47 protein-coding genes, 1 tRNA gene, 3 rRNA genes and 1 pseudogene (2 of these 52 running past the window's edge) are annotated in these 57,671 nt (G+C 62.9%); 25 read left to right on the top strand and 27 right to left on the bottom strand.

Going from position 1 to position 57,671, the window contains the following annotated elements:
- From CCONF_RS03530 to CCONF_RS03545, 4 genes are all read left to right on the top strand, one after another.
- Positions 1-191, top strand: the 3' portion of a protein-coding gene (locus CCONF_RS03530; RefSeq protein ID WP_290225274.1) for an iron chelate uptake ABC transporter family permease subunit. It extends 787 nt beyond the left edge of the window; only the last 191 of its 978 coding nucleotides appear in the window; its start codon lies off the left edge, out of view; the stop codon is at positions 189-191.
- Positions 181-1,233, top strand: a complete 1,053-nt coding sequence (locus tag CCONF_RS03535) for an iron chelate uptake ABC transporter family permease subunit (protein ID WP_290225276.1) — start codon at positions 181-183, stop codon at positions 1,231-1,233. Before CCONF_RS03530 ends, CCONF_RS03535 begins: the two co-directional genes overlap by 11 nt.
- Positions 1,230-1,985 (top strand): iron ABC transporter ATP-binding protein, encoded by a 756-nt coding sequence (locus CCONF_RS03540; RefSeq protein ID WP_290225278.1) that lies wholly within the window; start codon positions 1,230-1,232, stop codon positions 1,983-1,985. The genes CCONF_RS03535 and CCONF_RS03540 overlap by 4 nt, the downstream gene beginning before the upstream one ends.
- 110 nt (positions 1,986-2,095) lie before the next feature.
- Positions 2,096-3,004, top strand: coding sequence for an arsenic resistance protein (locus CCONF_RS03545; protein ID WP_290225280.1), 909 nt, complete (start codon positions 2,096-2,098; stop codon positions 3,002-3,004).
- Positions 3,005-3,107: 103 nt separating this feature from the next.
- On the opposite strand, the gene CCONF_RS03550 is transcribed toward CCONF_RS03545, so the two are convergent.
- Entirely contained in the window at positions 3,108-3,323 is a 216-nt protein-coding gene (locus CCONF_RS03550) for a hypothetical protein (protein ID WP_290225282.1), read from the bottom strand.
- Positions 3,324-3,440: 117 nt separating this feature from the next.
- On the opposite strand from CCONF_RS03550, the gene CCONF_RS03555 reads away from it, so the two are divergent.
- The 4 genes from CCONF_RS03555 to CCONF_RS03570 all read left to right on the top strand — a co-directional run bounded on the left by CCONF_RS03555 (position 3,441) and on the right by CCONF_RS03570 (position 10,316).
- Positions 3,441-4,958, top strand: a 16S ribosomal RNA gene (locus tag CCONF_RS03555).
- A 435-nt stretch (positions 4,959-5,393) separates the two neighbouring features.
- A 23S ribosomal RNA gene (locus tag CCONF_RS03560) occupies positions 5,394-8,479 on the top strand.
- A gap of 126 nt (positions 8,480-8,605) precedes the next feature.
- Positions 8,606-8,724, top strand: a 5S ribosomal RNA gene (gene rrf / locus CCONF_RS03565).
- The 16S, 23S and 5S rRNA genes sit together here, the layout of an rRNA operon.
- 266 nt (positions 8,725-8,990) lie before the next feature.
- Positions 8,991-10,316 carry a lyase family protein gene (locus CCONF_RS03570; RefSeq protein ID WP_290225284.1) on the top strand — a complete coding sequence of 442 codons (1,326 nt, stop codon included), beginning with the start codon at positions 8,991-8,993 and terminating at the stop codon, positions 10,314-10,316.
- A 27-nt stretch (positions 10,317-10,343) separates the two neighbouring features.
- Here CCONF_RS03570 and CCONF_RS03575 read toward each other — a convergent pair whose 3' ends face one another.
- The 6 genes from CCONF_RS03575 to CCONF_RS03600 all read right to left on the bottom strand — a co-directional run bounded on the left by CCONF_RS03575 (position 10,344) and on the right by CCONF_RS03600 (position 18,661).
- A complete protein-coding gene (locus tag CCONF_RS03575) occupies positions 10,344-12,308 on the bottom strand; it encodes a vWA domain-containing protein (RefSeq protein WP_290225286.1) in 1,965 nt (654 codons plus the stop codon).
- 177 nt (positions 12,309-12,485) lie between these two features.
- Positions 12,486-13,124 (bottom strand): DUF3239 domain-containing protein, encoded by a 639-nt coding sequence (locus CCONF_RS03580; RefSeq protein ID WP_290225287.1) that lies wholly within the window; start codon positions 13,122-13,124, stop codon positions 12,486-12,488.
- Entirely contained in the window at positions 13,111-14,760 is a 1,650-nt protein-coding gene (locus CCONF_RS03585; RefSeq protein ID WP_290225290.1) for a DNA repair helicase XPB, read from the bottom strand. The genes CCONF_RS03580 and CCONF_RS03585 overlap by 14 nt, the downstream gene beginning before the upstream one ends.
- A gap of 115 nt (positions 14,761-14,875) precedes the next feature.
- Entirely contained in the window at positions 14,876-16,054 is a 1,179-nt protein-coding gene (locus CCONF_RS03590; RefSeq protein ID WP_290225291.1) for an ABC transporter permease, read from the bottom strand.
- A 4-nt stretch (positions 16,055-16,058) separates the two neighbouring features.
- A complete protein-coding gene (locus CCONF_RS03595; RefSeq protein ID WP_290225294.1) occupies positions 16,059-16,952 on the bottom strand; it encodes an ABC transporter ATP-binding protein in 894 nt (297 codons plus the stop codon).
- A gap of 134 nt (positions 16,953-17,086) precedes the next feature.
- Positions 17,087-18,661: a helicase-associated domain-containing protein gene (locus CCONF_RS03600; protein WP_290225296.1), complete on the bottom strand. Its 1,575-nt coding sequence runs from the start codon at positions 18,659-18,661 to the stop codon at positions 17,087-17,089.
- A 576-nt stretch (positions 18,662-19,237) separates the two neighbouring features.
- Here CCONF_RS03600 and CCONF_RS03605 point away from each other — a divergent pair.
- Complete coding sequence (locus tag CCONF_RS03605) at positions 19,238-19,429, top strand: hypothetical protein (RefSeq protein ID WP_290225299.1); 192 nt, start codon at positions 19,238-19,240, stop codon at positions 19,427-19,429.
- A gap of 206 nt (positions 19,430-19,635) precedes the next feature.
- Here the strand turns inward: CCONF_RS03605 and CCONF_RS03610 are convergent, their stop codons facing one another.
- A complete protein-coding gene (locus CCONF_RS03610; protein ID WP_070769345.1) occupies positions 19,636-20,256 on the bottom strand; it encodes a resuscitation-promoting factor Rpf1 domain-containing protein in 621 nt (206 codons plus the stop codon).
- Positions 20,257-20,636: 380 nt separating this feature from the next.
- On the opposite strand from CCONF_RS03610, the gene CCONF_RS03615 reads away from it, so the two are divergent.
- Positions 20,637-21,017 (top strand): cold-shock protein, encoded by a 381-nt coding sequence (locus CCONF_RS03615; RefSeq protein ID WP_290225302.1) that lies wholly within the window; start codon positions 20,637-20,639, stop codon positions 21,015-21,017.
- A 56-nt stretch (positions 21,018-21,073) separates the two neighbouring features.
- On the opposite strand, the gene CCONF_RS03620 is transcribed toward CCONF_RS03615, so the two are convergent.
- On the bottom strand, positions 21,074-21,649 hold the full coding sequence (locus tag CCONF_RS03620; protein ID WP_290225305.1) for a DUF2771 domain-containing protein: 576 nt from the start codon (positions 21,647-21,649) through the stop codon (positions 21,074-21,076).
- An 11-nt stretch (positions 21,650-21,660) separates the two neighbouring features.
- Positions 21,661-22,545, bottom strand: coding sequence for a glutaminyl-peptide cyclotransferase (locus CCONF_RS03625; RefSeq protein WP_290225308.1), 885 nt, complete (start codon positions 22,543-22,545; stop codon positions 21,661-21,663).
- Between the two features lie 39 nt (positions 22,546-22,584).
- Between CCONF_RS03625 and CCONF_RS03630 the strand changes: the two genes are divergently transcribed.
- From CCONF_RS03630 to CCONF_RS03640, 3 genes are all read left to right on the top strand, one after another.
- On the top strand, positions 22,585-23,247 hold the full coding sequence (locus CCONF_RS03630) for a DUF3027 domain-containing protein (protein WP_290225310.1): 663 nt from the start codon (positions 22,585-22,587) through the stop codon (positions 23,245-23,247).
- A 186-nt stretch (positions 23,248-23,433) separates the two neighbouring features.
- Positions 23,434-24,858: an NCS2 family permease gene (locus CCONF_RS03635; protein WP_290225311.1), complete on the top strand. Its 1,425-nt coding sequence runs from the start codon at positions 23,434-23,436 to the stop codon at positions 24,856-24,858.
- Between the two features lie 20 nt (positions 24,859-24,878).
- Positions 24,879-25,682: a TrmH family RNA methyltransferase gene (locus tag CCONF_RS03640; RefSeq protein ID WP_290225313.1), complete on the top strand. Its 804-nt coding sequence runs from the start codon at positions 24,879-24,881 to the stop codon at positions 25,680-25,682.
- On the opposite strand, the gene CCONF_RS03645 is transcribed toward CCONF_RS03640, so the two are convergent.
- The 3 genes from CCONF_RS03645 to serC form a co-directional block, all read right to left on the bottom strand.
- Positions 25,652-26,524: a DUF6928 family protein gene (locus CCONF_RS03645; protein ID WP_290225316.1), complete on the bottom strand. Its 873-nt coding sequence runs from the start codon at positions 26,522-26,524 to the stop codon at positions 25,652-25,654. The two genes, CCONF_RS03640 and CCONF_RS03645, sit on opposite strands and share 31 nt — an antisense overlap.
- A gap of 15 nt (positions 26,525-26,539) precedes the next feature.
- Positions 26,540-27,655 carry a septation protein SepH gene (gene sepH / locus CCONF_RS03650; protein WP_290225317.1) on the bottom strand — a complete coding sequence of 372 codons (1,116 nt, stop codon included), beginning with the start codon at positions 27,653-27,655 and terminating at the stop codon, positions 26,540-26,542.
- A gap of 72 nt (positions 27,656-27,727) precedes the next feature.
- Positions 27,728-28,882 (bottom strand): phosphoserine transaminase, encoded by a 1,155-nt coding sequence (serC, locus tag CCONF_RS03655; RefSeq protein WP_290225319.1) that lies wholly within the window; start codon positions 28,880-28,882, stop codon positions 27,728-27,730.
- Between the two features lie 264 nt (positions 28,883-29,146).
- On the opposite strand from serC, the gene CCONF_RS03660 reads away from it, so the two are divergent.
- The 6 genes from CCONF_RS03660 to CCONF_RS03685 all read left to right on the top strand — a co-directional run bounded on the left by CCONF_RS03660 (position 29,147) and on the right by CCONF_RS03685 (position 35,621).
- A complete protein-coding gene (locus CCONF_RS03660) occupies positions 29,147-30,436 on the top strand; it encodes a citrate synthase (protein WP_290225321.1) in 1,290 nt (429 codons plus the stop codon).
- 138 nt (positions 30,437-30,574) lie between these two features.
- Positions 30,575-30,934, top strand: a complete 360-nt coding sequence (locus CCONF_RS03665; protein ID WP_290225323.1) for an FKBP-type peptidyl-prolyl cis-trans isomerase — start codon at positions 30,575-30,577, stop codon at positions 30,932-30,934.
- Between the two features lie 111 nt (positions 30,935-31,045).
- A complete protein-coding gene (locus CCONF_RS03670; protein WP_290225325.1) occupies positions 31,046-31,909 on the top strand; it encodes an aldo/keto reductase in 864 nt (287 codons plus the stop codon).
- A gap of 358 nt (positions 31,910-32,267) precedes the next feature.
- Positions 32,268-32,549 (top strand): DUF485 domain-containing protein, encoded by a 282-nt coding sequence (locus tag CCONF_RS03675; RefSeq protein WP_246819280.1) that lies wholly within the window; start codon positions 32,268-32,270, stop codon positions 32,547-32,549.
- Positions 32,550-32,564: 15 nt separating this feature from the next.
- Positions 32,565-34,199: a monocarboxylic acid transporter gene (locus tag CCONF_RS03680; protein WP_070769356.1), complete on the top strand. Its 1,635-nt coding sequence runs from the start codon at positions 32,565-32,567 to the stop codon at positions 34,197-34,199.
- Positions 34,200-34,274: 75 nt separating this feature from the next.
- Positions 34,275-35,621 carry a DNA-directed RNA polymerase I subunit RPA34 gene (locus CCONF_RS03685; RefSeq protein WP_290225327.1) on the top strand — a complete coding sequence of 449 codons (1,347 nt, stop codon included), beginning with the start codon at positions 34,275-34,277 and terminating at the stop codon, positions 35,619-35,621.
- A 68-nt stretch (positions 35,622-35,689) separates the two neighbouring features.
- On the opposite strand, the gene CCONF_RS03690 is transcribed toward CCONF_RS03685, so the two are convergent.
- Both CCONF_RS03690 and CCONF_RS03695 read right to left on the bottom strand, forming a co-directional pair.
- Positions 35,690-36,688, bottom strand: a complete 999-nt coding sequence (locus CCONF_RS03690; protein ID WP_290225330.1) for a DUF1906 domain-containing protein — start codon at positions 36,686-36,688, stop codon at positions 35,690-35,692.
- Positions 36,689-36,774: 86 nt separating this feature from the next.
- The gene (locus CCONF_RS03695; protein ID WP_290225333.1) at positions 36,775-37,680 is read right to left on the bottom strand and encodes an ornithine cyclodeaminase family protein; all 906 of its coding nucleotides are present in this window, start codon (positions 37,678-37,680) and stop codon (positions 36,775-36,777) included.
- A 643-nt stretch (positions 37,681-38,323) separates the two neighbouring features.
- Between CCONF_RS03695 and CCONF_RS03700 the strand changes: the two genes are divergently transcribed.
- A complete protein-coding gene (locus CCONF_RS03700) occupies positions 38,324-38,809 on the top strand; it encodes a DUF4352 domain-containing protein (RefSeq protein ID WP_290225336.1) in 486 nt (161 codons plus the stop codon).
- 101 nt (positions 38,810-38,910) lie between these two features.
- Here CCONF_RS03700 and CCONF_RS03705 read toward each other — a convergent pair whose 3' ends face one another.
- The 6 genes and pseudogenes from CCONF_RS03705 to CCONF_RS03725 form a co-directional block, all read right to left on the bottom strand.
- Positions 38,911-40,221, bottom strand: coding sequence for a nucleotide-binding domain-containing protein (locus CCONF_RS03705; protein ID WP_290225338.1), 1,311 nt, complete (start codon positions 40,219-40,221; stop codon positions 38,911-38,913).
- Positions 40,206-40,778 carry an SLATT domain-containing protein gene (locus CCONF_RS03710; RefSeq protein ID WP_290225340.1) on the bottom strand — a complete coding sequence of 191 codons (573 nt, stop codon included), beginning with the start codon at positions 40,776-40,778 and terminating at the stop codon, positions 40,206-40,208. The genes CCONF_RS03705 and CCONF_RS03710 overlap by 16 nt, the downstream gene beginning before the upstream one ends.
- Positions 40,779-40,829: 51 nt before the next feature.
- Positions 40,830-43,418, bottom strand: coding sequence for a DEAD/DEAH box helicase (locus CCONF_RS03715; RefSeq protein ID WP_290225342.1), 2,589 nt, complete (start codon positions 43,416-43,418; stop codon positions 40,830-40,832).
- A gap of 2 nt (positions 43,419-43,420) precedes the next feature.
- A complete protein-coding gene (locus CCONF_RS03720; RefSeq protein ID WP_290225345.1) occupies positions 43,421-45,259 on the bottom strand; it encodes a site-specific DNA-methyltransferase in 1,839 nt (612 codons plus the stop codon).
- Between the two features lie 267 nt (positions 45,260-45,526).
- A pseudogene (locus CCONF_RS11500) lies at positions 45,527-45,676 on the bottom strand (helix-turn-helix domain-containing protein); the annotation flags it as partial.
- A gap of 243 nt (positions 45,677-45,919) precedes the next feature.
- Entirely contained in the window at positions 45,920-46,186 is a 267-nt protein-coding gene (locus CCONF_RS03725; protein WP_290225347.1) for a helix-turn-helix domain-containing protein, read from the bottom strand.
- Positions 46,187-46,272: 86 nt separating this feature from the next.
- Here CCONF_RS03725 and CCONF_RS03730 point away from each other — a divergent pair, with 86 nt between their 5' ends.
- The gene (locus CCONF_RS03730; protein WP_290225349.1) at positions 46,273-47,097 is read left to right on the top strand and encodes a hypothetical protein; all 825 of its coding nucleotides are present in this window, start codon (positions 46,273-46,275) and stop codon (positions 47,095-47,097) included.
- Positions 47,098-47,387: 290 nt separating this feature from the next.
- On the opposite strand, the gene CCONF_RS03735 is transcribed toward CCONF_RS03730, so the two are convergent.
- A tRNA-Arg gene (locus CCONF_RS03735) sits at positions 47,388-47,460 on the bottom strand.
- A 59-nt stretch (positions 47,461-47,519) separates the two neighbouring features.
- Between CCONF_RS03735 and CCONF_RS03740 the strand changes: the two genes are divergently transcribed.
- Entirely contained in the window at positions 47,520-47,837 is a 318-nt protein-coding gene (locus CCONF_RS03740) for a cg0963 family protein (protein WP_290225351.1), read from the top strand.
- A gap of 10 nt (positions 47,838-47,847) precedes the next feature.
- On the opposite strand, the gene CCONF_RS03745 is transcribed toward CCONF_RS03740, so the two are convergent.
- Genes CCONF_RS03745 through CCONF_RS03760 form a run of 4 tightly spaced genes read right to left on the bottom strand, consistent with a single transcriptional unit; the run spans position 47,848 to position 50,248 of the window.
- Positions 47,848-48,135 (bottom strand): glutaredoxin domain-containing protein, encoded by a 288-nt coding sequence (locus tag CCONF_RS03745; RefSeq protein ID WP_290225354.1) that lies wholly within the window; start codon positions 48,133-48,135, stop codon positions 47,848-47,850.
- Position 48,136: 1 nt separating this feature from the next.
- Positions 48,137-48,682: a dihydrofolate reductase gene (locus CCONF_RS03750; RefSeq protein ID WP_290225356.1), complete on the bottom strand. Its 546-nt coding sequence runs from the start codon at positions 48,680-48,682 to the stop codon at positions 48,137-48,139.
- Positions 48,683-49,480, bottom strand: coding sequence for a thymidylate synthase (locus tag CCONF_RS03755; RefSeq protein ID WP_290225358.1), 798 nt, complete (start codon positions 49,478-49,480; stop codon positions 48,683-48,685).
- Positions 49,481-49,489: 9 nt separating this feature from the next.
- Positions 49,490-50,248 carry a 3'(2'),5'-bisphosphate nucleotidase CysQ gene (locus CCONF_RS03760; protein ID WP_290225360.1) on the bottom strand — a complete coding sequence of 253 codons (759 nt, stop codon included), beginning with the start codon at positions 50,246-50,248 and terminating at the stop codon, positions 49,490-49,492.
- 35 nt (positions 50,249-50,283) lie between these two features.
- Between CCONF_RS03760 and CCONF_RS03765 the strand changes: the two genes are divergently transcribed.
- The 3 genes from CCONF_RS03765 to CCONF_RS03775 all read left to right on the top strand — a co-directional run bounded on the left by CCONF_RS03765 (position 50,284) and on the right by CCONF_RS03775 (position 56,373).
- Entirely contained in the window at positions 50,284-55,062 is a 4,779-nt protein-coding gene (locus CCONF_RS03765) for an ATP-dependent helicase (protein ID WP_290225361.1), read from the top strand.
- 14 nt (positions 55,063-55,076) lie between these two features.
- Complete coding sequence (locus CCONF_RS03770) at positions 55,077-55,898, top strand: DNA-formamidopyrimidine glycosylase family protein (protein WP_290225363.1); 822 nt, start codon at positions 55,077-55,079, stop codon at positions 55,896-55,898.
- Positions 55,899-55,959: 61 nt separating this feature from the next.
- Complete coding sequence (locus CCONF_RS03775) at positions 55,960-56,373, top strand: YccF domain-containing protein (protein ID WP_070767908.1); 414 nt, start codon at positions 55,960-55,962, stop codon at positions 56,371-56,373.
- A 7-nt stretch (positions 56,374-56,380) separates the two neighbouring features.
- Here CCONF_RS03775 and pgi read toward each other — a convergent pair whose 3' ends face one another.
- A protein-coding gene (pgi, locus tag CCONF_RS03780; RefSeq protein ID WP_290225367.1) for a glucose-6-phosphate isomerase crosses the window boundary here: on the bottom strand, positions 56,381-57,671 show its 3' portion. The gene runs 380 nt beyond the window's last position; 1,291 of the gene's 1,671 nt are visible here — the last part of the coding sequence; its start codon lies beyond the right edge, outside the window — the gene reads right to left on this strand; the stop codon is at positions 56,381-56,383.

A 57,671-nucleotide genomic window follows, 5' to 3' on the forward strand; every position in this document is an offset into this window, starting at 1 on the left:
TGTTCCGCGGCGACGACCTGCGCTCCAACCTGCCGTGGGTCTGCCTGCTGGGGATCGCGACGGTCACCGTCTGCGACCTGGTGGGGCGCACCATTATCTCCCCGTTCGAGATGCCCGTGTCCGTCATCCTGGGGATCATCGGCGCGGTCGTGTTCGTGGTCCTGATTGTGAGGTCGACCCGTGGTAAATAAGACTGTTTCTACTTCTACTTCCGCCCCGGCTACTGCCTCCGCGCGCGACGTCGGGGCTTTCCAGTCCGCCGCCGCGCAGCGCAAGTACGGGGTAATCCTGCTCCTGCTGCTGGTCACCGGCGGCATCTTCGCCGCCGGGTTGCTGGCGTGGGATAATCCGATGGACTTCGGCACGCGCGGATTCTGGCTCATCGCCGAGCGCCGCGCCGATGCCGTCATCGCCATGGCCGTGGTGGCCATCTGCCAGGCGGCCGCGACGGTGGCCTTCCACACCGTGACCAACAACCGCATCCTCACCCCGTCCATCATGGGCTTTGAGGCTTTGTACGTGGCGATTAACACCGCGACCATCTTCTTCCTCGGCGCGGCCGGTCTGACCAATGCCCGCAACATCACCACGTTCCTGGTCCAGGTCGCGCTCATGGTCCTGCTGTCGCTGGTGCTCTACTCGTGGCTGCTGACCAACCGCTCCAACAACATGCACGCGATGCTGCTGGTTGGCGTGGTCATCGGCGGCGGGTTGGGCTCGTTGTCAACGTTCATGCAACGCATGCTGACCCCCTCCGAATTCGACGTGCTCACGGCCCGTCTGTTCGGCTCCGTCAACAACGCCGACTCGGACTATTACCCGGTGGCCATCCCGCTGATGCTGGTTGCCGCGGCCGCGCTGTACCTCAACTCGCGCCGGCTCAACGTGCTCGCGCTGGGACGCGACGCCTCGACCAACCTGGGCGTGAACCACCGGACCAACGCCATTTTCACGCTCATCATGGTCTCCATCCTCATGGCGGTGACCACCGCGCTGGTGGGCCCAATGACCTTCCTAGGCTTCCTGGTCGCTACGCTGGCATACCAGTTTGCCGAGACCTACGATCACCGTTTCTTGTTCCCAATGGCCGTGGCCATTGCCTTTGCCGTGCTCACCGGGGCGTATTTCATCATGCAGCACGTCTTCTACGCCCAGGGCGTGGTCTCCATCATCATCGAGTTGGTCGGCGGTACTGTCTTCCTCTTCGTCATCTTGAGAAAGGGTCGCCTGTGATTTCCCTAAAACACGTCGCGAAAAGCTACAGCGGCGAGACCAACATCGGTCCCGTCGATCTGGAAATCCCCTCCGGTGGCATCACCTCCCTGGTCGGACCGAACGGCGCTGGCAAGTCGACCCTGCTGACGATGATCGGCCGCCTGCTGGAGATGGACGAGGGAACAATCGAGATCGCCGGCTACGACATCGGGAAGACCAAGTCGAAGGATCTAGCCCGCATTGTTTCCATCCTGCGGCAGGAAAACCACTTCATCACGAAGCTGACGGTCCGGCAGCTGGTGGGCTTCGGCCGCTTCCCGTATTCCCAGGGGCGCCTGACCGATGAAGACGAGGAGATCATCTCCAAGTACATCGACTTCCTCCACCTGCGCGAGTTTGAGGGCCGCTACCTGGATGAGCTCTCCGGCGGCCAGCGCCAGCGCGCGTATGTGGCCATGGTCCTGTGCCAAGAGACCGACTACGTCCTGCTGGACGAGCCGCTCAACAACCTGGACATCTCCCACTCCGTGGAGATGATGCGCCACCTCAAGCAGGCCGCGCGGGAATTCGGCCGCACGATCGTGCTGGTCATCCACGACATTAACTTCGCCGCCAAGTACTCGGACAATATCTGCGCGGTCAAGGGCGGCGAGGTCGTCGCCTTCGGTAGCCCGGAAGAGATCATGAAGGACGAGATCCTCACCCCGATCTTCAACACCCCGATCCAGGTCATCGACGGACCTGACGGGTTGCTGGCCTGCTACTACTAGCCCCACGGGCGGCAGATACAAGACGACAACCGGCCCCTAAAAACGTGCTGCAAGCGCTACCGGCGGTGCCCCGCCGGCGGGGGAGGGGTCGTGCTAGTAGGTTGAAGGCCATGACCAGTTTCCTCGAGCGCCACCAGGTGGCTTTCTACCTCCTGGCGATCGCGGCCGGACTAGCATTCAGCGGCCTGCCGTTGGGCTGGCTCGAGTACCCGGCGCTGGCGCTGCTGCTTTTTGCCACCTTCATGGCCATCCCACTCGAGAAGGTCCGCCCGGACTGGCGCTACCTGCGCGCCTCCCTTACCCTCAACTTCCTCGGGGTGCCGCTCATCGCGGCGGTGCTGGCCCTCTTCCTCAAGGACCTCGAGGTTAAAACCGCGGTGATCATGGTGCTGCTCGCGCCCTGCATTGACTACGTGGTGGTCTTTACCCGGCTGGCGGGAGGCAACGTGGCGGCCATCGCGACCAGCACGCCATTCCTCTTCCCAGTACAGGTGGCCGTCATCCCGGTCGCCCTGCACCTCGTCATCGGGGGAGGGGATATGTCCTTCCCGGTTGCTCCCATGCTCCAGGCGTTCGTAGGCCTCATCGTCATCCCCTTTGGCCTGGCCTGGGCAGTGCAGCACACGCGCGCCAAGGAGAAAATAAGCAACGTCACCGATGACTGGATGGTCCCGGTCATGTGCCTGACCCTCTTCGTCATTGCGACGGTGCATTCGCCGGGGCTGGGGGAGAACCTGCCGCGGCTTATTCCGGCACTTGTTTGTTACGTGTTGTTCATCTTCGCCGCGGTCGGCCTGGCTCTGGCACTGGGGCGGGCGCTGAACTTCCAGAGGCAGGACCGCATTGCGCTGATGCTGACGACGATGACCCGCAACTCACTGGTCATCATGCCCTTCGCCCTGGCCCTGCCGGAGGGATTTTCATTCGTCCCGGTGGCCATCATCATGCAGACCGTGGTCGAGCTAGTGGCGTTAAGTGCAGTAGTGAAAATAGCCCGTCTACCTGCGGATAAACATTAAGGTAAAAGGCGATTTGGTGTCTTGGCGAAGAACGCGCTATATTAATTCGAGTCGCCGCGAGGTAGCCGTGAGGTTAACGGGTGGTGACGGTGTTTGACTTTGTTTACGGTTGTGAGTAAGGTTGAACAAGCCGCTTTGAACAGTTGGTTGTTGCTGATTGTTGGGGCGTGCCAGTGATGTTTGAGAACTCAATAGTGTGCCAATGTACTTTTTGCATTTGTGTGGATGGTTGTGTTGGTGTGTGCCGGATGGCGCTTTCAGTTGGGGTGTCATTGAAATATAATTGTTTCTTTCTGGCTGCATTGATGTGATTGTTCATGTTTTGTGAATTTTTCATTTTTTCTTTGTAGTAATTCTTTTTTGGTCAGTATGCAGCGCATGGTTTGTGTGTTGTGTGTTGGTTTTGTTTGTTAGGTTTGGGCTTTTCACGAGCCTTTTTGTGGAGAGTTTGATCCTGGCTCAGGACGAACGCTGGCGGCGTGCTTAACACATGCAAGTCGAACGGAAAGGCTTCAGCTTGCTGGAGTACTCGAGTGGCGAACGGGTGAGTAACACGTGGGTGATCTGCCCTGCACTTCGGGATAAGCCTGGGAAACTGGGTCTAATACCGGATAGGACCGCACTTTGGTGTGTGTGGTGGAAAGTTTTTTCGGTGTAGGATGAGCCCGCGGCCTATCAGCTTGTTGGTGGGGTAATGGCCTACCAAGGCGGCGACGGGTAGCCGGCCTGAGAGGGTGGACGGCCACATTGGGACTGAGATACGGCCCAGACTCCTACGGGAGGCAGCAGTGGGGAATATTGCACAATGGGCGGAAGCCTGATGCAGCGACGCCGCGTGGGGGATGACGGCCTTCGGGTTGTAAACTCCTTTCGCCAGGGACGAAGCGTTTTGTGACGGTACCTGGATAAGAAGCACCGGCTAACTACGTGCCAGCAGCCGCGGTAATACGTAGGGTGCGAGCGTTGTCCGGAATTACTGGGCGTAAAGAGCTCGTAGGTGGTTTGTCGCGTCGTCTGTGAAATTCCGGGGCTTAACTCCGGGCGTGCAGGCGATACGGGCAGGCTTGAGTACTGTAGGGGTAACTGGAATTCCTGGTGTAGCGGTGAAATGCGCAGATATCAGGAGGAACACCGATGGCGAAGGCAGGTTACTGGGCAGTTACTGACGCTGAGGAGCGAAAGCATGGGTAGCGAACAGGATTAGATACCCTGGTAGTCCATGCCGTAAACGGTGGGCGCTAGGTGTGAGACCCTTCCACGGGTTTTGTGCCGTAGCTAACGCATTAAGCGCCCCGCCTGGGGAGTACGGCCGCAAGGCTAAAACTCAAAGGAATTGACGGGGGCCCGCACAAGCGGCGGAGCATGTGGATTAATTCGATGCAACGCGAAGAACCTTACCTGGGCTTGACATATTTAGGTTCGCGGCAGAGATGTCGTTTCCCTTTGTGGCCTTTATACAGGTGGTGCATGGTTGTCGTCAGCTCGTGTCGTGAGATGTTGGGTTAAGTCCCGCAACGAGCGCAACCCTTGTCTTATGTTGCCAGCATTTGGTTGGGGACTCATGAGAGACTGCCGGGGTTAACTCGGAGGAAGGTGGGGATGACGTCAAATCATCATGCCCCTTATGTCCAGGGCTTCACACATGCTACAATGGTCAATACAATGCGTTGCGACACTGTGAGGTGGAGCTAATCGCTTAAAGTTGGCCTTAGTTCGGATTGGGGTCTGCAACTCGACCCCATGAAGTCGGAGTCGCTAGTAATCGCAGATCAGCAATGCTGCGGTGAATACGTTCCCGGGCCTTGTACACACCGCCCGTCACGTCATGAAAGTTGGTAACACCCGAAGCCGGTGGCCCAAACGTGTTAGGGAGCCGTCGAAGGTGGGATCGGCGATTGGGACGAAGTCGTAACAAGGTAGCCGTACCGGAAGGTGCGGCTGGATCACCTCCTTTCTAAGGAGTTTTCATTTATTGGCCCACGGTTGTGGGTGTTGGTGGCTGATGTGTCTGTGTATGGCACTGTCATCATTTGTTTAATCGGGTGGACGCATGCCCCCAGTGAATGAGGCTGGGTGCAATCATTCTTTTTCGCAAATGCTTATATTCCATGTGTTGGTTTGTTTTGGGTATGTTGGTGCATTGTTGGGTGTCTGGGGCATTAGTGTTGTCCTGGTGCTAACACACGACTAGCAGTTGGCCATGGTGTGGTTGGTTGTGGTGTGTGTTGGGTGTTGTGTGAGAACTGTATAGTGGACGCGAGCATGTACTGCATGTGAGCAACTGTTGTGGTTGTTTGTGTGTGGTGTGATGTGATTTCTTGTTTTTCTTAATTTTTGTGTGTTCACCCGCCATGAGGGCAGTCTTTGTGGGCTGTGTTTGTGGTGGTGTGTGTTCGTTGTGTGAAGGGCGCATGGTGGATGCCTTGGTATTGTGTGCCGATGAAGGACGTGTCAGGCTGCGTTAAGCCTCGGGGAGTTGTCAAGTAAGCGTTGATCCGAGGATGTCCGAATGGGGAAACCTGCCACTCGTTGTGGGGTGGTACCTGCCCATGAATTCATAGTGGGTGTGGGGGTTACGCGGGGAAGTGAAACATCTCAGTACCCGTAGGAGAGGAAAATAATAATGATTCTGCTAGTAGCGGCGAGCGAACGTGGATGAGGCTAAACCGTGTGTGTGTGATACTTGGTAGGGGTTGCGCATGCGGTGTTGTGGGGTTTCAACGTTGAAGTGTCTACCAGTGCTTCGTTGTGGTGTGTGTGTTAGCTGAATTGGCTTGGAATGGTCAACCGGAGTAGGTGAGAGTCCTGTAGGTGAAGGCATACTTGTCATGATTGTTGTTGTCCCCGAGTAGCAACGGGCTCGTGGAATCTGTTGTGAATCTGCCGGGACCACCCGGTAAGCCTAAATACGTGCAATAACCGATAGTGTATTGAGTACCGTGAGGGAATGGTGAAAAGTACCCCGGGAGGGGAGTGAAATAGTTCCTGAAACCATGTGCTTACAATCCGTCAGAGCACTTGTTTGTGTGTGATGGCGTGCCTTTTGAAGAATGAGCCTGCGAGTCAGCGGCATGTCGCGAGGTTAACCCGTGTGGGGTAGCCGTAGGGAAACCGAATCCTAATGGGGTGTTGTCAGTGGCATGTCCTGGACCCGAAGCGGGGTGATCTACCCATGGCCAGTGTGAAGCAGCTGTAAGAGGTTGTGGAGGCGCGAACCCACGTAGGTTGAAAACTGCGGGGATGAGTTGTGGGTAGGGGTGAAAGGCCAATCAAACTCCGTGATAGCTGGTTCTCCCCGAAATGCATTTAGGTGCAGCGTTACGTTTTTTAAGCCTAGTGGAGGTAGAGCTACTGGTTGGTTGAGCGGGACTACAATCTTAGCAACATCAGCCAAACTCCGAATGCCGCTAGTGTGTGCGTGGCAGTGAGACTGTGGGGGATAAGCTTCATAGTCGAGAGGGAAACAGCCCAGATCGCCGGTTAAGGCCCCTAAGGGTATGCTAAGTGGAAAAGGATGTGGGATCGCGAAGACAGCCAGGAGGTTGGCTTAGAAGCAGCCATCCTTGAAAGAGTGCGTAATAGCTCACTGGTCGAGTGGTTCTGCGCCGACAATGTAGTGGGGCTCAAGCATACCGCCGAAGCCGCGGCAACAATGTTTTGTTGGGTAGGGGAGCGTCGTGCACGTGTGGAAGCAGTATCGTAAGGCGCTGTGGAGTGTGTGCGAGTGAGAATGCAGGCATGAGTAACGAATTGGTAGGTGAGAATCCTACCCGCCGGATGACTAAGGGTTCCTGGGTCAAGTTCGTCTTCCCAGGGTGAGTCGGGACCTAAGGCGAGGCCGACAGGCGTAGTCGATGGATAACCAGTTGATATTCTGGTACCCGTATATCCGCGCCCAATGGTAAAGCAGTGATACTAACCACCCATATCGCCATGTACTCGCCCTTTCGAGGGCATTGTCGTGGTTGATATGCGTGGGGCCTGAACTGTGGTCCAAGCGATGGGGTGACACAGGTTGGTAGCCATGCCACTTATTGGATTGTTGGTGTAAGCGTGCAGACTGTGGTGTAGGTTAAATCCGCACCATGTATGGTCGAGGCGTGATGCGTAGCCCGTGAGGGTGAAGTTGGTGATCCTGTACTGTCGAGAAAAGCCTCTAGTGAGTGGGTGTACGGCCCGTACCCTAAACCGACACAGGTAGTCAGGTTGAGTATACTAAGGCGTTCGGGTGAACTGTGGTTAAGGAATTCGGCAAAATGCCCCCGTAACTTCGGGAGAAGGGGGGCCACTGCTGGTGCCATACTCTTTGCGGTGTGTGTGCTGGTGGTGGTCGCAGAGAATAGAGGGGTCCGACTGTTTATCAAAAACACAGGTCCATGCGAAGACGTGAAGTTGATGTATATGGACTGACGCCTGCCCGGTGCTGGAAGGTTAAGAGGACCTGTTAGGAACCTTTGGTTCCGAAGCGGAGAATTTAAGCCCCAGTAAACGGCGGTGGTAACTATAACCATCCTAAGGTAGCGAAATTCCTTGTCGGGTAAGTTCCGACCTGCACGAATGGCGTAACGAGACCTCTGCTGTCTCAACCACAGGCCCGGTGAAATTGCATTACGAGTAAAGATGCTCGTTACGCGCGGCAGGACGAAAAGACCCCGGGACCTTCACTATAGCTTGGTATTGGTATTTACTATCGTTTGTGTAGGATAGGTGGGAGACTGTGAAGCTATCACGCTAGTGGTGGTGGAGTCGTTGGTGAAATACCACTCTGATGGTAGTGAATGCCTGAACCTTGGCCCATGATCTGGGTTGGGGACAGTGCCTGGTGGGTAGTTTAACTGGGGCGGTTGCCTCCCAAAATGTAACGGAGGCGCCCAAAGGTTCCCTCAGCCTGGTTGGCAATCAGGTGGTGAGTGTAAGTGCACAAGGGAGCTTGACTGTGAGAGTGACGGCTCGAGCAGGGACGAAAGTCGGGACTAGTGATCCGGCACCTACTTGTGGATGTGGTGTCGCTCAACGGATAAAAGGTACCCCGGGGATAACAGGCTGATCTTCCCCAAGAGTCCATATCGACGGGATGGTTTGGCACCTCGATGTCGGCTCGTCGCATCCTGGGGCTGGAGTAGGTCCCAAGGGTTGGGCTGTTCGCCCATTAAAGCGGCACGCGAGCTGGGTTCAGAACGTCGTGAGACAGTTCGGTCTCTATCCGCCGCGCGCGTTGAAACTTGAAGAAGGCTGTCCCTAGTACGAGAGGACCGGGACGGACGTACCTCTAGTGTGCCAGTTGTCACGCCAGTGGCAGGGCTGGTTGGCTACGTACGGGAGGGATAACCGCTGAAAGCATCTAAGCGGGAAGCCTGTTTTAAGATGAGGTTTCATTATTAGGCCCCCGGAAGACTACCGGGTTGATAGGCCAGACCTGGACGCATCGTAAGATGTGGAGGCTACTGGTACTAATCGGCCAAACAACCAACACCACACAAACTGGTTTTGTGTGGAACAAAACAAAACACAAGATATCGTCACTTTGTCGTGTTCGCGTCCACTATGCAGTATCTGACACAACACCCCGGACCAGACACCACATGTGTGTCCCGGATGTTTGTCGGTGGTCAATAGCGGCAGGGAAACGCCCGGACCCATTCCGAACCCGGAAGCTAAGCCTGCGTCGCGCCGATGGTACTGCAACCGGGAGGTTGTGGGAGAGTAGGTTACCGCCGACACCAAACGAAAGAATAACTTAATAAGTAGAAGCGCTCGGTAGGGCAGTCACCCGATGACTGTCTTACCGAGCGCTTTAGCATTCTCAGACTTCTGTACGCGCCCAACAACCATGCCAGTGGGAAAGGACTTCGGGAGGATCGATGTTCTACCCTTGTGCGCTAACCCGGTTTTGGGCTATTGCTCCCAGGTGATTATTGTCACTGTCATCGGAGGGTCTAGAATGACGAGCTAGTGTCTGCCTCTTTAGAAAGTTCGGATTTACACCATGCCCTTTAGCTCTTTTGACAGTGCGATTAGTAGCCGCGGTTATGTCACCCCAGAAATGGAGAAGGTGTGGTCCGTTCGCGAGACCATCGCCGGATGGTACGCCGTGGAGGCGTCGTTGGCGGCGGCGCAGGGGCAGGTGGGGATGATCCCGGAATCCGCGGCGGCTGCCATCGTGGACAACGCCACGGTCAGCTCTGAGGTAGAGGAGGCTATTAGCCGGGGCGCAATGGGCAACCCCTTCACCCTGGGCCTGGATGCGCTGCGCGCGGAGCTCCCCGAGGACGCCCGCGGCTGGGTCCACTTCGGGGCGACGACCCAAGACATCCTGGATACCGGGCGCGCGCTGCAGATCAAGGCGAGCTTGGATCTGATCATGCGCACCTTGCGCCGCCTGATCGACGTACTCGTGGACCTAGCGCATGAGCACGCAGATACGGTGATGGTTGCGCGCACCAATGGGCAGTATGCTCTGCCGACCACTTTGGGCTACCGCGTGGCTACGTGGGTCAAGGCGCTGCGCCGTTGCTACGGGCGGCTGCAAATTACGCGCGATCACGTGTTGCTCGTGCAATTCTCCGGCGCGGTGGGCACCTATGCCGCGATGGGAGAATACGGTTCGACTGTCGCACGCCTGGTCGCTCGCCGCTTGGGGCTAGAGTTCGAGGAAATCGCCTGGCACGCACAACGAGATACGATCACGGAGCTTGCGTGTACCGTCAGCATCTACGGCCAAACTTTGGCCAAGATCGCAGAAGACCTCTTTGAGATGCAGCGCTCCGACGCCGGCGAGGCTGAGGAGGAACTAGACCCGCACTTCTCTGGCTCAAGTACTATGCCGCAGAAGCGGAACCCGTTTACGACCATGAAGATCTCCGCAGCCGCGCGTATGGCGGCGGGCGCGGCGTCCACCATGCTGACCCAGACGCCCAGCGCGGATGAGCGCGACCACCGTGCCATTGAGGTCGAGCGCGATTGTTTGCCGCGTATCTTCGCCGCCGTGGAAGGTGCCGGTCGTAAGCTCGAGAAGCTCCTTGGCAACCTTTCTTTCGATGCGGATGCCCTACGTGCCAACGTCGAAGCCGAGGGCGTGTTAACCATGACCGAAGCCATCATGATGGAGTTCGCGAAGGTCATTGGTCACGGACCGGCGCACGACCTAGTCCAGGACTTCGCCACCCAGTACCGGGACACGGGGATTAGCCTGGAAAACTTTGTTGCGGGCCGTCCCGAGGTCGCTGATCAACTGAAGTTCGTGGATCTAACAGAAATCCAACGCCCGGAGAACTATACGGGCCTAGCAAGCGAAATCGCCCGCGCTATTTAGTAGCACGGGCGATTGAGCAGTAGAGGATTACCTACGGCGGAGCAGAAGGGCTGCCAGGATGATGAGCAGGAGGATGCCGCCGCCAGCGGCGATCCACATCAGGTTGATGCCGCCTTCGTCGGAGTCGGATTCCTGAGCCTGCTGGTCGGTGTCGGTGCCTTCAGGCTTCTCGGCCTCAGAAGATTCGGTCTCTTCCTCCTCGGCAGCCGGCGGGGCGTCGGACGGCGGTGGCCCGTCAGCGGTAACTAGGCGCCACTCCGGGCCGTCGAGCTTTTCGCCTTCGACATCGAAACCGATCTTGTAGGGCTGGTCGACACCAGTTGTTCCCTCGCCCACCCCGTAGTTCATGGAGACTCCGATGTAGTAGTCGCCCGCAAGAGATAATTTGCCACCGGCCCTGTTTTTTTCGCGATTGTTAAAGAGGACCGGCTTCTCCGTCGTTGCGGTATCCGAATCAGAGCCCTCCTTGTAAGGAGGGCTGACGGACAAGTCGTCGATTTCAAGACGGTGGGGCGAGTAGATGACCCCCTCGATACGGTCGTAATCCTCGCGCTCCGATTTACCGGTTCGAATGGTCACCACCGGACGTTGGCCCCATTCCACCGGTACCTTATAGAAGCGGTATTCACCTGGCACGATCGTATCGGAGTAGGCGCCGGGCTTGACCTCGACGGCGTCGGAGAAACCGGTACCGCCGGTGATGGGAGCGGCATCATTCAGGGGAAGGTCGGAGTGGTTTTCCTGCTTATTGTTGGAGTCATCCTTAGGGAGGTTTTCCACGGGCTTTTCGTCGGGGATGGGCTCGTACGCGACCTGAACCTCAAAGGACGCTTCGTTATCAACCTCATCATCGCTGTACCACACGTCGTAGCCAAGGTACCACTGGGCGTCGTCGCAGTCGTCGCCCTCAGTGGCTTCTATAGCAGCGACCACAGGATCCGGCGGAGCGTACGCAGTGAGGGAAGTGCTTCCGTCCACTAACCCTATTTCGCCGGCGGTGCAATCCATACCGTTGGAGGTATTATCTATCTCGTCAAGGTGGTAGTAAAGGTCATGGTGAACACCGGAATTACTACCCGCGTCACCGGTGGCGTCGCGGTCAGGGTAACCGGTGACGGAGACGTAGGCGTTGTAGCCTTCGGGGACGGCGACGCGGATGTAGCGCAGGCCTTGGTCCTGGTCGTCGTTGGGGGTCAAGCGGGTGTGGTAGAGGCCTTCGCCCAGCCATTTGGCGTCTTCGACGGTGTCGGCGAACTCGAATTCCGTGCCGGCGGCTTTGTAGGTGTTCACGGCGCGCTGAGACAGGAATTTCAGATCCTCGGTGAGCTTGTCAGCGTCGTCTGCCTGGCGGTACTCGCCGCCGGTGGCTTCGGAGATGCACTCGAGTTCTTCGCGGGCTTCGTCGTCGACCTTGAAGCCGACGGTGTGGATGGCAAGTCCCACTCCGTCGTCGGCCAGTTCCTTGGCCACGGTGCACACCTCTGGCGGTGCGCAGGTATCAATGCCGTCGGAAACCAAGATGATGGAGCGGTCTCCTTCGTCGGGCAGTTCATCTGCGGCGTGGCGCAGGGCGTTGCCCATCGGGGTGTATCCGGTGGGAGTCAGGTCGTCGATACCTTTGCTGAACTTGTCCCGGTCGAGTTTGCCGACGGGGGAGAGGGTCTCAATGTCCTGGCAGCCGACCTCGTGGTTGTCGGGCGCGTCGGTTTCGTTCGCACCGTAGGCGACTAGGCCCATGGTGGCGGTATCGGGCAGTCCGTCGAGGAGTTCGTGGGCGGCCTTTTTGGCTGAGTCCATTCGGGTGCCGTCGCCGTCGGGTTGGAGCATAGAGCTGGAGGCATCCATGATGAGCACCGAGGAAGCTTGGGAGTCGCCTTTGGCGTCGTCTTGCGCGGTAGCGGTCGGTGCCCAGATACCGGTGAAGGCTGCCAGTAGAGCGAGGATCGCGACCAGGGCGGTGACTGGCTGTGGGTATTGTCCTGTTCGTGTCATGGTGTTTCTCGTTTTACTTTCATAAGTGAGATGGGGCACATTAAACATATATTGATCGGACAACTGTCGCTACTTAAGTCGGTTACGGCTTTGTAACAATGCTTAGATATACGAAACTGCCCACGCCAATGGATGACGCGGGCAGTTGGTGAGTTGGGGCTAAGAGAGCTCTGGCGGCTAGAGGATCAACAGGTCGAACTTGGTGGCCTTGACGTCGCTCAGGCGCCTGCGGGCCCGTTCGAGGCGCTGCCACTGGTCCTGGGGGATGGACTTGCGGGCGATGTCGACGACCTCCTGGTCGGGGGTGCCCCACGCGATGGGCATCGGGGAGATCTGCTGCCAGTGGTTCCTGTCCGAGTTAGTGTGGTGCCCGCCGATCGCGGCGACGGGGACCTTGGTACCGACCTTACGGTCTACGCCGGGGATGGAATTTACCCGGCGCAGCGCGGCGCCCCAGCGGGGCTCGGCTTCCGGATCGACGTTGGTGTTGACCAGGGCCAACAGGTACATCTCCCGGTCGGTGACCTCAGCGATGACGCCGGGGGCGAGCGGGTAGGAGTCGTAGAGCTGCTGGGCCGTGCCCACCTTGCGGGAGGAGAGAACGCCGACCACGGCGCACATGATGCCGAACAGGATGATGCCCAGCCCGACAGTAAAACCCCACGCGGACTCGACGAAGTACCAAAGCGCCGCGCCGATAATCACCAGGAGCACGCCCATGATGAGTCCGGACATCAGCAGCCGCTTGGAATCCCGGAGCAGTTCGTTGTGCTTTTTCGCGAAGGCCTCATCGACCTCAAATTTAAAGATCTTCATCGCTACCCAAGTCTACTGCGTCGACCAGACGGTAAGCATATCCCTGCTCCGCGAGGAATCGCTGCCGGTGGAGAGCAAACTCGGCGTCCACGCTGTCGCGGGTGACTACGGTGTAGAACTCGGCTTCGTTATCGTCGGCCTTGGGGCGCAGCAGGCGGCCCAAGCGCTGGGCTTCTTCCTGGCGCGAGCCGAAGGTGCCGGAGACCTGGATGGCCAGGGCGGCCTCCGGGAGATCGATGCTGAAGTTTGCCACCTTGGAGACCACCAGGGTGGTGGTCTCACCGGCGCGGAAAGAGCGGAAGGCCTCCTCGCGCTTGGCGGTCGAGGTGCGGCCGTCAATAACGGGCGCGTCGAGGCGTTCACCGATGGTCTTGAGTTGGTCGATAAAACCGCCGATAATGAGCGTCGGAATACCTGGGTGGGCAGCCACGAGCTGGTCGACCACGCGGTATTTCGCCTCCGCGCTGGCTGCCAGCCGGTATCGGTCCCGCGTCGGCGCGGTCGCGTACGTCATGCGCTCCTCCGGCGTCATTTCCACGCGGACCTCGGTGCACTCGGCGGTGGCGATATATCCGGCGTTTTCCAGGTCCTTCCACGGGGCGTCGTAGCGCTTGGGCCCGATCAGCGAGAAGACGTCACCTTCCAGGCCGTCCTCGCGGATAAGGGTGGCGGTAAGGCCTAGACGGCGCCGCGACTGGAGGTCGGAGGTCATACGGAAGACCGGGGCGGGCAAAAGGTGGACCTCATCGTAGATGATAAGGCCCCAGTCGCGGGAGTCGAACAGATCCAGCGCGGCGTATTCCCCGCGGGTCTTGCGCGTGACTACCTGGTAGGTCGCGATGGTCACCGGCTTGATCTCTTTCTTTTCGCCGGAGTACTCGCCGATCTCCGAGGCGGTCAGGCTCGTGCGGCGCAGCAGCTCATCGCGCCACTGGCGTCCGGCCACCGTGTTGGTCACCAGGATCAGGGTGGTGGCTTGGGCGCGGGCCATCGCGGCGGCGCCGACCAGGGTCTTGCCCGCGCCGCAGGGCAGTACCACCACGCCGGAGCCGCCCTCCCAGAAGGAATCCGTGGCCTGGCGCTGGTAGTCGCGCAGCTGCCAGCCGCTTTCGGTCAGGGCAATCGGGTGGGACTCGCCGTCGACATATCCGGCGGTATCGCTGGCCGGCCAGCCGACCTGCAGCAGCGCCTGCTTCAGGCGGCCGCGGTGGGACGGCGGCACCGCGAAAGTGTTTTCGTCAATCCGGGCGCCCAACAGCGGGGCTACCTTCTTGTGGCGCTCCAGCTCCGCGAGAATGGCCGGTTCCGCCGAGGTGAGGATGAGGCCGTGGGCTGGGTGCTTGTCAATGTTGACGCGGCCGTAGCGCGACATCGTCTCCGCGACGTCGACGAGCAGCGCCTGCGGGACGGGGAAGCGGGAGTAGCTTTCTAGTACATCCACGACTTGTTCGGCGTCGTGGCCGGCGGCGCGGGCGTTCCACAGCGCCAGGGGCGTGATGCGGTAGGTGTGGATATGCTCCGGCGCGCGTTCGAGTTCTGCGAAGGGGGCAAGCGCCCGGCGGGCGCTATCGGCCTCCGGGTGATCGACCTCCAGCAGGACGGTCTTGTCGGATTGGACGATGAGCGGGCCGGGCATAGGGCGGTGGTTCTCCTCGAAAACGGTCGGGGGCAACCTAGCGCGGTTTGAGCCTTGAGGCTGGCTTGAGCCTTGAGGCTGGCTTGAGCCTTGAGGCTGGCTTGAGCCTTGGGGCCTAGCCCTTGAGGGCAGCGCGCCAGGTCATTTTCTTTCCGTTATTGAGGATAGCGCCGCGGTAGATGCGGGCAACCAACCAGATGACCGCGGCGGTGGTTGCTGCGAAAAGCAGGTAGGACAGCGCCAGCTGGGCGGCGCCGAAGTTGCCCACCGCGTACTGCATCGGGGCGGTCAGCATGGAAAACGGCGGCAGCCAGCCGGCCACCTGCAAGAGCGTGGAGTCCAGGCTGTTCCAGCCGAAGGCGGGGACATAGGCGGTGAGGATGAGCAGGATGAGGATCGGGGTCTGCGTGGACTGGAGGTCTTCGGTGCGCTGGATGAGGGAGCCGGCCGCGGCGTAGAGGCTGCCGAAGAAGAGCAGGCCCAGCAGGCAGCCGACCAGCATGACGCCGAAGAGGCCCCAGTCGAGCGAGAAATGGTCCGAGAACTCGGTAAACGCCAGGGCGGCGGCGCCGGCGCCGACGAGCACCAGGGTGGTCACGAAGCCGAAGATGGTAACCCCCAGGATCTTGCCGGCCAGGAAGTCCAGCGGGCGGACGGAGGAGAGGATAATTTCCACCACACGGGAGGACTTCTCCTCGGTCACGCGGCCGCCGACCAGGCTGGCGAAGGTGATGACGGAGAAGATGATGATCATCGCCGCGGCCAGCACGGTCAGCACGGAGAAGATCTCGTCCTCGCTGCTGGCCGCGCCGTCGGTCTCATCCACGCTGACGAGGTTGACCGTGGTCTCCGGCAGCGCTTGGGCGTAGTCGGCGGGGCTAACTCCCAGCTCCTGCAGGGCGGTCTGACTGGAATACGCCTCGACTACCTGGTTGATGGTGGCGGTCATGGTCTGGCTGGGATTCCCGTCCTGACTGATGAGGTCCCAACCCTCGTCGCCGGGGACCAAGGCGGCCTCGGCGTCGCCGTTGCGGACTAGCTCGGCGGCCTGGTCCGCATCGTCAGCCCCGCGGGCGTCCAGCCCGCTGTTGTCGAAGGCCTCGGTGGGCATCTCGACGACGGCGACGGTATCTGGCTCGTCGTCGGAGCCTAAGAAGAAGTTGGCGGCGGTGATGCCGCCGATGGTCACCAGCAGCAAGAGGGCGACGGTGATTTGGACGGCGCGGGTCTTGGCTGTGATGGCCATCTCGCGCTTGGCCACGGTCCAGATGGTGGCGGGGGAAGAATAGCGCATGGGTTTAGGCCTCCTGGGTAGTCGAAGAGACGACGTCGCGGAACAATTCGGTCAGGTCAGGGACCACGCGGCCGAATGCGTGGACGGGCCCGGCCTGGAGGGCGGCACGGAGGATGGTCTGGTCGTCCACGCCCTCGGCGGTGAGCACCACGTGCTCGGGGCCTTCCTCGACGACCTCGCAGCCGGGCGGGTACCAGCCGCGGGCCTCCGTGGCCACGCGGTAGCGCACCGGTCCGGAGGTTCGCAGCTCCTCGACTCCGCCTTCTGCGACGAGCCGGCCGTGGGAGAGGATGCCCACGCGGTCGCACAGGCGCTGGACCAAGTCCAGCTGGTGGGAGGAGAAGAGCACGGCCGCGCCGGAGCGGGCGCGCTCGACGAGCATTTCACTCATGACCTCCACGGCCACCGGGTCGAGCCCGGAGAAGGGCTCGTCCAGGATGAGCACGTCTGGGGAGTGGATAAGCGAGGCGGCCAGCTGCACGCGCTGCTGGTTACCCAGCGACAGATCGTCCAGCTTGTCGTCCTTGCGCTCGCCCAGGCCGAGACGCTCGAGCAGCTCGCCGGCCTTGGCCTTGCCCTCCGAGGTAGGGATGCCGTGGAGGGAGGCGAAGAAGGTCAGCTGGCTTATCAGCGACTCCTTGCCGTAGAGGCCGCGCTCTTCCGGCATGTAACCGATCCGGCGGCGGTTGCTGTCATCCAGCGGCTCGCCGTCCAGGCGGACCTGGCCGGAGTCGGTGGACAGCACGCCCAGCGCGATGCGCATGGTGGTGGACTTACCGGCGCCGTTGGAGCCGACGAAGCCATAAATCTCACCCGCGTCGACGTTGAGCGAAAGATCGTGGAGGACGCGGTGGTCACCGTAGGACTTGTTGAGTTGGTCTAATTCCAGTCGTGGCACAAGGAGGCCTTCCGGGTCGGGTCGATGTTCGTAGTAGAATATTGCATAAACACAATATTGCGTCAAGGGCACTTGCAATATTACCGTCGGAGTAGCTTCGCTGCGTGCCGCGCGGAGGGGCCGGGTCGGCCCGATTAGTCCAGGGCGAGCGAGGTAATCCGGGACAGCGGGATGCGCACGGTCCGCGCCTGGGCGCGGGCGTCGACCTGCCCGCCGGAGACCGTCAGTGGTGTGGCCCGTAAGGACTTCTGCGTCCCGGTCTTGGTGGCATAACCGATGACCACCGCCCGTCCGGAGCGCACGGCCGCCTGTAGCAGATCCAGGTCCGGGCCGGTTGTCGCCGTCGGCTCGTCGGGGCGACCGGCGCGGACGGCGTCGACCGCGGCGTTTAGGGCGGCCGGGGATAGCTGGCTCGCCGAAGGATGGAAGGCCTTGGGCGGGGGCACGGTCGCCCGCGGCGGGGCGACCTGCACCGTTGCGCCGACGGCGTCCTCGGCGGCGGGGCTCAGGCCGGCGCGGTGGAGCTTGTCCAGCAACGTGCGCAGCGGCAGCTGGGACACCGCCACGGTGGGGGCGAGCAGGCGCAGCTCCGGCACGGCGCTCACCGCCTGAGCAAGCACCGCCGGGTCGTCGCTGCGCAGGTACGCGTTGGCCGGGCCGGCGCGCAGGGCGCCGTGGCGCTGGGCGCTATCTTGCACCAGGTAGCTCACCGGCTGCGGGACCTCGCCCGCGGAGTGCTCGGAAAAGAAATCTTGGAAGTCAGCGGCCGACCAGCCGGCGTCGAAGCCGCGGCGCAGCGACTCCTCGCTGAGCCGGTAGGTGCTGGCCAGGCCGGGTGATTCGAGATCGGCAATAAGGGCCAGCTTCGCCTGGACGGGGCTGGTCAGCGGGCCCGGGGCGATGACGCTGAGGTCACCCTGCAGGAGGAAATAGGAAATCTCCTCCGGCGCGAGATCGGTCGCGTTGCCGGTCAGCGCGGTGGTGGCGCGCCCGCGGGCGATAAGACCCAGCCACTGCGCCTCCGCGGCGAGGGCGGCGATGGTCTCCTCGCCGGTGAGAAGCGCGAAAAGCGGCGAGGAAAAGCGCAGCTCGGCGGCAAACTCCTCCGCGCTGAGTGCACGTGCGCGGTGCCGGTAGACCTCCAAAACGCGCTGCCGGTAGCCGGGCAGGTGCGCGTCGACGGCCTCCTTGTCCAAAGGCCGCTTAGCCGACCACGACTGCCACGGGCTGGCCATCCACGCCTCGATGAGCGCCTGCCAGCGCTCGCCCAGGGCCAGATCCTGCCAGTCCGTCGCGGCCGCGGTGGGGGCCAGGAAGTTGCCCTCGTAGCCGGAGGGCTCGCCGCGGCCGAGCAGGCCGGCGCTATAGCCCAGGTGAATCAGCCGGGTGATGCCCGGCTCCGGCAGGCTCAGCGCCTTGGCAAGCTGTTTCACGCTCGCCTTGCCCACGGACTTGTCCTTGAGCAGGCTGACAGGGCTGCGGCCCAGGTGCTCGATTAGGCGCTCGAGCTCGCGGGCGACGTCGAGTCCGCTGGCAGCCCCGGCGGCATCGGCGGCCGGATCCGGGTGTGGTTCCTCGGGCGGGGCAATCGGCTCGAGCGGGATGACTGGGTGCTTTCGCCCGTGGACGGCGCCAAAGACCGCCCGTGGCAGGCGCAGCGTGCCCGGCTCGGGGCGCAGGACGAACCCGCGCTCTTCGAGCTTCGCCACGGGCTCCTTCGCGAACGTGCTGGCCGCGCTGGCGCCGCCGGCGTGGGCAATCCCCTGAAGCACCTCGAGCTGCTCTTCCGGCAGCTGCGCCAGGTCCGCGGGGGGTAACCTCCACCTGGTTAAGCAGCGACCAGCCAGTTGGCAGCGCCGGCATCACCTCGGCTGGCAGCATCACCTTGTCCGGGCTGGTGCGGTAAAGCAGGGCGCGCTCGCACAGCGCGTCGGTGATGGGAGCCGCCGCGACCGTGGTGGCGTCGACCTCTTCTAGCTCCGCGCCGAGGTTGGCCGCGCGTTCCAGCGCAGCTAACAGGTCAGCCGAGCAGTTGCCCAGCGTGCGGGCGATGGAGGTGCGCAGCAGCAAACGGGTGGCTAGTGGCGCCGGCCCCGGTGGAGGAGGGACCGCGGCGTCGGGGCGGTGCCCGAACAAAGTAGTGAGCTGATCCGAGTCCAAATTAGCGAGGAAATCCCGGTACTGCGCGGTGCGGCTGGGGCCAGAAGGGGTGATACTCATCGTGGAAGACAAGTTTAGTGCCATTTGAGTTACTTTTTTCGCGCGGGTTTGGCACAATAAGGAGTATGTCGAATGTAGAGAAGAAGGGCTTTGTTTCTCCGGCTTGGCCGCAGAACATGGAAGGCCGCGAACACGCCATTACCGAAGTTGCCGCTCCGTTTGCGGGTGCCTCCAGCCCGTACGGTGACGACACCGTCCTGCCGCTGCCGGCAGACAAGCTGAACTACGTGCATCCCTACACGCGCATCAACAAGTAGTTCACCCGTAACAATGCCCGGTCTGCGGACCGGGCATTGTGCTATGCCTTAGCCACTCCTTGCGACGGAGGTGCGGGGGTTGACCTGGGCACGTGGCTCTAGGTTCTGCTGTAGAAATGCCAAAAGGCGCCACCCGGGGTGGGTGGCGCCTTTCTTTTGCTTGTTGGAGATGACTCCGGCCGGGGCGGGACCGGCGTGGACCTTTCTTAGAGGTTCAGGATGGAGTCGATCTGGCCGCGGTTAGCGGTGTAGAAAGCGTTGAAGTCGTGGCGGTTGGCCTCGTAGAACTGCTGGATTGGGGCCGGGACCTGGATGCCGTAGGTGGCCAGCTTGGACTTCACGGCGTTGTAGAGGGCGTCGACGGCGAGTTCGCTGGAGCCAGCGTTCGCGGCCTCCTTGACGGCGGCCGGGGCGTTTGCCGGAGCGGCCGGAGCCGGGGCGGCGTTCGGGTGAGCGCGGTCGGTCGGGGCGGAGTTCAGGCCCAGGCTAGCGGAGCAGGCCGGCCATGCGCCCCAGCCCTGGTTAGCCAGGACTTTCTCGGCGACGAAGATCTGCTGCTCACGGGTAGCGCCATCGGCGGTCGGGGCGAACTCGTTGCCGCCGTAGGCCTGCCAGGTGCCAGCGTTGAACTGCAGGCCACCGTAGTAGCCGTTGCCGGTGTTGATGTTCCAGTTGCCGCCGGCCTCACACTGAGCCAGGCGGTCCCAGTCGGAGTCCGGAGCGGCCGAGGCGGTCGGTGCCATGATGGCAGCGGCGGCACCGACAGCGACGGTGCTAGCCGCGAACTTGGTGGCTACGGAAGTAGTCTTTGCCGAGTGGCGTCCCATTGTTGAAGGTCCTCTCTATTTCCCCGGTCGGTTACAATTCTTTTGCACGGAAAAATTTGGCCGCCGGCGCGGGAAGACGGTTAGTCGGGGATGTCTTCGACCAACGCAGCGGCCAAGTGCCTCGACGACAGACTATCGGTTTATAACGAAAGTGTCACGTTCTCGACACTTTTCGGCACACGGGGGCGGGGCCCGAGTGGTGCGTGTGAAAACCTTAAAGTGGAAACCGCAGGTGAGGCGATCGGCCCCCAGGGAAAAGTTATCCATGTGAGATGAGTCACCACGGTGTTGTTGTGGGCCAATTATTGACTTCATTTTCGGGGCCGCCAGGGGTTAGAATGGTGAGTTCCATTATGAGAAAAAGAAAGTGGTGAACCAACGTGCCCATCGGTAAGGTCAGGTGGTTTGACGCGGAGAAGGGCTTCGGCTTTGCCTCCAACCCGGGGGATGAGGACGTCTACATCGGCCGCAACGTGCTGCCCAAGGGCGTGACCGAGTTGTACCCTGGCCAGCGTATTGAATTCGATTTCGCGGCCGGCCGCCGCGGCCCGCAGGCGCTGCGCGTGAAGGTGCTGGATAGCCCGCGCCGCCGCAGCCCCGGCCGCAAGCCGGAAGAGCTTGGCAGCATGATCTCGGACGTGATGACCGTGCTGGAGACACAAGTGCAGCCGGCCTTAAGCGCCGGGCGTTACCCGGAGCGTAAGACCGGCCGGCAGGTCGCAGAGATCCTGCGCGCCATCGCCAAGGACCTGGACAGCTAGGCCCCGCGGCTGGACAGTTGGGCCCGCGCTGGATGGTCCGCCCAGCGCCTGGGCGGCTAGTTGTTCTGCTCCTGCGCGGCGCGCTCGGCCTCGGACATCGTCGATAGCGACCAGACCGTGGTGTAGGGGGTTTCCTCCCCGTCAGCGTCCGTGCCGATCATGATGGAGGAGACCTCTACCACCATCAGCTTCGGGCGTTCCTGCTTGTCCCCGGATGTGGATTCCTCAATCGGATCCACGGAACCGGGGATTTCTACTGTCTCGGTGTCGTAGGCGCCGTGCGTGGTCTCGTCGTTGGCGGCCGGGTCGTCGTAGATGCTCAGGACCCGCCACTCGTGGTTATGGATGGCCTCCGGGATATCTAGCACCAGCTTGTCGTTGGGGCCGACCTCCAGGTTGGGGACGTCCTTTTCCTCGCACTCCGTTCCCGGCTCGCAGGACATATACGGGTGGACCTCGAGCTCCTTGTCGCCGACGTGGGCGGTAACCGCTACCTCTTCCGGCTCCGGACCCGGGCGGCTGTTCCACCAGTTCTGGAACAGCACCACCGCCACCACGATGACGATGACGGCGATGATCAGCGCCAAGACCTGGATCAGTTGCTTGCGTTTTGCCTCTTTGCGGGTGGCCATGGGCATAGATCTTACTCGAAGGTCACGCGGTACAGATCCGGCCACCGCTTACCGGTTAGGTAGTACTCGTCGGTGCCCGGGATATGGGCGATCCCGTTGAGCACGTTGTCGGGGTTAGGCGCGGCGTTGTTGGCCAGCCCCGAGGCGTCGATGACGGCGTCGACCGTCCCGGTGGCTGGGTCGATGCGCAGGATGTCGGTGGAAAACCAGACGTTGGCGTAGATCTGCCCGTCGACGCATTCGAGCTCGTTGATCTCATCGATCTCTTCGCCGTCCAAGGTCACCGTGACCCGATCCAGCTCGTCGAAGTTGTCGCGGTCCACGAAGCGCAGGGTGGAGGTGCCGTCGGAGAGTGCTAGCCGGTCGCCCATATCGCACAGGCCCCAGCCCTCGCCGGAATACTCCGCGGATCCGGTGGTTTCGAGGGTATCCGCGTCGAAGGACAACGCCGTGCCCGACTTCCATGTCAGCTGCCAGAGCGTGTCGCCGCTACGGGTGATGCCTTCGCCGAACTGATCGTCTGCTAGCGCGGTCGACTTCTGCGGGGAGGTCTCGCCCGGGACCAGCCGGTGCACGCCGGATTCGCCGTAGCGCCCGGTGCCCACCAGCAGGTTGCCGTCTTTGCCCACCTCGAGGCCCTGCGTGAACAGGCTCTCGTCGTAGTCGAGGCGCTCCACCACCCGCGCCTGAAGGCGCTCGACCGCGGGGGCGGCAGTGGTGGCGGCCCCGTCTTCCGGGGCGGAGGCAGCGTGATCTGCGCCGCGGTCGGTGTCCGGGGCGGCGCTGCAGGCGCTCAAGGCCAGGCCGGCGCAGACCAGAAGCGCGCCTAACCGGCGCGTTTGCTGATGATTGCGGGGGCGCTGGCGGTGACGTGGTGGCGACAGGAGGGAACCCATACACCATATTGTGCCGCATATGCACCATAATGATTCGATGTGTCCTCTAAAAAGCTCCAATTCACCTCCACCAACCCGCTGCTGGGCCCCGCGGCCGTCGAGACCGCTCGTTGGGCCCTGGAAGAACTAGGCGACGGCGACGTCGGCCGCCACATCGGCGTCGGCGGGCTGAGTCCGCACGCGGTCACCCACCGTTTTGCCGCGGACGTGCCCGGCTACCACGGGTGGGAATGGCAGGCGGTCCTGGCCTGCGCCGCCGGCAGCGACGAGGTCACCGTCAGCGAGCTGGCCCTCGTCCCCGGCGGGGAGGCCCTGCAGGCGCCCGATTGGGTGCCGTACACCGACCGGGTGCGCCCCGGGGATCTGGAGCCGGGCGACGTCATGCCGCCCGCGCCGGGGGATAGCCGCCTCGGCGATGACGGCACGCTAAGCCAGGCCGGCTGGAAGGAGGCGGCTAAGCGCTGGCAGGCTGCTTACGGGCCGGAAGCGCCTATGGCCGCCCAGGCGCACCTGCAGTGTGCGACTTGCGCGTTCTTCCTGCCGCTGAAGGACAACTTCGGCGTGTGCGCCAACGAGTACTCCGCGGACGGGTGCGCCGTCCACGCCCGTTACGGCTGCGGCGCCCACTCCCAGACCACCATCGCCCCGGAGTCGGCGGTGGACCCGGACACCGTCTTCGACGACGAAGCGCCCTTCTATTAATCCTTAGCTGTCACCGGCAGCAGTAGCTGTTGCCGCAATCGTTATTGTAGAAAGCGTCGCTGTTGCCGCCCCGGAGGATTTCGGCGGGGCGGGGGTGGAGGATTTTGTGCGCGGGGCTGACAAGTATGAAACTGTTAGCGGTAAATCAGTAGGGCACGGTGACATAAGTAAAGGGAAGTCAGCTCCATGCGCGCGACGCTCGATCGCTATTTCAAAATATCCGAACGCGGATCCACCATTGGCACCGAGATTCGAGGCGGGACCGTCTCGTTTTTCGCGATGGCCTATATCATCCTCCTCAACCCGCTCATCCTGGGCACCTCCCCGGACGTCGAGGGCAACACCCTGGGAGTGCCCCAGGTAGCAGCCGCCACCGCGCTCGTGGCCGGGGTGATGACCATCGCCTTCGGTGCCATCGCTAACTATCCCTTCGCTTTTGCCGCCGGCCTGGGGCTGAATACCTTCGTGGCGGTCAGTCTCGTGGCCACGGAGGGCCTGACCTGGTCGGAGGCCATGGGCCTGGTGGTCATCGACGGCATCATCATCGTCATCCTGGCGGTCTCCGGCTTCCGCACCGCGGTCTTCAAGGCCATCCCGGCCTCCATGAAGGCCGCGATGGGCGTGGGCATCGGCATGTTCATCGCCATGATCGGCTTCGTCGACGGCGGTTTCGTCACCCGCGTGCCGGACGCGGCGAATACCACCGTGCCGGTCAGCCTGGGCATCAACGGTTCCATCTCCACCTGGCCGAGCCTGGTCTTCGTGCTGGGGCTTATCATCTGCGCAGCCCTGGTCATCCGCAACGTGCCCGGCGGGCTGTTCATCGGCATTATCGCCACCACGATCATCGCCATGGTCGTCGAAGCGCTCACCGGCGCCGGCTCCGCCGCGGAGAACACCGGCGGCTGGAACATGGCGGTGCCGAAGGTGCCGGACTCCCTGGGCGGGCTGCCGGACCTGTCGATCGTCGGCGCCGTCGACCTGCTGGGGGCGTTCAGCCGTATCGGCGTGGTCGCCGCGACCCTGCTGGTTTTCGCCCTGGTGCTGACCAACTTCTTCGACGCCATGGGCACCATGACGGCCCTCGGCCGCCACGGCAACCTGACCGATTCCGAGGGCAACCTGCCGAACCTGAAGAAGGCGCTGGTCGTCGAGGGCTTCGGCGCCGTCGGCGGCGGCCTGGGCTCGGCGTCGTCGAACACCGTCTTCGCGGATTCCTCCGCCGGTATCGGCGACGGCGCGCGCACCGGCCTGGCCAACATCACCACCGGCGTCCTGTTCATCCTGGCGATGTTCCTGACCCCGCTCTACGAGGTCGTGCCCATCGAGGCCGCCTCCTCGGTGCTCGTGGTGGTCGGCGTCATGATGGCCGGCCAGCTTACCGCCATCGAGTGGAACAAGATGTACGTGGCCATCCCGGCCTTTTTGACCATCGTCGTGATGCCCTTTACCTACTCCATCGCCAACGGCATCGGCATCGGGTTTATCTCCTTTGCTCTGATGTCCACCTTCGCCGGCAAGGCCAAGGAAATCCACTGGCTGATGTGGCTCATTTCCGGCTTGTTCGTGGTCTACTTCGCCATGGATCCCATCATGAGTCTGGTGGAATAGCGTGCGCTAGATTAGGGGGCATGGATAGAACTTTCATCGCCGACCCGAACGACCCTCGCCTGGACGATATCCGGGACTTGAACAAGTCCGATAAGTCCGGCGAGGGTTTAGTCATTGCGGAGGGCCATCTGGTGGTCTCCCGCCTGGTCGAGTCCTCGTTCCCGGTGCGTTGCCTGGTGGGCTTTCCGCAGAAGATCGACCAGTACGTCGAGACCTACGGCGAGCCCGGCTGCCCAGTCTACGAGGTCGAGCGGGACACGCTGGCCCAAGTCGCCGGATTCGACATGCACCGCGGGCTCGTCGCCGCCGCGGACCGCGCGCTGCTGCCGGCAGTCGGGGACGTGGTGGACAAGGCGCGCACGGTGGTCGTGCTCGAGGGTGTAGGCGACCACGAAAACATCGGCTCCATCTTCCGCAACGCGGCGGGCCTGGGCGTGGACGCGGTCTTGCTGGGCAGCGGCGCGGCCGATCCCCTCTACCGGCGCAGCGTGCGCGTGTCCATGGGGCACGTGTTGCGCCTGCCTTTTGCCCGCTTCGAGGGCGGGTACACTACCTGGCAGCGTTCGCTGGACGTGCTGCGCGATGCCGGCTTCCGGCTGGTCTCGCTGACCCCGGGTGGGGACACGCACATCGCCGACGCCGTCGCCGGGGCGGAGAAGGTGGCGCTGCTCGTCGGCGCGGAGGGCCCGGGGCTGACCGAGCACGCGATGCGCGCGACCGACGTGCGCGCGAGTATCCCCATGGCGCAGCACACGGATTCGCTCAACGTGGCCACCGCCGCGGCCGTGGCTTTCTATGAGCGCCAGCGGTCCTTGAGGGACTGAGAGACCTTGCGCGAGGCCTTGGACCACCACTTGTTCGCGGTGGAGCTCACGCGCCGGGCGGCGGCCGCAGACGCCTGCGCCAGGGCGCGGAACTCGTCGCCAGTGGATTCCTCCTCGGCCGCGGCGTCCTCGTAGTCGTCGTAGTCGGTGTTGCCTGGGCCGATGCCCAGCTTCGACGTCGACGCCGAGGTCACCCGCGCGATGGTGGGGCGCTTCGGCTTGTCAATCTTCGGCTCCGGGCGCCCGTCCACGGCGTAGCCCACCACGTCCAGGTCCGGGCCCTGGGCGCTGATGTCGACGCCCAGCCAGCTGCGCTGGGCCTCTTCCATCAGGTCCCGCGGGCGGAAGGGCAGGGCGATGCCGCCGGTGGAGTCGTTGTGCTCGCCGGCCCAGTAGGGGCCCTCGAAGGGCTCGGGAAGGCCGGAGTCTTCCAGCACCTCCAGGCGGGTGCAGCACAGCGAGCGCTTGAGCTCGCCGTTGTGGAAGTGCGCGAAGCCGGCATAGGTGTCCTCGTCGTGGTGGACGAAGGTGTAGAGGTTTTCCCACGGCGCCGCCTTGCGCAGAGCCTGCGGCAGCTGGGAGAGGATGATGCCCTCGCCCTCAATCACCGTCTGGACCACCGTCACGCCCGGGTAGCCGCCGATGTAGTACTCGGCGCTGTCGGCGGGGGCGGAGCGGTTAAAAGGGAACTGTCCGATGGGAGTGATGGGGAAGGCCGGGTTGAGCTGGGCCAGGAACTTGCGGCCATAGCCGCGGTCGGCTTTGGGCTCAGCTTCGAGAACGGCGGCGGGGTTGGGGGAGGTCACGTACCACAAGGTAATGACGGCGCGGGAAAAATCCATGATCCTGGTAGTCGCTTAGTTTTTCGGGCGCTTGGTGTTGGCACGCACGCCGAGTAGCACGTCCTCCCAGTGTGGGGTCACGGCCTTACGGCGGCGCTTAGTCGGCTTCTTTTCCGGATCCGGGTTTTGGAGGAATTCCTCCGGGGAGTTTTCCTCCGCACCGCTACGTTCCGCGGAGCCGGAGCGGTCGCGGTCGTCGTCGCCGGAGTCCGCGGTGGCGGAGTCCGTGGGCGCGGAGGCGTCGTGCAGGGACTCGCCGTTGGCAGCGGAAACGGCCGCGGCGTCGTGCTCGTCGTCCCAGTCGTCGCCCAGCACCGCGGTCTCGTAGCGGTTGCCGCGTCCCACCGAGGTCAGCGAGCGCACTGGCTGTGCAAAGTCCGGGTCGGTTAGGTCTGCGGCCACGGAGTTGCGGGCCTCGACGGTCGGCTCGGAGGTCATGGTCTGCTTGAACAGCCACTCGGCCTCGTTGTCGGACAGGCCGGCGCGCCAGCGCAGGCAGATCACCCAGGGCTCGCCCTTCTCGCGGTAGGCGTCCCACTCGGCCTCGGCCAGGGTGTGCCCGCGGGCGGCGAAGGCGGTAGCCAGCACCTCCCAGAGGGTCAGCTTGGCCGGGCCGTCCTCGCGGACCGGGTGGGCCTGCTTGGCCATGTCCGCTACCCGGTAGCGCTCCAGCATTACCGGGTGGGCGAAGGATTCGAGGCGGGACTTGTCCACGCCCAGTTCCTCGGCCAGGCTGGCTGCCGATGCACCGGCCCGGATGCGGTGCTGAATCTCCGCTGGGCGCAGTGGCAGGGTCTTCTTGGACTCCGCGTGCGTGGCGGGCAGGGTCCGGCCCGTGGCCGAAGCCCCCGACGGCGACGCCGCGTGCAGGCGCGTCGGCGTGCTGGCGGCGCGAGCCGGGGAGCTTTCTCCCCGCTCGGCCTCGGAGTCTGTGCCGGTAGCGTCGGAATCCTGCGAGCTGTCAGCGTTTTCATTCCCGGCGCTGGTCTCGTCATCCGTAGGGCGGATGGTTGAGGCTAGCGTGGAGCGGGTCGCGTCGTCGACGGCGAGGAAGAATTCCTCCCCATCGTCGGAGCGCAACACCAGGGATGATTCGGTTGAGTCGCTGTTAACTAAAAACAGCTCGCGCATGCGAGTCTCCTTCAGCCGTGGAGGACAGGGTTACTTGTGATGGGCTCCACTGTAGTCGACCCAAGGCAGAATTTATGCCAAGTCAGTGGGTATGTTGGCGGCACCGGCCTCCAGGCAGTAGTCGATAGCCTGGGTTAGGGTGTGGATGTCTTCCGGCTCGATGGCGGGGAACATGCCCACGCGCAACTGGTTGCGGCCGAGCTTGCGGTAGGGCTCGACGTCCAGGATTCCGTTAGAGCGCAGGACGGCAGCCAGGCGGGTGGCGTCGATGGTCTCGTCGAAGTCGATGGTGCCGACCACCAGCGAGCGGGCCGCCGGAGCCTGCACGAAGGGCTGGGCCAGAGCGTGGCCGTCCGCCCAGCCGTAGAGGATCTCGGAGGAAGCGCGGGTGCGCTGCGTCATGCCGTCCAGGCCGCCGTTGTCGTTCATCCAGCGGACCTGCTCGTCCAGAAGTAGCAGCGTGCCGATGGCCGGGGTGTTGTACGTCTGGTTCTTGCGCGAGTTGGTCACCGCGGTCTTGAGATCCAGAAACTCCGGGACGTAGCGATCCGTGGCGGCGATCTTGTCGACCCGCTCGAGGGCGGCGGGGGAGAAGGCTGCCAGCCACAGGCCGCCGTCGGCGGCGAAGCACTTCTGCGGGGAGAAGTAGTAGGCGTCCGTGGCGCTGATGTCGACGGGCAGGCCGCCGGCGCCGGAGGTGGCATCGACCAGCACCAGCTGGTCCCCGTCGGCCTTCGGCCGGGCGACCGGGACCATCGCGCCGGTGGAGGTTTCGTTATGCGCCCAGGCCACGCAGTCGCAGTCCGTGGTGTCCGCGTGGAGGGGATCCGGGGCCGAGCCGACCGGGGCCTCGGTGATGACCGGCTCTTCCAGCCACGGGGCCTTGGCGGTGGCCTTGGCGAACTTCGAGGAAAACTCCCCGTAGGTCAGGTGGGCGCTGCGGCGCTCGATGAGCCCGAAGGCCGCGGAGTTCCAGAAGGCCGTGGCCCCGCCCAGGGACAGGACGAGCTCGTAGCCCTCCGGCAGTTGGAAGAGCGCGCTGAGGCCCTCGCGGATGGAGCCCACCAGGTTTTTTACGGCGGGCTGCCGGTGTGAGGTGCCCATGATGTCCTGGCCGTGCCGGGCGAGGTAGTCGATCTGGGCGGGGCGCACCTTGGACGGTCCGCAGCCGAAGCGTCCATCGGTGGGCAGAAGTTCAGTTGGCAAAGTTAACTCGGGCGTCGTCATGCGCATAGCCTAAACGGCGACCAACCTATTTTCTGTCAGTTATTAGAATTTAACCTAGAATGGGTGTATCGGTAACGGGAAACGAGGCGGTAGCGGCATTTAGCAGGACGCTTGTCCGGTTGGTGTAGTAGGGGTCACAGATAATTGGTAAAGTGGTGCCTGGTATGCCCGAACGCTTTTAGGGCATAGTATCGCTGGGTAAAGCCGACCGCATCTTTTTCTCTGGCTCCCAAGCGCGTAAAGGATTACAGAAAGGACAAGCACGTGGCTTCTGAAGACAACAAGGTTGTACTGCACTACCCGGGTGGCGAGTACGAGATGGACATCAAGCAGTCCACCGAAGGTGACTCCGGTTTCGATATCTCCAAACTTCGCAACGAGACGGGCCTGGTCACCTTCGACCCGGGTTATGCCTCCACCGGCTCCACCGAGTCCAAGATCACCTTTATTAACGGCGAAGAGGGCATTCTGCGCCACCGCGGCTACGACATCGCGGACCTAGCGGAAAACGCCACCTTCAACGAGGTCTCTTACCTTCTTATCAAGGGCGCTCTCCCGACCGAGGAGCAGCTGACCCACTTCAACCAGGAGATCCGCCACCACACCCTGTTGGACGAGGACTTCAAGGCCCAGTTCAACATCTTCCCGCGCGACGCCCACCCGATGGCCGTGCTGGCCTCCTCGGTTAACATTCTGTCCTCCTACTACCAGGACCAGCTGAACCCGCTGGACGAAGAGCAGCTGGACAAGGCGACCGTCCGCCTGCTGGCTAAGGTCCCGATGTTGGCCGCCTACGCCTACCGCGCCTCCCAGGGCAAGCCGTACATGTACCCGGACAACGCGCTGAACGCTCGCGAGAACTTCCTGCGCATGATGTTCGGTTACCCGACCGAGCCCTACGAGGTCGACCCGGTCGTGGCCAAGGCCCTCGACAAGCTGCTCATCCTGCACGCCGACCACGAGCAGAACTGCTCCACCTCCACCGTGCGCATGATCGCTTCCGCACAGGCGAACATGTTCGTCTCCATCGCCGGCGGCATCAATGCCCTGTCCGGCCCGCTGCACGGCGGCGCCAACCAGGCCGTGCTGGAGATGCTGGAGGAGATCCACGCCAATGGCGGCGACGCTACCGACTTCATGAACCGCGTGAAGAACAAGGAAAAGGGCGTCCGCCTGATGGGCTTCGGCCACCGCGTCTACAAGAACTACGACCCGCGCGCGGCCATCGTCAAGGACACCGCGCACGAGATCCTGGAGCACCTGGGTGGCGACCACCTGCTGGACCTGGCCGTGAAGCTGGAAGAAATCGCCCTGAACGACGATTACTTCATCCAGCGCAAGCTGTACCCGAACGTGGACTTCTACACCGGCCTGATCTACCGCGCCATGGGCTTCCCGACGGACTTCTTCACCGTCCTGTTCGCCATCGGCCGCCTGCCGGGCTGGATCGCTCAGTACCGCGAGCAGCTGGAGATCAACACCAAGATCAACCGCCCGCGTCAGGTTTACACCGGCGAAACCCTGCGCAAGGTTTCCCCGCGCGCAGAGCGCTAAAACCCACAATTCCGCAGGACGGCTGCCTGGCCCGGCTTCGGCTGGGCGGGCAGTTGCCTTATACTAGGGGATATTTGGTTCAGTGGTAGCCCCGCTGAACATGCCAAATCTTCCCAATACTCCCAAGGAGAACTCCCCATGGATAAGCCACAGATCGAAGCCCACACGGAGCCGGCGCCGACTGACGTCGTCATCGAGGACATCGTCGTCGGCGACGGAGAGGAGGCACAGCCGGGTGGGCTGGTCGAGGTTCACTACGTGGGCGCGGATTACGAGACCAACCAGGAATTCGACTCTTCCTGGGACCGGGGCCAGTCCATCGAGTTCCCGCTGACCGGTCTGATTGCCGGTTGGCAGGAGGGCATCCCTGGCATGAAGGTGGGCGGGCGTCGCCAGCTCATCATCCCGCCGGAGAAGGCCTATGGCCCGGCCGGCGGCGGGCACCCGCTGTCCGGTCGGACGCTGGTCTTCGTCATTGACCTGCTGCGCGCTTCCTAGCTGAGGCGGCCGGACGGTCTACCGCGTATTCTGTGCATTCCCCCTCCCGGAAATCTGGGAGGGGGAATTTTCTTCTGCTTAGCCCACACGGGCGCGGGGTTTAGAGGCACAATGGAGACTATGACAGTTCCATCAGTTAACTTCCACGACGACCGCTCTATGCCGCAGCTGGGCCTGGGCACCTACAAGCTCTACGGTGAGGAGTGCATCTCCGTGGTGCGCGAGGCCATCGAGCTGGGCTACCGTCATTTCGACACCGCCACCCTCTACGAAAACGAGGAAGCCTTGGGCCAGGCGCTCAACGATGCCATCAGTGCTGGCGACGTGACCCGCGATGAGCTGTTCGTGACCTCGAAGGCGTGGCACGATCATCACGGCGCGGAGAAGGTCCAGGAGGCTTTTACCGAGTCACTGCGGAAGCTGGGCCTAGACTACCTGGATTTGTACATGATCCATTGGCCGTGGCCGCAGGGCGGGCTGTTCGTGGAGACCTTCGAGTCCATCGCCCGGCTGCAGGGCATGGGGCAGATCGCCTCAGTGGGCGTGGCGAATTTCTACGAGGAGCCGCTGCAGGAGATCATTGACCAGACCGGCGTGGTGCCGGTGGTCAACCAGGTCGAGCTACACCCGGGTTTTACCCAGCCGGAGCTGCGAAGCTTCCATGCCGAGCACGACATTATCACCGAGGCCTGGTCGCCCCTGGCCCGTGGCGTCGTGTTGAGCAACCCAGTCATCGAGGAGGTCGCCCACAAGCACTCCGCCTCCCCGGGCCAGATCGCCTTGGCCTACCTCATGGATAAGGGGATTTCGGTCATCCCGAAGTCGGCGAAGCCCGAGCGGCTGAAGGAGAACCTGGGCGCGGTCGACGTCGAGCTAGAGGCGGCCGACATCGAGGCCATCGACGGCCTGGAGGACCAGCAGGGCTTCGGCCGCATGTTTAAGGATCCGCGCGAATTCCCGGGGGTCAACGCTTAAGTCCACAGCCTATGCCATAACCCCCGTTTGCAACCTTTGCAAGCGGGGGCTTTCGCGTATCTGGGGGTAATTTGCTAAGCAGTACTGGTGCAGGTCAGTCGGGGGAGTGGGGGTAGCTAATTTCTGCTAAGGCGAAAAACTTGGCCGATTTCGCAACCTTGCAGTGTGACTAAGGTAACTTACCTGGCAACGCAGATGTGATGGGTAGCTCATTGTTGGTTATCTGTGAAGCGTGTGTGAAATGTTCGCGGCCGCGACCGCGGACGAGGAAGTACGTTTAGTGAAGGAGAAAGCAGTGTCTGAAGTAGGTACTCCGCCGACCCAACGGCGCGAACCCACAGCGGAAGACTTTATAGAGATGCAAAAGTCGCCGCAGTTTTCTGAACTGCGCGGCTCTTACCGGAAGTTCGCCTTCCCCATGACGGTGGCGTTTTTCGTGTGGTACGTCCTCTATGTGGTGATGGCCGTGTTCATGCCGGGCTTTATGGGGCAATCCCTGGGCGGTAACTGGAACGTCGGCCTGGTCTTCGGTCTTTTGCAGTTCGTGACCACGTTCTTGATCACGTGGATTTACGTCAAATACGCCAATAAGAACATCGAGCCGCGTGCGGCCGCGATTCGCAAAGAACTGGAGGGCTAGACCGTGAACTCGACGATGATTGTGGCCCAGGAAACCTCGGCCGGTAATCCGCTGCTCAATATCGCCATCTTCCTCGCCTTCTTGGTGGTGACCATGTGGCTGGTGCTGCGCGCCGGCAAGTCCACCAAGGAAGCCTCCGATTTCTACACCGGTGGTGGTAGCTTCTCCGGGCGCCAGAACGGCCTGGCCATCTCCGGCGACTACCTGTCCGCGGCTTCCTTTTTGGGCATCGTGGGCGCAGTCGCCCTGACCGGTTACGACGGCTTCTTGTACTCCGTCGGCTTCTTCGTGGCCTGGTTGGTGGCCCTGATGCTGGTGGCCGAGCCCCTGCGTAACGTGGGTCGATTCACCATGGCCGACGTGCTGTCCTTCCGCCTGCGGCAGAAGCCAGTGCGCGTTGCCGCGGCCATCGCGACCCTGTTCGTGTCCCTGTTCTACCTGGTCGCGCAAATGGCCGGCGCCGGCTCCCTGGTGGCCGTGCTGCTGAACATCCACGAATTCGTCTGGCAGGCCGTCGTGGTTGGCGTCGTGGGCATCATCATGATTGTCTACGTCCTGATCGGCGGCATGAAGGGCACGACCTACGTGCAGATGATCAAGGCCGTTCTCCTGGTCGTCGGCGTGGTCGTCATGTGTGCGCTGGTGTTCATCTCCATCCGCGGTGGCTTCAACACCCTCTTCCAGGACGCCATCGACATGCACGCCGGCTCGGAGAACCTCGCCAAGGAGGGCTACCAAGCCGAGCAGATCCTGGAGCCGGGCCTGAAATACGGCGCGACCTTGACCACCAAGCTGGACTTCATCTCCCTGGGTATCTCCCTGGTGCTGGGCGTGGGCGGCCTGCCGCACGTGCTCATGCGGTTCTACACCGTCCCGACCGCCACTGAGGCCCGCCGCTCGGTGACCTGGGCGATCGTTATCATCGGTGCTTTCTACCTGATGACGCTCATCCTGGGCTACGGTGCGGCCGCCCTGGTGGGCCCGGACCGGATTCTCAACGCGCCGGGTGGCGCGAACTCGGCGGCTCCGCTGCTCGCCCTGGAGCTGGGTGGTTCCATCTTCATGGCGATTATCTCCGCCGTGGCGTTCGCGACCGTGCTGGCCGTGGTCGCGGGACTGGCCATCACGGCCTCGGCTTCCATCGCCCACGACGTCTACGACGCCGTGCTGCGCGACGGTCAGGCCACCGAGGAAGAGCAGGTGCGCGTCTCCCACATCACCGTCGTGGTCCTGGGTATTGCCTCCATCATCCTGGGTATTCTGGCCATGACCCAGAACGTGGCCTTCTTGGTCTCCCTGGCGTTCGCGATGGCCGCCTCCGCCAACCTGCCGACCATCCTGTACTCGCTGTACTGGCGCCGCTTCAACACCACCGGCGCGGTGGCATCGATCTACACCGGCGTGGTCTCCTGCCTGGTGCTCATCTTCTTCTCTCCGGCCGTCTCCGGCACTGAGACCTCCATGTTCCCGGGCGCAGACTGGGCCATCTTCCCGCTGAGCTCCCCGGGCTTGGTCTCCATCCCGCTGGCCTTCCTGGCCGGCTACATCGGCACCCTGGTGGGCAAGCCGGACCACCTGGAAGCACTCGCCGCCGAGATGGAAGTTCGCTCCCTGACCGGCGTGGGCGTGGAAGCTCCCGTGGATCACTAAAGATAGGCGGACAACTCGCTAGAAAGAGGCGCCGTGGGCAATACCCCCACGGTGCCTCTTTGTATTATGTAATCCGTGAACCCTAAATCCTCCTCGCGCCACCTGTTGCTGCCTGCCATCGCTGTGCTGGTCATTGCCGCTTTGGCGGCAGCCGCGTGGGGACTCGGGCGCTTCGACGGGCAGAACACGCCCGCCCAGGCCAGCGCTAATAAAGACAAAATCCCGCAGCTGGAAGCCTGGCACGAGACCCGCATCCTCGGCGACAGTGACCGCCCCGACCTCGTCTTCGCCGCGGACTCCGAAACCACCGAGTCCTCGGAGGCCACTGCGACCACCGAAGCAACCAGCAGCAACGACAGCAAGCGCAGCAAGGAAGGCAAGGACAGCAAAGACTCTCCGCGCTCGAAAGAAAGGCGCTCCGAGACCGCCAAGTCCGCGACCGCAGAATCCAAAGCCAAGGACTCTAAGGACTCCGAGGAGGCAAAGGGTGAAAAGGACGCAAAAGACAAGGGTAGTACTGGCATGGACTCGAGCGAGGCTAAGAAGGCCTCGGAGGAGGAGACCACAACCTCGGGCGCTGCGGGCGCCGAAGAACCCGCCGCCGAGACCTTCCCGGACCAGCCCGGCCAGCTGACCTACGTGGGCCTGAGCGATGGCATGCACATGGCCACGGCCAACGAGCGGGAGTCGCGGCCGGCGCTGAGCTTGATCAAGCTCTACATCGCCGAATACGTGGTAGAAAACGGTAAGCCCGAAGAGCAGTTTGAGGCCCTGGATATGGTGGCCAATTCCTCGGACAAAAGCGCTGAGGAGCTCTACGAGAAATACCCTGATTCCATCGAAGACGTCGCGGAGCGCTACTCCCTCAAGTCCACCCAGCCGGATAAGCGCTGGGGATACTCGACGACCTCGACCTTTGATGTGGCCAGCTTCATCGCCCAACTGATGGCCAAGGACCCGCTGCACCCGGTGCTGGTGGCGATGTCGCACAGCGATCGCTTTGCCGAGGACGGCTACGCCCAGGACTACGGGACGTCGCAGCTCGACGATGTGGTGGGCACGAAGTTCGGCTGGTCCAACGAGCACGACATGCACTCGACCGTCTCCTTCGGGCACGACTTCGTAGTCGCGGCCAACTACTACGGCGACGCCGACGACCTGACCGATTTCGTCACCGCCCATGTCACCGACGACTACCTGGAGCAGGCCAGCGCCGCCGCCCGGAAGTCCGCGCCGGTGACCGTGACCGAAGACCCGCAGGACGCCGAGCAGCAGTCCGAGTCCAAGGCGAAGGACAGCGGCAAAGCGGACAAGGAAGGCAAGAAGGACCAGAAGAAGGACAAAGAAAAGTCCGACAAGTCCGGTGACGCCGGCTCCCGGGACAAGGGGAAGAAAGCAAGCGACGATAAGGGCAGCAGATAGGCCGTTCCGGAGCCAGGGATAGAAAAAAGGGGCAGAAGGTTTCTTCTGCCCCTGATTGCTAATGAGTTTTAGCGGCCGCTAAAGCGCTTGGCCAGGTCCGCGGCCTGCTGGACTTGGTCCATGGAGACCGAGGAGCCGTTGTAGCTGATGCTGTTGCCGTCCACGCGCGGCAGGTTCGGCATGTTCGGCACCGTCTCGTTCAGGCGGGAGCTGAGGTGGTTGATGGCGTCGGTGGTGGAATTGCCCGCCGGGGCCTGCGGCGCGGGGGCGGCGGGGCGGTTCTGGGAAGGCCGCTTGCCGGCCGCCTGGCCCGGGGTCCACTGGCCCCAGTCCTTGGAGTAGACGTGGTTGATGTCCACGAGCACGCCGCCGACGGTGCGCTGCTGGGCCTTGGGTAGCTGGTGGATGGTGGTGCGAGGGTGGATCTTTCCGCCCGAGCCCCAGTCGTGCATCCAGAAGAAGCTGCCGATGCCGTCCTTGCTAGCCCAGTCGATCACGTTGTAGTTGCCGTAGATGCCGGTCTGGTAGCCGGCGGCCTTGAGCGCGGCGGAAAAGGCCTGCAGGTAGGGCTTGATCTGGTTGGTGTACTGGGCGCGGGTCGGGTTGTCATCGATGGCGATGTAGATGGGGCGCCCGGTCGGGCCGCCGGCCGCCTTGTGCAGGGCGATGGCCTGCGGGGCGTGGGTGGCGGCACCGGCGGCGCCGGCCAGCCAGTCGGCGTTGCCGGCCCGGCCGAACTGGTAGACCGAGGCGGTGGCCAGCCCATGGGCGGCGAAGTCCTTGGTTTCCTTCAGACTGACCGGCTTGCCCAGCATCCAGTTCGCGCCGGGGCGGCGCTGCGAGACGTAGCGCACCGCGCCGAGGTGGCCGGCGGCCTTGACCGCGGCGCCGGAGGGCACGCCGGCGGAATAGTCCAGCACGGTGCCCAGGATGGGGCCCAGGGCCTGGGCCTGCGGGGCGGCCTGCAGGTTAGAGGTGCCGAAAGCGCCGAAGGTGGCGGTCAGAGCGCCGGCCTTAAAGAGGCCGCGCCGAGACAGGGAACGGTTGCCGAAAGATGGGGTGGGCATGGGAGACCTCGCAAGAATTAGAATTGACCACAATAGTCACATCTGGAACAGGGTTACCATATCACGTCCGCCTAGTTCCGTCGAGGCTAACGCGCGCTGGCGACGGCCTCAGCCAGAACCAAATCCTCCCAGGGCATGCCCGTGAACTTGAAGACCACCGGCCGTGTCCTATCCAGGCGCACCTCGCCGCGCACGACGTCCCGGAAGGTGACCAGGCGCTCGCGCTCGAGGGCGCCTTCGTCCACGGCCTGGATGACGTCGCCGGCCTCCCGGAAGCAGGCCTCCGGGTCCTCGATGATGACCTGGGAACGCCCCAGCAGCGCGCCGGGCAGCTCCCGCGCGGCCGGGGAGTGGGAGCCGACTGCTACGACGACGGCGTCGTCGCGCACAGCGGCATCGTCCAGCACCGGCTCGGCCGCTGTGGTGGTCGTGATGATGAGTTCCGCGCCGCGAAGCACATTGTCGGCCTGCTCGGTTCCGGACTGGACCCACGGCTCTAGATCTTCCGGCTGGCTGGGGCTGAGGAAGGTCACCTCGACCTCGCGGCTAGAGTAGACCTCGCGCACCGCCGCGGCGTGGGCGCGCGCCTGCGGACCGGTACCGAAGATGGCGACGGACAGGGGGCCGGTGGACTCTGGATCTAACACGTCGGCGATACCGGCCAGGGAGACCGCCGGCGTGCGCAGGTTGGTCAGGGCGATGCCGTCGATAGTTGCCTTGGGCGCGAACGTTTGCTGGTCGAAGAGCACGTAGGTGCCTTGGATGCGCGGGTCGTTGCCGCGGGCCTCGGCGTTGACCGACAGCAACTTAATCCCGAACCCGGCCGGGGTGGCCGAGGGCATGAGCAAAAACTCCCCGCCGGGGACGTCGATGGCCTGGCGCGCGAGATCTTCTGCCGGGTCGAAGCCTTCCTGCAGCGCACTCCGCAGGGCGGCCACCGCAGACGGGTAGTCGAGACGGTCAAAGACGGTGTCGTAATCGAGGAAATCCATGCCTCAAGGATGGCAAAGAATGGCCTCTGTCGGGCCTTTATCGCAGCGAAAGCCCTCAGTGCCGCGAAAAGTAGGAGACCCCGGCCAAGATGAGGGCCGTTCCGGCCATGATGCTGGCCGCCCCGATGAACGCGGTCGTTGACAAAACGCCATTCAGGTACAAAAAACCAGCGATGAGCGCGACTAACAGGGGGGATTAGTGCGCGGGTATAAGGGACAGGTTACTTATTATTTGTTGCCGCAGCGCTCCCAACTTAGTTGTCCGGTGCAGCGGAAAATACAACCGTTCGGGCTTCGAGTCGATTGTTGGGGGTTTCGGAAAACTTCCTGACCACGACCGACGCGGCCCAATCCTAGCCTTAGTTCCACGGGCTTCCGTGTTTAGTTCCAAATTCATCTTAGCCTGCGCTCGAAAGTGGCCCTCTCGCAGCGGAAACCGAAAAGGGTGCCGCCTCGAAAACCCGCCCCACCACCGTTGCGAAAGCCAGCGCGGCACACCGCGCTGAAGTGAGTACGTGAATTGTCTGGCGACCCGCTTGTCCTGACGGAGCAACACCGCCTAAGGACAGCCGTCAATCCGCCCACCCCCTGCCACTCAACCCAGAGCTTCGACCCGCTTTCTGGGTGGGTAACGTCTGTTGGCATGAAGAAGACTATTTCCGCTCTCGTCGCGGTCTCCGCAATGTTCCTCGCGTCGTGCTCCGGTACGGAAACAGACTCGTCCCAGTCGCAGGAGACGGCTCAATCCGGTTACGAGGTCGGCGACTTCGCGCTTAACGTCGTAGACGTTGCCGATCCGTCAAGCGTCACGGAAGTCGAAATGCCGGACTACGAAGGCCGCAAGCAGGTTTCCGTTACGGCAGACGTGACGAATAACTCCGACGAAGGGGTTGACCTGGCATGCAGTACAGACCTTGAGGTCCAGATCGCGTCCAACGGCTCCGCGTGGGGCAACGTCGGCTACCTGGAGCGCGTACCCGGCAACCCGCAGTGCGGTGACTTGGTCGCCCCCGGCGTGACGAAGCAGATGACCTGGGTGTCGCTCTTGCCGGAAGAAGCTCAGCCGACGGACTTGTTTGTCCAACTTGCCTCCGACCCGAATTTCTTCGAGGAAGTTCCGCTCCGGTAACCGGGTCGGAGGGGCTGCGGGGGTTCGTCTCGCGCTGGGAAGAACTTCTCGGATGCTCGGCGATCAAATCAAGCTCTAACAGCTAGGGAGAGCTCAGGAGCCTATATGATGGGAACATCTACGTGACCGCGCGCAATCAAAACTCCATCTCTGACTGCGTAGCACTCGACGTAGTGAGGGCCCTTGAACAGGGTAGATTCTCTGTGTTTCCCTTTCCCCGAATCTTTGAAAATTTGGCCGCGGATTTGATTTCGTCGCATAGCCTCGTCTCCGCGATTAAGAACTTTCCACCAGAGATCGGTTTTGGGTGGTAATGATCTTGTGTCCACCTCAAAGTCGAGTTGGTTGTCGGGACGCAGGAAACTGTGGGTTTTCAGCATTCGTCTCAAAGGCATAGTCCGAGAGCCCCTCTGCGTTACCCTGCACTCCACACCCAATTCTTCGACGATAGCAGCCATCGGAAACCGGTCTTCGATGAACTGTTCTGTATCAATGTAATTGAAGGCTTCCAACCGAGCAGCTCGTGCTTCATCGCCGATGTCGAGAGGAACACACGTTCCGAAAATCACTCGCCACTTTTGATTCATCGTTGACTTCGTATTGGCCGCGATTGCGTCCTCGCAAAGAGAAAGAGCCTTTTTGGCTTTGCTTTGGAAGTTCGATTCGTTAGCGATTTTCTGCCCGCTGCCGAGCGCGTACCAGGTGTCCTGCTTGGGGAGTTCAGATAGGTATGTGAAGAAATCCTGTATCAGTATCGGAAGCGCAGGAAGAATTGCACCGTCCGACAATTGCGAAGTCATGTAGCGATGCACGAGCGTGTCGACGAGCAAGCCGTTAATCGGGACGGCGTGCTTATTCTTCCACGCGCGGGTTAGCCGGCAGAGTTTACGAGCCTTACCTGCTGTTGATACATCAAGTTCACTGATGGCTTCTATTTCTTCTCGTGGCTTCGTGACTCGCCATCGGTCTTTGTAAGTATCGGGGTATTCGAAATGTCCGTCATCGGTTTCGAAAACCGGCTGCACCTCGAATTTGAAATCTCCAAACTCAACTTTGACGACCAGCGCGTCCACTCGAATCGAGGTCTTAGGGTACCGATTCGTTAGAGCTGTTCGAACCCGGCTTAGAGCCTTATAAGCCCCTCCAGTCGTGACGAATTCATCTCTAAAAGTCGCGGGCAGGCGGTAGAGCATGTCGAGGTCCGAGATGCCACGGATAGCGGTGTGACGGCCCCAGGACCCGACCATTAACCGGTTGGCAGAATTCGATTCTGAACCGGTAAATTCCTTGTTCAAGGACTTGGTGATTTCATCTCGACGTTGCTTGATGATGTCGGCATTGTCGATCTTCAAGTTGTTTAATGTTTCGTTGAGTAGCTCGTTCTGGTCCAACTTTGTTACTTCCTCCGCCATGGTGTGCGTTTATCAATTTCCACCTGCGTGGATTGAGGCTTTTCGTCACCTTCAATAGCCTTCTCGGCCTTGCTGTAATCGCGTCTCGTTGTTCGTGGGGATCTCGAAAGCAGATTTCTTTCGTCTTTTTCCAGCTCGTCTCTCTTTAGAAGAGCTTCACCGAGAGAAATTGCATCGTGTTCAATGTCCCAGGTCAAAGACTCGTAACGGTTATGGATAGCGCGTAGGTCCACTGCGGCCACGCTATGGTCTTCCATAGACCTTTTCCAGTCGACAGATTCCCCCAGAACCGTAAGCATCGTTGCCAAAGTAGCTGCTCCGGAAACTAAGACTGTACTTAACTGGGGATTCGATAAAAGACCTCCCACACTCGCTAGAAAGGTGCCCGCAGTTAAGGCCGTTAGAAGGATCGAACTGGTTTTACGGCACTTCTCCCACTTCTGGTAGCGGTCAGCCGCTTTCTCGTGCGTGCGGTATGTAAACAGCATCCGGTCTCTCCTCGCGTCGAGGAGCCCGACAAATGCCGCTACCGAAACCGATTCTTTCTCTTTGCTCAAGTCTCATCGCCTCTCTGAACCCCTGCTCAAAGGTTTTCCTCCATCCGGCATTTACAAACCTGGATTCGACTTCCGCTTCAGGTCTTCCCACGATTCAGACGCTCGAATATCGGACTCGTAGGCAATGACGTAACCCCACTTCTGACCGACGAAGTCCTCTTCGCCGAGCAGTTCCCGGACGAGCATCCGAGCCGCCGCTCGTTTCGCTTGCACCGTTTCGTCGTCTCGTCCCTTGTCAGACTTGCCCTCGATAATCCACATCGTGCCGTCGGAGTCCTGGGCGACGAAGTCGGGGTAGTAGGTGTCGCGGGTGGTGTACATAATCGACGCGCCATCGGTTGAGTAGAGACGTTTCCACCACACGATGTCCGAGGTGTAGTTCAACAACAGCGCGAGGAGGTACTCGCCGCCCCACGAGTCGAAACTCGCAGCGGGAAACAGTCCGCGGTTCCAGCCGTCATAGAACTCGCGGGGCTTGAACTTCGCCTGCTGGTCTTTCGAGAGTTGCTGGAGCACCTCTTTGCCAAACGGCAAGGTCACGACCTCGTCAATCGGCAATTCGACCGGAACGATAGTCGTTTCGGTTTGCAGGCTACTTGCGTGCTGCCGCGACTTTTCGTTCACAAGTGCAACGAGCTCGTCTACAGCGGACTGCTTCGCCTTCTCGGTCCAGTGGTCGATACCGGCGTTTGCCATGAAGGTTGGAAGGACGTATTGCGCAAACGTGACCGTGTTCTTCGTGTCCTGGGTGACAACCCCGAGGCCGAATACGCGCTGGGTGAGTTCGTTGATGACAGCGTCTTCCGCCACGGGCGCCGATTCGACTTCCGCGTCGGTGGTGCGTTTCGTGTCGAGCTTGGACTTGCGCACGACGATTTCTTCTCGGGTGAGTGCTTCCTTGGAGTCGGCGACGCGGCGCGCTGCCCGGATAATGTCCTCGTCGTCAATGTGGCTGAGCAAAAATGGCGTGGTTGATTTCGCCATAACTGTGGATGGAAACAGGAAGGTTTTTCCTGCGAATTGCTCGTTGACCCTAATTTCCGTTGCCGGGATGTAGTCGGTGCGCTGCATGGTCTCGTTGTCACCGACTCGTCGGAATGAGACACCTCCGGCGTTGCCACCAGTGACCTGGGTAGTTTCGCCGGCCGTGGTGCCAATGTCGCTCGGTCCGTCCGCTGCTTCGCCTGAAGGGGGTGTCGGCCACGCAGTCGAGGCAGAAGCCGACCCGCTTTGGGTTTCGGGCGATGGGTCGTTCGGGTTTGGCTGCACCTGCTCTTCGTCTTGGCGGAAGCTTTCCTCCACGTCCATGCCTGAGATAGCGCCCTGGGCGGCATCTCCGAGGCCGAAGGAGCGCAGCACGTCTTCGTCTTTGAGCAGGGACTTGAACGACTTGTGGCTCAAGATGTCCAACTGGTCCAGCTCAGCTACGCCAGTACGCGCCCCGAATGGAAGGCGCAGGCCGCGGCCCATCGTTTGCTGGGTGAGAATGTCCGACGACATAGCACGCAGCGCACACATCACCGCGACTCGTTTGGTGTCCCAACCTTCCTTGAGACGGTCAACAGAGACAATGGCACGCACCGTTGAGGCTGGGCTGTCGAGCTCGTCTAAGCGGCGCAGCGTGGCCGCGTCGTTGTGTTTGTTGTCGAACTGGAGCACTGCCTCTGGGTCACCGAAATAGCCTGGCCCCTGGAGGATCTTGGTGACGTCTCCGGCATGGGCGACGCTTTCGCACACTACGAACAGCAGCGGCTTCGTCCGCTTTCGCTCACCTGATTCTCCGGGGAAGTTTGCTTTACCGTACGCCTCGTAGGCCGCCTCTTTGTTTCGCAACAGCGAGACCGCGTCGAGTAGTTGCCTTTCCTCGGCTGAGTCCTTGGGGTAGCCGTTCTCGCGGTAGACCAGCATCGGCGACTTCACATAGCCGTCTTCGATGGCGCTATACAGCGGGTAGTGGAAGATGACGTGGTCCGTATCGGATGCCGAAGCGGTCAACCCAATCGTTGCAGCAGGACGCAAGTCTTTCAGTGCCTGGTTGAACGCCTTCGCCGATGTGCCAAACAGGTGAGACTCATCTGCGATAACCACGAGGTCATCGAGGTTGACCAGGTAGTCGTAGAGCGAGCCGGACTCTTCTTGGTGGTCGCGAATCTTTCGGCGCATGCCCTCCTCGGTGCCAGCGCGAGCGTTGACTTTCTTCGGCTCAATAAGTTGCGACACGTTGAAGACGTAGACCATCGGACCGTCTGCGGCATTGCGGAACAGCTCTGACTGGCCGGCACGCCACGCGCCATAATTGCCAGGCGAAACAACCTGGGGAGCAGAAGAAAAGCCGTCAACGTATCGACGTGAGCCCTGAGTGAAGTTCTGGACGGTCTTGTTCTCCAGCACCGTGGAAGGCGGGACGACGACCATGACGTTTTTCACCCCGAAGCGCGACAGGTACTCAATGAGCGCCGCCATGAGGTAGGTCTTGCCCGCGCCGGTGGCCATGTGCATGACCATGGGCTCTAGCGGGTCAAAGTCACCAGTGAGGTGGTAGATGAGCTCGCGTAGCGCACGCTTGTTGGGACCTCGTAGTTGGAACTCCGTCGCAATGCTTTCGATGAGTCCTTGGTCAAGTGCGATTGGAAGTGCCATGTCTACTTGCCCTCCTGCGTTTCCGAGTAAGTGAAAATGTCGTTGGGAATATGGACAATCTGACACGGCTTGTCCGTTGTCCTTGCGAACTGCCTGATTCCCGGTTCGAACTCCGTTGCGGCAAGCGTGACGCCTTCGCCGTCGTCGAGGTGTGCGAGAAGCTCTTCGGCTTTGTCTTTATCGAGCCGGCCTTCGACCACTTTGAGGAACATCGAGCCGCGTTTACCGTCGAAATGGCGATTACCCGGGGTGAGCGAGAAGTTGAGGTTCGCGGCGACAGAGTTGACGAGCGTCGCACCGGTTGCCGCTTCGGTAAGCGTCACGAGACCCAATTCGGGGACGTAGTCGAAGCACTGTGGAGCAAGGTGGGCGACTGTAAAACCGCCGCCTCCGCGCCAGTTGACGACGCCCTTCTGGTTCTTGGTCTTCGTCGCAGTTTTAAGCGCCTTGACTACCGCTTCGGTTTTCAATTCGGGGTTCGCTGCGAGCACCTTGTTCAGCGCGCTGTTGAACTTCTGGGCATCCTCCGGAGAGAGACCTTCGGGGAGTCCCTCGTCGGTCGCGTCGACGCGCTCCGGCTTCTGGATACTGATTCCGCCCTGGTCCTCGCCATGTACGACCTTCTCCAGGCGTGGGCGGGTGAAGCGGTTGAAGGTGTCCTCCACGAGTTCGCAGGTCACCCAGCGGCGCCCCATCTTCTGGGCTACCGCGGCGGTCGTTCCCGAACCGGCGAACACATCGAGGACGACGTCTCCGGGGTTTGTGGCGATGTGGAGAACTCGTTCAAGAAGGCGCTCTGGTTTAGGGGTCGAGAAAGGGTTCTCGCCTGGGAAGAGGGCTTTTATTTCCTTAGCGGAAGTGTCGTTGTGGCCGACATCCGACAATTTCCAAAGGGTTCTTGGAACTGCACCGCGTACATCGGCGAGGAATCTCTTTAGCCGTGGAACCGAGTCCCCATTTGCGCCCCACCAGATACGTCCGTCCGCATCGAGCCTTTGAAATGTTTCGTAGGACACTCGCCAATACCGGCCCGGGGGCGGTCCTTCGATGGTTCGGCCTGAAGGCGTTTTGAGGCCGAATATTCCCAGGGAATAGGGCTTGTTCGCCACCAAATCACCAGAAGTCCAGGGACCTCGGGGGTCGCTGTCGGGGTTGGAATAGAGAGCGTTCATCTTCGCGGTTCTCGGAAGAGCATTGGGTAGCCAAGCTTCCTTGTTCTTTGAGTACAGCAGTATGACGTCATGGTCGACGGACAGATACTTTGCCGAATTTTTAGGAGATATATTCTTTTCCCAGATCACCTCTGCCACAAAGTTCCCGCTTCCAAACACTTCGTCCATGAGCGCGCGCATGCGGTGATTCTCCACGTCATCGAGGTGGACCCAAATCGACCCGTCATCGCTAAGAAGTTTGCGTAGGTGAACGAGGCGGTCACGCATCATGGTGAGCCATACAGAGTGTTCAAGGTTGTCTTCGTAGTTGGCGAAGGTTTGTGCGGTGTTAAACGGCGGGTCAATGTAGATGCACTTCACCTTGCCGAGGTACTTCTCGCGTAGTTCGGGCACGCGGGTAAGAGCTTGCAGTACGTCTCCCGACTCGCCGAGAATGAGCAGGTTGTCATCCTTAGGCCCCAGCTCAGCGCGTTCCGAGTACTGAGTGCCATCCTCTTTTGGTGACTGAGCGCCGGTTACAGCCTCGTCAACGACGAGAGTGCGGGTTTCGCAGTACCGCGGGTCTTTTGGATCAACCCACTCGTATGCGTAGCGTCCTTCTTCGCTGGGAATGAGCGCCTTGTCCTTGTTGAACCAGGTCAATTCAAGTAGTTGCTTCGCGCCGGCCACCGTTTCGCTGCCTCGTTTCGTCTGTCGGGGCGTTCAAATATTTCGCACTTTATTGTAGCCGGGGCAGCGACAGACACCGAAGAAAATTCGGCTCGAGGGGAACATGTTTTTGGATCGTTAGACAGAGCCCCCGTAACGGTGTACCGGATTAGTCCGTCTTGCCGGTTCATGACGATGTATCGTCTCATTACGGTGCAGTGAATTACCCCACTATCTTCTGCTGGTGTTTGCTCTCTCCCACGACACGGTGGAGGTATGCAAAACGAACTACGTATTTCCGCGGGCGGTCTTTACTCCCGGCCACAGACGCACACCGAGGCCGACTTCGAGCCTGGTCACGGTCTCCAACGTCGGCCACGAACTGCCGTTGAGGATGACAGAGATGGTCGAGGCGGCGACGCCAGACTTCTCCGCGACCCCCTTGACGCTTCGGTAGCCGTTCCGCTAGCGCCGGTGGTTAATCACCATGGCCTGGATCATCTGGTGTTCAGGCGCGCTCACGTCCAGGCTGTCAGGCCAGCCAGGGTAAAGGCTGGCGGGGCTACCGGGCTTCGGTCGTACCATGCCTTAACCGTAGCGCCGGGGACATCGAACGCACTGCTAGGGGGAGTCGTAGCCGCCTTTGGACCGCAAGTGGGGTTTGCGAGCGTTTTGGTGTGGCTACAACGGCAGCTCCAACACGGCCTCGGCACTCGCCACCGTCTCGGTGCTCGGCCACGACGAACCGGCCCGCCACCGACGAAGAACCGCGTGTCCTATACCCGAGTGCACCGCGAATTCGCTCTGCGAGCTCGCCCATCCCCGCTCGATCTCCAGTGCGAGCGCTTGCCTCATCAACCACGCCTTCTTGTAGGCGGCGGGCAACTCTTCGGGGTCAACATTCGGCCACTCGGGGTAGGCGGTGGCCGGCGGGTCAAGAGTGCTCACGGGTGTAACCGTATCGGTTATCGAAGCGCTTTCCGAGACGCACAACACTGCGGGGGTAGACCCCTCGCACGGAAGTGGGGCACTCGATGAGTCTCACGTCTGAACAACGAGCGAAGCTCGACTTTCACATCGACAATTACAACCCGGTAATGGTCTCAAACAACGACTGGGAGCAGGTGGGGCCTTTCGCCCGGTGGGCTACTGCCGAGTGCTTCGAGTACCAGGACGAAACCGTATTCTCGCTCAAAGACGGTCTTTACCGTGGCCCCGACCGCGTCATGCGAGCTTTCACAACAGCAGCGGTAACGGCGCTGTACTCCGGACGTGACGTCACGCCGGAAGAGGTGCTCTCAGACGCGAACATTCTGCTCACGCTGGAGCAGTTCAAAGGTGGAACACGAGCCTCTGTTCGCTTCTTCCTTACGGCCGCCAGCGACATCATCCTCGGCGTGCGCCTCAACGTGGCGGGCAAAGAACTTGAGTACGCGATCCGAGAACCCTACGAGCAGAAAGACTTCGATGCCCTCTGGGGTTGGCTGGTCACGCAACCGACCCAACTTCGGCGAGAACGAGCCATGCTGCTTGTGGCTATGTGCATGGGTGCAGGTCTCGGCAACGACGCTGCGCTAGTAAGAGCACGCGACGTAGAGGTCGATGACAACGGCGTTGTGTGGTTAAACGTCGAGCACTTCCGCGGCCCATACTTCGCTCCGAAGGTGCCAATGGCTCGCACCTTCGCGAAAGACTTCATGTCCATTGTGGACACAAAGTCGCGTGAAACCGACGAGCCACTTCTCGGCTGCTACAACCGAAAGGACTACGCCACCGCCTACCTCAATAAAGGTCAATCCTTCCACGTCAACGCCTCTCGACTCAGGGTAACCTCACTACACCCAAGACCGTGCATATAGCGCGAACACCCTGGCCGGCACTTTCCCGAACGCGCCACCGGTGGCCGCATAACCCGCTAGACCGCAGGGTTTCAATGAACGAAGACCCTCCGGTCCAACAGTCATGTTCGGAAACCCCAAAAGCCCCGGAATTGGTCGCGAAAGACTCGCTCCGAGGCTCATTTTCTTGGGAAAATAGCCAGTTTCGGTAGAAAATGAAAGCCGAAGCCTCATTTCAAGGTTCCGGCTCTCGTACCGCGGGAGTTTTCTGAACACTTTCAAAAAGTTTTCCGAAACCCCTTGTTAGGCAGTGCCCCAGAGTGGATTCGAACCACCGACACCGGCTTTAGGAGAGCCGTGCTCTATCCCCTGAGCTACTGGGGCCTAGGAAGCTAGGTTACCCGAGGGCGCGCGAGGCGCGGAAATCGGCTAGCGTTGGCGGTATGGAACACCAAGGCAGTGAGGTTGGCGGCGCGCCGCGGCGGGCGGACTCGGAATTCGTGGATGTCCAGCGCCGGGAGATTTTCACCCAGATCATCCAGCGCGATGGGGTGGAGGTCCTCGCCGTGGACAAGGCCGTGCCGGGCGGGGAGCGCAAGCGCGTGCTGCTGCTCAACAAGTATGATGCGCAGCGCCTGCGCGCGGTGCTAGAGGCCTACCTCAACACCATCTACAGCAAGGAGCTGGCCGGGATGGCCGGGACCTTGTCCCCGGCAGATATGGTGGAGCTCTTCGGGGAAGAAGAGGGCGTAGAGGACTAGGCGACGAAGACTAGGCTTCCTCGCCGGTCAGCTCGCGCAGCTTGGCGCGCACGGCAGAGGCCTCCGGGTTGGTCTCGTGGGTGCCGTCGGAGTAGAGGACGGTCGGCACGATCCGGTTGCCGTCGTTGACGGACTTGATCCACTCGTTGATGTCCTCGGTGCCCTCGGCCTCCGCGTCGACCAGGGTGTAGGGGGTCTCCGTGCGGTCCAGGCGCTTAATCAGGCGGGAAGAAAACGGGCACCAGTCCGCGTAGAAGATGGTGACGTGATCGTGGGTTTCCGGGGTCTTAACGCTCATGTTAAGCAGCGTCCTTTCGTTCGTAGGTTAAAAAGCGGTACTTCATGGGAAGATCGCTGGGTGGGGTGCCCGGGATGGTCAGCCGGCCTTTGTCGGAAGTCAGCCAATCGCTGTCGCGGCTGAGCCCGAAGTGGGCAGGCACCGTCGGGGCGTAGACCGCCTCGTCGCCGTAGATACTACCGATGTTAACGCCCATCAAGGTGATTTCAATGACGTCGACGTCGTCGATCGTGGCGGCGTAGAGCTGCCCGCCGCCCATCACCCAGGCGGAGTCGAGCTCCGGCAGCTTATCGATGCCGGCCAGCACCTCACCGCCGGCGGACCAGTCGCCGGGGGCGCGGGAGGAGATGATGAAATTCTCCCGGCCCGGCAGGGGGCGGAACTTTGGGTTCAGCGACTCCCAGGTCTTGCGCCCCATGACCACCGGGCTGCCCAGGGTGGTCTGCTTGAAATGTGCCAGGTCCTCCGGCACGTGCCACGGCATGTCCGTGCCGTCGCCGATGATGCCGTCCAGGGACTGCGCCCAGATGGCGCCCAAGCTAGTCATCTACACCGCCACCGGGGCCTTGATGGTCGGGTGCGGGTCGTAGCCGATGACCTCGAAGTCGTCGAAGTCGTAGTCGAACATCGACGCCGCCTTGTGCAGCTTGAGCTGCGGGTAGTCCCGGGGAGTGCGCGAGAGCTGTTCTTCGACCTGGGCGCGGTGGTTGTCGTAGATGTGGCAATCCCCGCCGGTCCAGACCAGCTCGCCGACCTCGAGGCCGGCCTGCTGGGCGAACATGTGGGCCAGGGCGGCGTAGGAGGCCAGGTTGAACGGCACGCCCAGGAACATATCGGCGGAGCGCTGGTAGACCTGCAGCGAGAGCTTGCCATCCGCCACGTAGAGCTGGAAGAGCAGGTGGCAGGGCATCAGCGCCATTTTGTCGAGCTCCGCGACGTTCCAGGCGGAGACCAGGTTACGGCGCGAATCCGGGTTAGACTTGAGTGTTTCCAGCGCCTGCGAGATCTGGTCGATGTGGGACCCGTCCGGGGTGGGCCAGGAACGCCACTGCACGCCATAGACTGGGCCCAGATCGCCGTTTTCGTCCGCCCATTCGTTCCAGATGCGCACGCGGTTGTCCTGCAGCCACTTCACGTTGGAGTCGCCGCGCAGGAACCACAGCAGCTCACCGATGACTCCGTGGAAGTAGACCTTCTTGGTGGTCAGCAGGGGGAAGGACTCGGATAAGTCGTAGCGCAGCTGCCGGCCGAATAACGAGGTCGTGCCCGTGCCGGTGCGGTCGCCCTTGGGGGAGCCGTGGTCGAGGATGTCGCGAAGCAGGTCTTCGTACGGGGTGTATGCCATAGTGCTAGTTTAAAACCCTCCGTTTTCTTTGGCGTAGTCCGCCGCGTGGGCCAGGATATCGTCGGCTAGCTCCGGGCGGCAGACCAGCAGGTCCGGGATGAACGTGTCCTCGTTGTTGAAGGTGATCGGGCTGCCGTCCAGGCGGGAAGCGTGCAGGCCGGCGGCCAGCGCCACGCCCACCGGGGCGGCCTGGTCCCACTCGTACTGCCCGCCGGAGTGGATATAACCGTCGTAGTCGCCCAGCAGCACGTGCATGGCCTTCGCCCCAGCCGAGCCCACGCCGCTGGTCTCAAAGCCCATCTTCTGGGAGATGTAGTCCGCCACCTTGGGCGGGCGGTTGCGCGAGACCACGAACTTGTGGGACAGCGGTCCGGTGACCGCGCGGACGTCGGAGGACTTGAACGTCACGCCCAGGTCCGGCAGGCCCACCGCGGCATGCGCGGGGCGGCCGTCGATGGTCAGCGCGATGTGCACGGCCCAGTCCTGGCGGCCCGTGGCGAATTCCTTCGTGCCGTCGAGCGGATCGACCACCCAGACGCGGTCCTTGGTGAGGCGATCCGGGTTATCGGTGGCCTCCTCCGACAAGAATCCGTCGTCGGGGCGGTGCTGGGCCAGCACCCGGGAGATCCACTCCTGGGCGAGCTCGTCCCCGGCGTCGCCCAGGGCGCGGCTGCGCAGCAGGCCTCCCTTGCGGACCCCTTTGAGGATCTCGCCGCAGCCTTCGGCGATCATGTTGGTCAGGCGGGCATCATCTAGCTGGACGGTCATACCCGTAGAGTCTAGCCGCCGCGTTAAAGTAAGGCATGGCCGAAAACATCCTGTCGCGCTTCAGCCCGCCGGTGCGGGACTGGTTTAGCGAGGTCTTCGCGCAGCCGACCGAGGTGCAGCAGGAGGCATGGTCGGCTATTTCACAGGGCGACCACGCGCTGGTCGTCGCGCCGACCGGCTCCGGTAAGACCCTGGCGGCGTTCCTCTGGGCGCTCAACGGGCTGGTCGAGCGCGACGGCCAGACCAGCCTGCCCATCGGGCAGGAGGCCAGCCGCACCTCCACCCATGGCGGGGTGAAAGTGCTCTATATTTCCCCGCTCAAGGCCCTCGGCGTGGACGTCGAACGCAACCTGCGCGCCCCACTGGCCGGCATCGCCCGCGTGGCCGAGCGGCTAGGCCTAGACCACCCGGACATCTCCGTGGGCGTGCGCTCCGGGGACACCCCGCAGGCCGAGCGCAACCGCCAGGTCCGCCGCCCGCCGGACATCCTTATCACCACGCCCGAGTCGGCCTACCTGATGCTGACCTCCAAGGCCGCGGGCATCTTGAGCTCGGTCGAGACCGTCGTGGTGGATGAGATCCACGCCCTGGCCGGCTCCAAGCGCGGCGTGCACCTGGCGCTGAGCTTGGAGCGGCTGGCGCTGCTCGCCGGCGATTTCCAGCGCATCGGGCTCTCCGCCACCGTGCGCCCGCTGGAGACGGTGGCACATTTTTTGGGCGGGTCCCGCCCAGTAGAGATCATCGCCCCGCCGGCCAGCAAGCGCTGGGACTTGGCCGTGCACTGCCCGGTGGAGGACATGGCGGACCTGCCCACCCCGGAGCAGGGCTCGCCCATCGGGGAGCTGACGGTGGATGACTCCATCGGCATTACCAGCGGGGACGACCTGCTGGAAGAATCCGCGCTGCCGACGGCGAAGTCCATCTGGCCGTTTATCGAGCAGGACGTCTACGCCGAGGTCATGGGGCACCGCTCGACCCTGGTCTTCGTCAACTCGCGCCGCACTGCGGAGCGGCTGACCAGCCGGCTCAACGAGCTCTACGCGCAGGAGCACGACCCAGAGTCTTTGTCCGCGCCCACGCGCCGGGATCCGGCACAGCTGATGAAGCAGGTCGACGTGGCGGGCAAGGCCCCGGCGGTTATCGCCCGCGCTCACCACGGCTCCGTGTCCAAGGACGAGCGCGCTATGACCGAGACCATGCTCAAGGAGGGCACGCTCAAGGCGGTGGTGGCGACCAGCTCGCTGGAACTGGGCATCGACATGGGCACGGTCGATCTGGTCATCCAGGTCGAATCCCCGCCGTCGGTGGCCTCCGGCCTGCAGCGCGTCGGCCGCGCCGGGCACACCGTGGGCGCGGTATCGACCGGCTCCTTCTACCCGAAGCACCGCGCCGACCTGGTCCAGGCCAGCCTGACCACCAAGCGCATGCGCGAAGGCCTCATCGAGCGCCTGCACACCCCATCCAACCCTCTGGACGTGCTCGCGCAGCAGACCGTGGCCGCTGTCGCCGCCGCCCCGGACGGGCTCGGGGTGGAGGACTGGTTCGACACGGTCCGGCGGGCCTGGCCCTACCGGGACCTGCCTCGCGAGGTCTTCGACGCCGTGCTCGACCTGGTCAGCGGCGTCTACCCCTCGACGGACTTCTCGGAGCTGAAACCCCGGGTGGTCTACGACCGCGTCGGGGGCGTACTCACCCCGCGCCCGGGCGCGCAGCGCGTGGCGGTGACGAATGCCGGCACCATCCCGGACCGCGGCATGTTCGGCGTCTTCCTGGTCTCTGGCGCCGAAAACCAGGCCCCGCGCCGGGTGGGCGAGCTCGACGAGGAGATGGTCTACGAATCCCGCGTGGGCGACATCATCACCCTGGGCGCTAGCTCCTGGCTCATCGAGGACATCACCCGGGACCAGGTGCGCGTTAGCCCCGCGCCGGGGCACACCGGTCGGTTGCCCTTCTGGAACGGGGACGCCGCCGGCCGCCCCTATGAGCTCGGCCAGGCGCTGGGCGCCTGGCGCCGGGACGTCCACCAGGACCCAGGAATCCTCGCCGACGTCGACGCCCGCGCACGGGAGAACATCGTTACCTACCTGGGCGAACAGTACGAGGCCACCGGGCTCATCCCGGATGACACGACCCTGCTGCTCGAGCGCTTCCGCGACGAGCTAGGCGACTGGCGCGTGCTGCTGCACACCCCGTTCGGCCGCGGGGTCAACGCCGCCTGGGCGCTGGCGGTCGGCGCCCGCGTCGCGGAGAACACCGGCATGGACGCCCAAGCCGTGGCCGGCGACGACGGCATCGTCCTGCGCCTGCCGGAGGCTGACCGGGAGCCGGACGCCAGCCTGTTTAACTTCGACGCCGACGACATCACCGACATCGTCACCGAGCAGGTCGGCGGCTCCGCGCTCTTTGCCTCCCGCTTCCGCGAGTGCGCCGCCCGCGCGTTGCTTCTGCCGCGCCGCAACCCCGGCAAGCGCGCCCCGCTGTGGCAGCAGCGCCAGCGCGCCGAGCAGCTGCTGGACGTGGCCCGGAAGTACCCGTCTTTCCCCATTATCCTGGAGACCGTGCGCGAATGTCTCCAGGACGTCTACGACCTGCCCGCCCTGCAGGAGGTCATGCGGGAGCTGGGCCACCGGCGCATCCGGATCGCCGAGATCACCACGAACAACCCCTCGCCGTTCGCCTCGACCCTGCTGTTCAACTACACCGGTGCCTTCATGTACGAGGGCGACTCGCCGCTGGCGGAAAAGCGCGCCGCGGCGCTGGCCCTGGACCCGTCCCTGCTGGCCAAGCTGTTGGGCACGGTGGAACTGCGCGAGCTGCTGGATGCCGACATCATCGCCGAAGTCCACGCTCAGCTCCAGCGCACCGCCCCTGACCGCCGGGCCCGCACCACCGAGGAGGTCGCCGACCTGCTGCGCACCCTGGGCCCGGTGGCCACCGAGGACCTGCCGGCGCACACGGACGTTCCGTTGAGCGCTATCGATGCCGCCCTGGCCGGCCGCGTGATGCGCGTGCGGATCGCCGGGACCGAGCACCTAGCCCAGGTCAACGACGCCGCGCTGCTGCGCGATGGCCTGGGCATCCCGGTCCCGCCCGGGGTGCCGGCCCAGGTGGACACGGTCACCGACGCCCTGCCGCAGCTGCTCAGCCGCTGGGCGCGCACCCGCGGGCCGTTCGTCATCAGCGAGGCCGCGGCCGCCTTCGGGCTGTCGGCCTCTGCGGCCTACGGGGTCCTCAACGGCCTGGACAAGGTGGTCGAAGGCCACTACCGCGCCGGGGTAGAGGAGACCGAGTACTGCGCGGCTGAAGTCCTCAAAATCATCCGCAGCCGGTCGCTGGCCGCCGCCCGCGCGGCGACCGAGCCGGTCAGCGCCACCGCCTACGCCCGCTTCCTGCCCGCCTGGCAGCAGGTCGCCCCGGCCGGCACCCGCCCGGCGCTGCGCGGGGCCGACGGGGTCCTGGCGGTCATCGAACAGCTCGCCGGGGCCAAGGCCCCGGCCTCGGCCTGGGAGAGCCTCATCCTGCCAGCCCGGGTGGGGGATTATTCGCCCGCCCACCTGGACGAGCTCACGCTGTCCGGCGAGGTCCTCATCGTCGGCGCGGGTAAGGCCGGCTCGGCAGATCCCTGGATCATGCTGCTGCCGGCGGACTACGCCGCCCAGCTGCTGCCGCAGACCGAGCCGGAGGGCTATTCCATCCTGGAACGTGCCCTCCTGGAACACCTGGGCACGGGCGGGGCCTTCCACTTCGGGGAGCTGGCCGCCGACGCGCCGGGCACCGAGGAAGAAGTCCGCCAGGCGCTGTGGCAGCTGGTGGAGGCCGGCGCAGTTTCCCCGGATTCCTTCGCCCCGGTGCGCGCCCGCCTGGCCGGCAAGACCGGCGGCAAGGCAGCCCACCGCGCCAAGCGGCGGCCCAACCGCTCCCGCCTGCGGATGGGGCGGACCTCGTTTGCGCAAGCGCAGCGTGTGAGCACCCCGCCGGACGTGGGCGGGCGTTGGGCGCTCACCCCGCCGCCCGCGCAGGACCCGACGGCGCGCTCGGTCGCGCACGGCGAAGCTTGGCTGGACCGTTACGGGGTGGTCACCCGCGGCAGTGTCGTGGCCGAGGACGTCCTGGGCGGTTTCGCCCTGGCCTACAAGGTCCTGTCCGGCTTCGAGGAATCCGGCAAGGCCATGCGCGGCTACGTCATTGAGGGCCTCGGCGCGGCGCAGTTTTCCGTGCCCGCGGTCATCGACCGCCTGCGCGGGGAGCAGGACAGCCCCGATGTCACCGGTTGGCCGTCGGGCCATGAGCCGGACACCGTGGTGCTCGTCGCCTGCGACCCGGCCAACCCCTATGGCGCGGCCCTGGCCTGGCCGGAGACGCCCGGCAAGCCCAACCGCGCCGCTGGCGCCCTCGTGGCGCTGGTCGACGGTCTGCCCATCGTGCACTTAAGCCGCGGCGGCAAGTCTCTGACCACCTTCCCGCACGTGCTGCCGGAGGGCGTCGACCCGGCCGAGGCATTGCAGCGGGCGTTAGGCGGGCTGCGCGAGCTCATCGCTGCCGGCCGCCTGCAGCCTCTGGTCGTGGAAAAGATCAACGGCGTCGCCGCCTTCCAAGCCCCCGAGGCCGAGGCGCTGCGTTCCGCCGGCGCGGGGCTGAGCCCCCGCGGCCTGCGGATCGCCGCCACCGCCGCCGCGCCCCGCGGCAGCCGCCGGCCCCAGCAAAGCCCCCGGTCAGGATCCGTGCCGTCGCGGCGGGGCCGGCGGGTGACCGACGTTATCGCGAGCTTCGACGACGACGCGTTCGAGGCAGACAATGGGGCAGAGGATTACTAACTTGAGGAGGCGTAATGCCCGAGGGCGATTCCGTCCTGCAGCTATCCAACCGCTTGCAGTTCATGCGCGGCCGGGAGGTCACGCGCAGCTCGCTGCGGGTGCCGCGGTATGCCACCGTGCGCTTTGATGGGGAGACCTGCGAGCGCGTGTGGCCTTACGGCAAGCACCTGTTTATGCAGTTCGGGCAGCGCCTGCTGCACACGCACCTGAAGATGGAGGGGCAGTGGGCCATCCAATATGCGGGGCAGCGCTGGCGCAAGCCCGGCCATAGCGCCCGGGTGGTCCTGCAGCTGGCGCACCACCCGCGCGATATCGAACTCGTCGGCCATTGGCTGGGCCTGGTCGAGGTGATGGCCGCCGATGACTACGCCGGCTGGGTCGCCGGCCTGGGCCCGGACATCTTGGGCCCGGATTGGGAGGGGCCCGGCGGGCGCGAGGAGGCGCTGCGCCGGCTGGCGGCCCGTCCGGAGCGTTCCATCGGGACCGCGCTGCTGGACCAGTCCAACGTGGCCGGCATCGGCAACGAGTACCGCGCCGAAATCTGCTTCCTGGCCGGCCTCCACCCGGCCACGCCCGTCGGACGGGTGGACCTGGAGGCCGTCATCGACATTGCCCGGCGCATCATGTGGGCCAACCGCGACAGCCCCATCCGCGTGACCACCGGCGTGCGCCGGGCGGGCGAGACCTCTTACGTCTTCGGCCGTAACCGGGCGCGCTGCCTGCGGTGCGGCACCCGCATCGAGAAAGGATTCCTGGGCGGGCCGGACCAGGGCGGCGACGAGAGGGAACTGGAGCGGGTCATCTGGTTCTGCCCGCACTGCCAGCCGAAATACTAGGGAACGCGGGGCGCGGTCAGGGGGCCGACGCGGCGGCCGTTAGCGCGCTAGGATCGCGGGTATGCGTTTGCTACTCAATATCATCTGGTTCTTGTTCGGCGGGCTGTGGCTCGCACTGGCCTATTTCATCTTCGGCGTTCTGGCCTGCATCTTCATCATCACCATCCCGGCTGGCGTGGCCAGCTTCCGCATGGCGGCCTACGCCATTTGGCCGTTCGGCCGGGCCGTGGTCCAGCCGGTGGGCGGGTCCAGCGGCATGTCGACGTTTTCCAACGTCGTCTGGTTCATCGTCGCCGGCGTGTGGCTAGCGCTGAGCCACCTGACCACGGCCGCGGCCCAGGCGATCACCATCATCGGTATCCCGCTGGCTATCGCCAACCTCAAGCTCATCCCGATCACCTGCTTTCCGTTCGGCAAGCAGATCGTGCCGAACGACCGCATCCCCGCCGGCTTCGAGCCGATGATCCGGATGTAGCTACGGGCTAGCCGCGGTGGGCGCGGTACCACTGAATGAGCGCGTCGGTGGACGCGTCGCCCGAGCCGGCGGTGCCTTCGCCGCGCACGGCGGCGGCTAGGTCGTTGGCCTGCTGCTTGCCGAGCTCCACGCCCCATTGGTCGAAGGAGTTCAGCCCCAGGATGACGCCCTGGGTAAAGACGATGTGCTCGTAGAGCGCGATGAGCGCGCCGAGCGCCTGCGGGGTGAGCTTCTCGGCCAGGATGGTGGTGCTCGGGCGGTTGCCGGGCATGACCTTGTGGGGGATAAGCTCGGCATCGACGCCCTCCGCGGCGAGCTCCTCGGCGGTCTTGCCGAAGGCCAGCACCTTGGTCTGGGCGAAGAAATTGCTCATCAGCAGATCGTGCATGGAGCCGGTGCCGTCAGCCGTCGGGAAATCCCTGTGCGGCTGGGCGAAGCCGATGAAGTCCGCCGGGACCAGGTGGGTGCCCTGGTGGAGCAGCTGGAAGAAGGCGTGCTGGCCGTTGGTGCCTGGCTCGCCCCAGTAGATCTCCGAGGTGGCCGTGTCCACCGCCGATCCGTTGCGGCGCACCGACTTGCCGTTGGATTCCATGGTCAGCTGCTGCAGGTAGGCCGGGAAGCGGGAGAGATCCTCCGAATAGGGCAGCACCGCGTGGGACTCGGCTCCTAGGAAGTTGGTGTACCAGATGCCCAGCAGCGCCATCAGCACTGGGACGTTGGTGCTCAGCGGTGCCTGCGCGAAGTGCTCGTCCATGGCCCGGAAGCCGTCGACAAAGCGCATGAAGTCCAGCGGCCCGATGGTGCACATCAAAGACAGCCCGATGGCCGAGTCCACGGAGTAGCGGCCGCCGACCCATTCCCAGAAGCCGAACATGTTCTCCGTGTCGATGCCGAACTCGGCGACCTTCTCCGCGTTGGTGGACACCGCCACGAAGTGCTTGCGGATAGCCGAGTCGTCGCCGTCGAACTGCTCCAGCAGCCAGCGCCGGGCCGCGTGGGCATTGGCCAGGGTCTCCTGGGTGGTAAAGGTCTTCGAGGCGACGATGAACAGCGTCGATTCCGGGTCGAGGCGGTCCAGGACCGCGTCGAGATCGGCTGGGTCGACGTTGGAGACGAACTCCGCGCTAATCCCGGCTACTTCGTAGGAGCACAGCGCGCGGGCCGCCATGGCCGGGCCCAAATCGGAGCCGCCGATGCCGATGTTGACGACCTTCTTGATGGTGTGCCCGGTGTGTCCCAGCCACTTGCCGGAGCGCAGCGCGGTGGCGAAGTCGCGCATCCGGCCCAGGACCTCGTGG

The sequence above is a fragment of the Corynebacterium confusum genome, assembly GCF_030408715.1.
GTDB lineage: Bacteria > Actinomycetota > Actinomycetes > Mycobacteriales > Mycobacteriaceae > Corynebacterium > Corynebacterium confusum.

Bases quoted from the DNA above. Each gene is read 5' to 3' on its own strand.
- CCONF_RS03670 (WP_290225325.1), top strand. From the start codon at position 31,046: ATGGAGACTATGACAGTTCCATCAGTTAACTTCCACGACGACCGCTCT.
- CCONF_RS03580 (WP_290225287.1), bottom strand. From the start codon at position 13,124: ATGAAGATCTTTAAATTTGAGGTCGATGAGGCCTTCGCGAAAAAGCAC.
- CCONF_RS03715 (WP_290225342.1), bottom strand. From the start codon at position 43,418: ATGGCACTTCCAATCGCACTTGACCAAGGACTCATCGAAAGCATTGCG.
- CCONF_RS03755 (WP_290225358.1), bottom strand. From the start codon at position 49,480: ATGGCATACACCCCGTACGAAGACCTGCTTCGCGACATCCTCGACCAC.
- CCONF_RS03545 (WP_290225280.1), top strand. From the start codon at position 2,096: ATGACCAGTTTCCTCGAGCGCCACCAGGTGGCTTTCTACCTCCTGGCG.
- CCONF_RS03675 (WP_246819280.1), top strand. From the start codon at position 32,268: ATGCAAAAGTCGCCGCAGTTTTCTGAACTGCGCGGCTCTTACCGGAAG.
- CCONF_RS03750 (WP_290225356.1), bottom strand. From the start codon at position 48,682: ATGACTAGCTTGGGCGCCATCTGGGCGCAGTCCCTGGACGGCATCATC.
- CCONF_RS03695 (WP_290225333.1), bottom strand. From the start codon at position 37,680: ATGGATTTCCTCGATTACGACACCGTCTTTGACCGTCTCGACTACCCG.
- CCONF_RS03590 (WP_290225291.1), bottom strand. From the start codon at position 16,054: ATGCGCTATTCTTCCCCCGCCACCATCTGGACCGTGGCCAAGCGCGAG.
- CCONF_RS03610 (WP_070769345.1), bottom strand. From the start codon at position 20,256: ATGGGACGCCACTCGGCAAAGACTACTTCCGTAGCCACCAAGTTCGCG.
- CCONF_RS03775 (WP_070767908.1), top strand. From the start codon at position 55,960: ATGCGTTTGCTACTCAATATCATCTGGTTCTTGTTCGGCGGGCTGTGG.
- CCONF_RS03575 (WP_290225286.1), bottom strand. From the start codon at position 12,308: ATGACACGAACAGGACAATACCCACAGCCAGTCACCGCCCTGGTCGCG.
- CCONF_RS03620 (WP_290225305.1), bottom strand. From the start codon at position 21,649: ATGGCCACCCGCAAAGAGGCAAAACGCAAGCAACTGATCCAGGTCTTG.
- CCONF_RS03705 (WP_290225338.1), bottom strand. From the start codon at position 40,221: ATGGCGGAGGAAGTAACAAAGTTGGACCAGAACGAGCTACTCAACGAA.
- CCONF_RS03605 (WP_290225299.1), top strand. From the start codon at position 19,238: ATGTCGAATGTAGAGAAGAAGGGCTTTGTTTCTCCGGCTTGGCCGCAG.
- CCONF_RS03765 (WP_290225361.1), top strand. From the start codon at position 50,284: ATGGCCGAAAACATCCTGTCGCGCTTCAGCCCGCCGGTGCGGGACTGG.
- CCONF_RS03680 (WP_070769356.1), top strand. From the start codon at position 32,565: ATGATTGTGGCCCAGGAAACCTCGGCCGGTAATCCGCTGCTCAATATC.
- serC (WP_290225319.1), bottom strand. From the start codon at position 28,882: ATGACGACGCCCGAGTTAACTTTGCCAACTGAACTTCTGCCCACCGAT.
- CCONF_RS03760 (WP_290225360.1), bottom strand. From the start codon at position 50,248: ATGACCGTCCAGCTAGATGATGCCCGCCTGACCAACATGATCGCCGAA.
- CCONF_RS03640 (WP_290225313.1), top strand. From the start codon at position 24,879: ATGGATAGAACTTTCATCGCCGACCCGAACGACCCTCGCCTGGACGAT.
- CCONF_RS03745 (WP_290225354.1), bottom strand. From the start codon at position 48,135: ATGAGCGTTAAGACCCCGGAAACCCACGATCACGTCACCATCTTCTAC.
- CCONF_RS03700 (WP_290225336.1), top strand. From the start codon at position 38,324: ATGAAGAAGACTATTTCCGCTCTCGTCGCGGTCTCCGCAATGTTCCTC.
- CCONF_RS03770 (WP_290225363.1), top strand. From the start codon at position 55,077: ATGCCCGAGGGCGATTCCGTCCTGCAGCTATCCAACCGCTTGCAGTTC.
- CCONF_RS03585 (WP_290225290.1), bottom strand. From the start codon at position 14,760: ATGCCCGGCCCGCTCATCGTCCAATCCGACAAGACCGTCCTGCTGGAG.
- CCONF_RS03665 (WP_290225323.1), top strand. From the start codon at position 30,575: ATGGATAAGCCACAGATCGAAGCCCACACGGAGCCGGCGCCGACTGAC.
- CCONF_RS03635 (WP_290225311.1), top strand. From the start codon at position 23,434: ATGCGCGCGACGCTCGATCGCTATTTCAAAATATCCGAACGCGGATCC.
- CCONF_RS03645 (WP_290225316.1), bottom strand. From the start codon at position 26,524: ATGGATTTTTCCCGCGCCGTCATTACCTTGTGGTACGTGACCTCCCCC.
- sepH (WP_290225317.1), bottom strand. From the start codon at position 27,655: ATGCGCGAGCTGTTTTTAGTTAACAGCGACTCAACCGAATCATCCCTG.
- CCONF_RS03625 (WP_290225308.1), bottom strand. From the start codon at position 22,545: ATGGGTTCCCTCCTGTCGCCACCACGTCACCGCCAGCGCCCCCGCAAT.
- CCONF_RS03740 (WP_290225351.1), top strand. From the start codon at position 47,520: ATGGAACACCAAGGCAGTGAGGTTGGCGGCGCGCCGCGGCGGGCGGAC.
- CCONF_RS03550 (WP_290225282.1), bottom strand. From the start codon at position 3,323: ATGAACAATCACATCAATGCAGCCAGAAAGAAACAATTATATTTCAAT.
- CCONF_RS03730 (WP_290225349.1), top strand. From the start codon at position 46,273: ATGAGTCTCACGTCTGAACAACGAGCGAAGCTCGACTTTCACATCGAC.
- CCONF_RS03690 (WP_290225330.1), bottom strand. From the start codon at position 36,688: ATGCCCACCCCATCTTTCGGCAACCGTTCCCTGTCTCGGCGCGGCCTC.
- CCONF_RS03570 (WP_290225284.1), top strand. From the start codon at position 8,991: ATGCCCTTTAGCTCTTTTGACAGTGCGATTAGTAGCCGCGGTTATGTC.